Origin of the sequence: Pseudoxanthomonas sp. UC19_8, from assembly GCF_042700505.1 — a bacterium.
GTDB lineage: Bacteria > Pseudomonadota > Gammaproteobacteria > Xanthomonadales > Xanthomonadaceae > Pseudoxanthomonas_A > Pseudoxanthomonas_A winnipegensis.
The window spans coordinates 3,773,217-3,829,441 of sequence record NZ_CP170559.1 but is presented as its reverse complement, the minus strand read 5'-3'; the positions used below and the strand labels follow the sequence as shown (position 1 = coordinate 3,829,441).

General features: G+C 71.2%; 46 protein-coding genes, 1 tRNA gene and 6 pseudogenes (2 of these 53 cut by a window edge). 28 read left to right on the top strand and 25 right to left on the bottom strand.

What is annotated here, in order from left to right:
• On the bottom strand, nt 1-546 hold the 5' portion of the coding sequence (locus ACFJIT_RS16930) for a LysR family transcriptional regulator (RefSeq protein WP_130520249.1). The gene continues 366 nt to the left of window position 1, outside the view; 546 of the gene's 912 nt are visible here — the first part of the coding sequence; it begins with the start codon at nt 544-546; its stop codon lies off the left edge, out of view.
• A 103-nt stretch (nt 547-649) separates the two neighbouring features.
• On the opposite strand from ACFJIT_RS16930, the gene ACFJIT_RS16925 reads away from it, so the two are divergent.
• From ACFJIT_RS16925 to ACFJIT_RS16910, 4 genes are all read left to right on the top strand, one after another.
• Complete coding sequence (locus ACFJIT_RS16925) at nt 650-1,921, top strand: MFS transporter (RefSeq protein WP_379654361.1); 1,272 nt, start codon at nt 650-652, stop codon at nt 1,919-1,921.
• A gap of 3 nt (nt 1,922-1,924) precedes the next feature.
• Nucleotides 1,925-2,305 carry a VOC family protein gene (locus tag ACFJIT_RS16920; protein ID WP_379654360.1) on the top strand — a complete coding sequence of 127 codons (381 nt, stop codon included), beginning with the start codon at nt 1,925-1,927 and terminating at the stop codon, nt 2,303-2,305.
• A gap of 79 nt (nt 2,306-2,384) precedes the next feature.
• Nucleotides 2,385-3,212: an NAD-dependent protein deacetylase gene (locus ACFJIT_RS16915; RefSeq protein ID WP_379654359.1), complete on the top strand. Its 828-nt coding sequence runs from the start codon at nt 2,385-2,387 to the stop codon at nt 3,210-3,212.
• A 99-nt stretch (nt 3,213-3,311) separates the two neighbouring features.
• Nucleotides 3,312-4,424, top strand: coding sequence for an NADH:flavin oxidoreductase/NADH oxidase (locus ACFJIT_RS16910; protein WP_379654358.1), 1,113 nt, complete (start codon nt 3,312-3,314; stop codon nt 4,422-4,424).
• A gap of 27 nt (nt 4,425-4,451) precedes the next feature.
• Here ACFJIT_RS16910 and ACFJIT_RS16905 read toward each other — a convergent pair whose 3' ends face one another.
• From ACFJIT_RS16905 to ACFJIT_RS16880, 6 genes and pseudogenes are all read right to left on the bottom strand, one after another.
• On the bottom strand, nt 4,452-6,218 hold the full coding sequence (locus tag ACFJIT_RS16905) for a GMC family oxidoreductase (protein WP_379654357.1): 1,767 nt from the start codon (nt 6,216-6,218) through the stop codon (nt 4,452-4,454).
• A gap of 15 nt (nt 6,219-6,233) precedes the next feature.
• Nucleotides 6,234-6,980 (bottom strand): gluconate 2-dehydrogenase subunit 3 family protein, encoded by a 747-nt coding sequence (locus tag ACFJIT_RS16900; protein WP_379654356.1) that lies wholly within the window; start codon nt 6,978-6,980, stop codon nt 6,234-6,236.
• A gap of 28 nt (nt 6,981-7,008) precedes the next feature.
• Entirely contained in the window at nt 7,009-8,382 is a 1,374-nt protein-coding gene (locus ACFJIT_RS16895; protein WP_379654355.1) for a c-type cytochrome, read from the bottom strand.
• Nucleotides 8,379-9,534: pseudogene (locus ACFJIT_RS16890) on the bottom strand (aldo/keto reductase). Before ACFJIT_RS16890 ends, ACFJIT_RS16895 begins: the two are co-directional and overlap by 4 nt.
• A gap of 44 nt (nt 9,535-9,578) precedes the next feature.
• Nucleotides 9,579-10,745, bottom strand: coding sequence for an L-dopachrome tautomerase-related protein (locus ACFJIT_RS16885; RefSeq protein ID WP_379654354.1), 1,167 nt, complete (start codon nt 10,743-10,745; stop codon nt 9,579-9,581).
• Nucleotides 10,742-11,800, bottom strand: a complete 1,059-nt coding sequence (locus ACFJIT_RS16880) for a LacI family DNA-binding transcriptional regulator (protein ID WP_379654353.1) — start codon at nt 11,798-11,800, stop codon at nt 10,742-10,744. Before ACFJIT_RS16880 ends, ACFJIT_RS16885 begins: the two co-directional genes overlap by 4 nt.
• Nucleotides 11,801-12,044: 244 nt before the next feature.
• On the opposite strand from ACFJIT_RS16880, the gene ACFJIT_RS16875 reads away from it, so the two are divergent.
• The 4 genes from ACFJIT_RS16875 to ACFJIT_RS16860 all read left to right on the top strand — a co-directional run bounded on the left by ACFJIT_RS16875 (nt 12,045) and on the right by ACFJIT_RS16860 (nt 15,452).
• Complete coding sequence (locus ACFJIT_RS16875; RefSeq protein ID WP_379654352.1) at nt 12,045-12,917, top strand: NAD(P)-dependent oxidoreductase; 873 nt, start codon at nt 12,045-12,047, stop codon at nt 12,915-12,917.
• Between the two features lie 161 nt (nt 12,918-13,078).
• Complete coding sequence (locus ACFJIT_RS16870; protein WP_130524254.1) at nt 13,079-13,504, top strand: XVIPCD domain-containing protein; 426 nt, start codon at nt 13,079-13,081, stop codon at nt 13,502-13,504.
• Nucleotides 13,505-13,548: 44 nt separating this feature from the next.
• The gene (gene purU / locus ACFJIT_RS16865) at nt 13,549-14,400 is read left to right on the top strand and encodes a formyltetrahydrofolate deformylase (RefSeq protein ID WP_379654351.1); all 852 of its coding nucleotides are present in this window, start codon (nt 13,549-13,551) and stop codon (nt 14,398-14,400) included.
• Between the two features lie 296 nt (nt 14,401-14,696).
• Nucleotides 14,697-15,452 carry a glutathione S-transferase family protein gene (locus ACFJIT_RS16860; protein WP_306994698.1) on the top strand — a complete coding sequence of 252 codons (756 nt, stop codon included), beginning with the start codon at nt 14,697-14,699 and terminating at the stop codon, nt 15,450-15,452.
• Between the two features lie 32 nt (nt 15,453-15,484).
• Here ACFJIT_RS16860 and ACFJIT_RS16855 read toward each other — a convergent pair whose 3' ends face one another.
• The 3 genes from ACFJIT_RS16855 to baeS are packed head-to-tail and all read right to left on the bottom strand — an operon-like array spanning nt 15,485 to nt 18,946.
• Nucleotides 15,485-16,819 (bottom strand): APC family permease, encoded by a 1,335-nt coding sequence (locus ACFJIT_RS16855; protein ID WP_379654350.1) that lies wholly within the window; start codon nt 16,817-16,819, stop codon nt 15,485-15,487.
• Nucleotides 16,820-16,877: 58 nt separating this feature from the next.
• Nucleotides 16,878-17,564, bottom strand: coding sequence for a response regulator (locus ACFJIT_RS16850; protein WP_379654349.1), 687 nt, complete (start codon nt 17,562-17,564; stop codon nt 16,878-16,880).
• Nucleotides 17,561-18,946 (bottom strand): sensor histidine kinase efflux regulator BaeS, encoded by a 1,386-nt coding sequence (baeS, locus tag ACFJIT_RS16845; RefSeq protein ID WP_379654348.1) that lies wholly within the window; start codon nt 18,944-18,946, stop codon nt 17,561-17,563. Before baeS ends, ACFJIT_RS16850 begins: the two co-directional genes overlap by 4 nt.
• A gap of 147 nt (nt 18,947-19,093) precedes the next feature.
• Here baeS and ACFJIT_RS16840 point away from each other — a divergent pair, with 147 nt between their 5' ends.
• From ACFJIT_RS16840 to ACFJIT_RS16820, 5 genes and pseudogenes are all read left to right on the top strand, one after another.
• Nucleotides 19,094-20,287 (top strand): efflux RND transporter periplasmic adaptor subunit, encoded by a 1,194-nt coding sequence (locus tag ACFJIT_RS16840; protein WP_379654347.1) that lies wholly within the window; start codon nt 19,094-19,096, stop codon nt 20,285-20,287.
• Between the two features lie 9 nt (nt 20,288-20,296).
• A complete protein-coding gene (locus ACFJIT_RS16835; RefSeq protein WP_379654346.1) occupies nt 20,297-23,437 on the top strand; it encodes an efflux RND transporter permease subunit in 3,141 nt (1,046 codons plus the stop codon).
• Nucleotides 23,434-24,898, top strand: a pseudogene (locus ACFJIT_RS16830) (efflux transporter outer membrane subunit). The gene ACFJIT_RS16835 and the pseudogene ACFJIT_RS16830 overlap by 4 nt, the downstream one beginning before the upstream one ends.
• The gene (locus tag ACFJIT_RS16825) at nt 24,895-26,133 is read left to right on the top strand and encodes a multidrug effflux MFS transporter (RefSeq protein ID WP_379654345.1); all 1,239 of its coding nucleotides are present in this window, start codon (nt 24,895-24,897) and stop codon (nt 26,131-26,133) included. Before ACFJIT_RS16830 ends, ACFJIT_RS16825 begins: the two are co-directional and overlap by 4 nt.
• Before the next feature lie 125 nt (nt 26,134-26,258).
• A complete protein-coding gene (locus ACFJIT_RS16820; RefSeq protein WP_379654344.1) occupies nt 26,259-27,479 on the top strand; it encodes a serine hydrolase domain-containing protein in 1,221 nt (406 codons plus the stop codon).
• A gap of 31 nt (nt 27,480-27,510) precedes the next feature.
• Here the strand turns inward: ACFJIT_RS16820 and ACFJIT_RS16815 are convergent, their stop codons facing one another.
• Complete coding sequence (locus ACFJIT_RS16815; RefSeq protein WP_130524174.1) at nt 27,511-28,419, bottom strand: LysR family transcriptional regulator; 909 nt, start codon at nt 28,417-28,419, stop codon at nt 27,511-27,513.
• 95 nt (nt 28,420-28,514) lie between these two features.
• Between ACFJIT_RS16815 and ACFJIT_RS16810 the strand changes: the two genes are divergently transcribed.
• The 5 genes from ACFJIT_RS16810 to queF all read left to right on the top strand — a co-directional run bounded on the left by ACFJIT_RS16810 (nt 28,515) and on the right by queF (nt 33,775).
• Nucleotides 28,515-29,594: an aldo/keto reductase gene (locus ACFJIT_RS16810; protein WP_288729736.1), complete on the top strand. Its 1,080-nt coding sequence runs from the start codon at nt 28,515-28,517 to the stop codon at nt 29,592-29,594.
• Nucleotides 29,595-29,626: 32 nt separating this feature from the next.
• Nucleotides 29,627-30,664, top strand: coding sequence for an aldo/keto reductase (locus ACFJIT_RS16805; protein WP_379654343.1), 1,038 nt, complete (start codon nt 29,627-29,629; stop codon nt 30,662-30,664).
• A 175-nt stretch (nt 30,665-30,839) separates the two neighbouring features.
• Nucleotides 30,840-31,832: an aldo/keto reductase gene (locus ACFJIT_RS16800; protein WP_379654342.1), complete on the top strand. Its 993-nt coding sequence runs from the start codon at nt 30,840-30,842 to the stop codon at nt 31,830-31,832.
• A 180-nt stretch (nt 31,833-32,012) separates the two neighbouring features.
• Nucleotides 32,013-32,927, top strand: coding sequence for a DUF6624 domain-containing protein (locus ACFJIT_RS16795; RefSeq protein WP_379654341.1), 915 nt, complete (start codon nt 32,013-32,015; stop codon nt 32,925-32,927).
• Between the two features lie 29 nt (nt 32,928-32,956).
• Nucleotides 32,957-33,775, top strand: coding sequence for an NADPH-dependent 7-cyano-7-deazaguanine reductase QueF (gene queF / locus ACFJIT_RS16790; protein WP_379654340.1), 819 nt, complete (start codon nt 32,957-32,959; stop codon nt 33,773-33,775).
• Between the two features lie 186 nt (nt 33,776-33,961).
• Here the strand turns inward: queF and ACFJIT_RS16785 are convergent, their stop codons facing one another.
• Together ACFJIT_RS16785 and ACFJIT_RS16780 are read right to left on the bottom strand one after the other, a co-directional pair.
• On the bottom strand, nt 33,962-34,498 hold the full coding sequence (locus ACFJIT_RS16785; protein ID WP_379654339.1) for a cytochrome b: 537 nt from the start codon (nt 34,496-34,498) through the stop codon (nt 33,962-33,964).
• Nucleotides 34,495-35,584 (bottom strand): annotated as a pseudogene (locus tag ACFJIT_RS16780) (catalase family peroxidase). The gene ACFJIT_RS16785 and the pseudogene ACFJIT_RS16780 overlap by 4 nt, the downstream one beginning before the upstream one ends.
• Before the next feature lie 350 nt (nt 35,585-35,934).
• Here ACFJIT_RS16780 and ACFJIT_RS16775 point away from each other — a divergent pair.
• Nucleotides 35,935-36,463: pseudogene (locus tag ACFJIT_RS16775) on the top strand (RNA polymerase sigma factor).
• Nucleotides 36,460-37,212 (top strand): anti-sigma factor family protein, encoded by a 753-nt coding sequence (locus tag ACFJIT_RS16770; RefSeq protein ID WP_379654338.1) that lies wholly within the window; start codon nt 36,460-36,462, stop codon nt 37,210-37,212. The pseudogene ACFJIT_RS16775 and the gene ACFJIT_RS16770 overlap by 4 nt, the downstream one beginning before the upstream one ends.
• Nucleotides 37,213-37,445: 233 nt before the next feature.
• Here ACFJIT_RS16770 and dmeF read toward each other — a convergent pair whose 3' ends face one another.
• The gene (dmeF, locus tag ACFJIT_RS16765; protein ID WP_379654337.1) at nt 37,446-38,423 is read right to left on the bottom strand and encodes a CDF family Co(II)/Ni(II) efflux transporter DmeF; all 978 of its coding nucleotides are present in this window, start codon (nt 38,421-38,423) and stop codon (nt 37,446-37,448) included.
• Nucleotides 38,424-38,477: 54 nt separating this feature from the next.
• On the opposite strand from dmeF, the gene ACFJIT_RS16760 reads away from it, so the two are divergent.
• From ACFJIT_RS16760 to ACFJIT_RS16745, 4 genes are all read left to right on the top strand, one after another.
• On the top strand, nt 38,478-38,750 hold the full coding sequence (locus ACFJIT_RS16760; RefSeq protein ID WP_130524164.1) for a metal/formaldehyde-sensitive transcriptional repressor: 273 nt from the start codon (nt 38,478-38,480) through the stop codon (nt 38,748-38,750).
• A gap of 48 nt (nt 38,751-38,798) precedes the next feature.
• On the top strand, nt 38,799-39,458 hold the full coding sequence (locus ACFJIT_RS16755) for a flavin reductase family protein (RefSeq protein ID WP_379654336.1): 660 nt from the start codon (nt 38,799-38,801) through the stop codon (nt 39,456-39,458).
• Nucleotides 39,455-40,150: an alpha/beta fold hydrolase gene (locus ACFJIT_RS16750; RefSeq protein ID WP_379654335.1), complete on the top strand. Its 696-nt coding sequence runs from the start codon at nt 39,455-39,457 to the stop codon at nt 40,148-40,150. The genes ACFJIT_RS16755 and ACFJIT_RS16750 overlap by 4 nt, the downstream gene beginning before the upstream one ends.
• 77 nt (nt 40,151-40,227) lie before the next feature.
• On the top strand, nt 40,228-40,962 hold the full coding sequence (locus ACFJIT_RS16745) for a DUF4850 domain-containing protein (RefSeq protein ID WP_379654334.1): 735 nt from the start codon (nt 40,228-40,230) through the stop codon (nt 40,960-40,962).
• Nucleotides 40,963-41,065: 103 nt separating this feature from the next.
• On the opposite strand, the gene ACFJIT_RS16740 is transcribed toward ACFJIT_RS16745, so the two are convergent.
• From ACFJIT_RS16740 to ACFJIT_RS16715, 6 genes are all read right to left on the bottom strand, one after another.
• Complete coding sequence (locus tag ACFJIT_RS16740; protein ID WP_379654333.1) at nt 41,066-42,280, bottom strand: RtcB family protein; 1,215 nt, start codon at nt 42,278-42,280, stop codon at nt 41,066-41,068.
• A gap of 67 nt (nt 42,281-42,347) precedes the next feature.
• Nucleotides 42,348-43,469: a slipin family protein gene (locus ACFJIT_RS16735; RefSeq protein ID WP_130532214.1), complete on the bottom strand. Its 1,122-nt coding sequence runs from the start codon at nt 43,467-43,469 to the stop codon at nt 42,348-42,350.
• Nucleotides 43,470-43,929: 460 nt separating this feature from the next.
• Nucleotides 43,930-44,000, bottom strand: a tRNA-OTHER gene (locus ACFJIT_RS16730).
• Nucleotides 44,001-44,756: 756 nt separating this feature from the next.
• The gene (bglX, locus tag ACFJIT_RS16725) at nt 44,757-46,943 is read right to left on the bottom strand and encodes a beta-glucosidase BglX (protein ID WP_379654332.1); all 2,187 of its coding nucleotides are present in this window, start codon (nt 46,941-46,943) and stop codon (nt 44,757-44,759) included.
• A 328-nt stretch (nt 46,944-47,271) separates the two neighbouring features.
• Nucleotides 47,272-47,430, bottom strand: a complete 159-nt coding sequence (locus tag ACFJIT_RS16720; protein ID WP_165394622.1) for a hypothetical protein — start codon at nt 47,428-47,430, stop codon at nt 47,272-47,274.
• A gap of 124 nt (nt 47,431-47,554) precedes the next feature.
• A complete protein-coding gene (locus tag ACFJIT_RS16715) occupies nt 47,555-48,511 on the bottom strand; it encodes an aldo/keto reductase (RefSeq protein WP_379654331.1) in 957 nt (318 codons plus the stop codon).
• Nucleotides 48,512-48,650: 139 nt separating this feature from the next.
• Here ACFJIT_RS16715 and ACFJIT_RS16710 point away from each other — a divergent pair.
• The 3 genes and pseudogenes from ACFJIT_RS16710 (at nt 48,651) to ACFJIT_RS16700 (ending at nt 50,417) form a co-directional block, all read left to right on the top strand.
• Nucleotides 48,651-49,477, top strand: a pseudogene (locus ACFJIT_RS16710) (class I SAM-dependent methyltransferase).
• Between the two features lie 3 nt (nt 49,478-49,480).
• A pseudogene (locus ACFJIT_RS16705) lies at nt 49,481-49,699 on the top strand (DUF2164 domain-containing protein); the annotation flags it as partial.
• A 175-nt stretch (nt 49,700-49,874) separates the two neighbouring features.
• Nucleotides 49,875-50,417, top strand: coding sequence for a pseudouridine synthase (locus ACFJIT_RS16700; protein WP_379655792.1), 543 nt, complete (start codon nt 49,875-49,877; stop codon nt 50,415-50,417).
• 116 nt (nt 50,418-50,533) lie between these two features.
• On the opposite strand, the gene ACFJIT_RS16695 is transcribed toward ACFJIT_RS16700, so the two are convergent.
• Entirely contained in the window at nt 50,534-50,953 is a 420-nt protein-coding gene (locus ACFJIT_RS16695; RefSeq protein WP_379654330.1) for a hypothetical protein, read from the bottom strand.
• A gap of 289 nt (nt 50,954-51,242) precedes the next feature.
• On the bottom strand, nt 51,243-53,747 hold the full coding sequence (gene hrpB / locus ACFJIT_RS16690; protein WP_379654329.1) for an ATP-dependent helicase HrpB: 2,505 nt from the start codon (nt 53,745-53,747) through the stop codon (nt 51,243-51,245).
• A 70-nt stretch (nt 53,748-53,817) separates the two neighbouring features.
• Here hrpB and ACFJIT_RS16685 point away from each other — a divergent pair, with 70 nt between their 5' ends.
• The gene (locus ACFJIT_RS16685) at nt 53,818-54,618 is read left to right on the top strand and encodes a TatD family hydrolase (RefSeq protein WP_379654328.1); all 801 of its coding nucleotides are present in this window, start codon (nt 53,818-53,820) and stop codon (nt 54,616-54,618) included.
• On the opposite strand, the gene ACFJIT_RS16680 is transcribed toward ACFJIT_RS16685, so the two are convergent.
• The 3 genes from ACFJIT_RS16680 to ACFJIT_RS16670 form a co-directional block, all read right to left on the bottom strand.
• On the bottom strand, nt 54,615-55,133 hold the full coding sequence (locus ACFJIT_RS16680) for a hypothetical protein (protein WP_130524153.1): 519 nt from the start codon (nt 55,131-55,133) through the stop codon (nt 54,615-54,617). The genes ACFJIT_RS16685 and ACFJIT_RS16680 overlap by 4 nt on opposite strands.
• Nucleotides 55,134-55,201: 68 nt before the next feature.
• A complete protein-coding gene (gene panE, locus ACFJIT_RS16675; protein ID WP_379654327.1) occupies nt 55,202-56,137 on the bottom strand; it encodes a 2-dehydropantoate 2-reductase in 936 nt (311 codons plus the stop codon).
• 74 nt (nt 56,138-56,211) lie between these two features.
• A protein-coding gene (locus ACFJIT_RS16670) for an OmpA family protein (RefSeq protein WP_379654326.1) crosses the window boundary here: on the bottom strand, nt 56,212-56,225 show its end. The gene runs 1,021 nt beyond the window's last position; 14 of the gene's 1,035 nt are visible here — the last part of the coding sequence; the start codon falls outside the window, past its right edge; its stop codon occupies nt 56,212-56,214.

Here is a 56,225-nt window from a genome sequence, read left to right as displayed (position 1 = left end):
GCTGCGCCGGGCCGCCAGCGGATGCGCGGCCGGCACGGCGATCTTCATCGGCTCGTCGGGGAAGCGGATCAGCGCCAGCTCCGGCGGGGTGGCCACGCTGTAGCGGATGAAGGCCGCATCCAGCCGGCCCTGGGCCAGGCCATCGAGCAGGCCGGCGGTGTTGGTCTCCTCCAGCGCCAGTTCGACCGCGGGCCAGGCGCGACGGTAGTCGCGGATCAGCTGCGGCACGACCGGATTGAACGCGGCCGAGGCGGTGAAGCCCAGCCGCAGGCGGCCGCTCTCGCCGCGCGCGGCCCGGCGCGCGCTGTCGGCGGCGCGCTCGACATCGACCAGCACGCGCCGCACCTCCAGCAGGAAGGCCTGCCCGGCGTCGGTCAGCTGGGCGCCGTGGGGGGTGCGCACGAACAGCGGCGTGCCCAGTTCCTTCTCCAGCGCCTGGATCTGCTGGCTCAACGGCGGCTGGCCGATGCCGACGCGCGCGGCGGCGCGGGTGAAGTTGGCTTCCTCGGCCACGGCCAGGAAGTAGCGCAAGTGTCGCAGCTCCATGGGACTCCATATGTGGGACGTATGGCGACTGCCGGCATCATATATTGGACGCATGGTTACGGCGGTCAGATACTGCCCTCCCCCTGCTCCAGCTTCGTTCGCCATGCCCCGCGCTTCCGCCCCCGCCCTGGACGCAGGTCCAGCGCCCGCCGACCTCGACACGCCCCTGCCGCTGGGGCGCATCCGCCTGGCGCTGTTTTTGGCCGGGTTCGCCACCTTCTCGCTGCTCTACAGCGTGCAGCCGCTGCTGCCGGAGTTCGCCAGGAGCTTCGGGGTGAGCGCGGCCGCCAGCTCGCTGCCGCTGTCGCTGGCCACCGGTGGGCTGGCCGTGGCGATCTTCTGCGCCGGCGCGGTGTCGGAGAACCTGGGCCGGCGCGGGCTGATGTTCGCCTCCATCGCGCTGGCCGCGGTGCTCAACGGCGTGGCCGCCTTCCTGCCGCACTGGGAGTCGCTGGTGGTGGTGCGCATGCTCTCGGGCATCGCGCTGGGCGGCGTGCCGGCGGTGGCCATGGTCTACCTGGCCGAGGAGCTGCCGGGCCACAAGCTGGGCGCGGCCACCGGCCTGTACGTGGCCGGCAACGCCTTCGGCGGGATGATGGGCCGGATCGGCATGAGCGTGCTGACCGACCACCTGGGCTGGCGCACGGCGCTGGCCACGCTCAGCGCGGTCGACCTGCTGGTGGCGATCGGCTTCGTGCTGCTGTTGCCGCCCTCGCGCAACTTCGTGCGCAAGACCGGGGTGCGACTGGGCTACCACGTGCAGGCCTGGGGCGGGCATCTGCGCGACCGCTATCTGCCGTGGCTGTTCGCGATCCCGTTCCTGCTGATGGGCACCTTCGTCAGCGTCTACAACTACGCAGGCTTCCGCCTGGGCGGGCCGGAGTTCGGCCTGAGCCAGAGCCAGATCGGCCTGATCTTCTCGGCCTATGTGTTCGGCATCGTCTCGTCCTCGGTGGCCGGATCGGCCTCGGATCGCTTCGGCCGCGGGCCGGTGGTGCTGGCCGGCACGGTCTGCGCGATCGTCGGGGTGGCGATGACGCTGTCGCATGTCCTGTGGCTGGTGATCTTCGGCATCGTGCTGCTGACCATCGGCTTCTTCATCGCCCACTCGGCCGCCAGCGCCTGGGTCGGCCGGCTGGGCAAGGCCAGCAAGAGCCACGCGGCCTCGCTGTATCTGCTGGCCTACTACATCGGCTCCAGCGTGATCGGCTCGGTCAGCGGCTGGTTCTGGCAGCACGGCGGCTGGGGCGCGCTGGTGATCTTCTGCCTGGCGCTGCAGGCGCTGGCGCTGCTGGCCGCGCAGGTGCTGCGCAAGGGCGCCGACGACAGCAGACCCTACGGACGCTTCGGGCCGCATCCGCCCAGAGGAGAATGAGCGATGAAAGTCGAACGCCTGGACCACCTGGTGCTGACCGTTGCCGACGTCGAGGCCAGCTGCGCCTTCTATGCGCGCGTGCTGGGCATGGAGGTGATCACCTTCGGCCAGGGCCGCAAGGCGCTGGCCTTCGGTCGGCAGAAGATCAACCTGCACCGGCATGGGCATGAGTTCGAACCCAAGGCGCGCAGGCCCACCCCGGGCTCGGGCGACCTGTGCCTGCTGATCGACACGCCGATCGAGCAGGCCCAGGCGCAGCTGCAGGCGCTGGGCGTGGTCATCGCGCAAGGCCCGGTCGCGCGCACGGGCGCCACCGGGCCGATCACCTCGCTGTACTTCCGCGACCCGGACGACAACCTGATCGAGATCAGTCGCCCGGCCTGACGCGCGCCGCACGGGCCTGTCCTTGCGGTGTCGTGGTGCGCCCCCAAGATAGGACACACGCCAGCCCGGTCAGGCCCGCATGAACGTCCCGCACCCCGCCCTCCGCGATTTCATCGAACGCCACGAGCGTCTGTTCGTGCTGACCGGCGCGGGCTGCAGCACCGATTCGGGCATTCCCGATTACCGCGACCGCGACGGCGCGTGGAAGCGGCCGCAGCCGGTGACCTATCAGGCCTTCATGGGCGAGCTGGCCACGCGCCAGCGCTACTGGGCGCGCAGCCTGGTCGGCTGGCCGCGCTTCGGCGCCGCGCGGCCCAACGGCGTGCATCGTGCGCTGGCGGCGCTGGAGGCGCGCGGGCAGGTCTCGCTGCTGCTCACCCAGAACGTGGACCGCCTGCACCAGGCCGCCGGCAGCCGCCAGGTGATCGATCTGCATGGCCGGCTGGATGAGGTGCGCTGCATGGGCTGCGAGCGACGCACGCCGCGTCAGGACTTCCAGGCCGAGCTGGTCGCGCGCAATCCAGGCTGGGACCGGCATCACGCCGGCATCGCGCCCGATGGCGATGCGGATCTGGAGGGCGTGGACTTCGCGGCGTTCGACATCCCGGCCTGCGCGCATTGCGGCGGCGTGCTGAAGCCGGACGTGGTGTTCTTCGGCGAGAACGTGCCGCGCGAGCGCGTGGCCGCCGCGCGCGAGGCGCTGGAACGCAGCGATGCGCTGCTGGTGGTGGGCTCTTCGCTGATGGTGTACTCGGGCCTGCGCTTCGTGCAGTGGGCGCATGCGGCCGGCCTGCCGGTGGCCGCGCTCAACCACGGCCGCACGCGCGCCGACGAGTTGCTCACGCTGAAGGTGCAGCACGACTGCGCGCAGGCGCTGGCCTTTCTCGAGGACGGTGTGACGGCCTGAGCGTCGTGCGCGCGACAGGCTGATCCAGCGGTGCGCTTGCGGGGTGCTAACGCCGCGCGTTGCAATGTGTGCTCTCCCCCCGTTGTAAGGCCACACTTCGTGAGCACGCTGTTTTCGCCCCTGTCCCTGGGGCCGCTGTCGTTGGACAACCGCATCGTCATCGCGCCGATGTGCCAGTACTCCTGTGATGATGACAATGGACAGGCCAATGCCTGGCACGCCATGCATCTAGGTCATCTGGCGCAGTCCGGCGCCGGCCTGCTGATCCTGGAAGCCACCGCGGTCGAGGCGCGCGGGCGCATTTCCTGGGCCGATCTGGGCCTGTGGGACGACGCCACCGAGCAGGCCCTGCGCCCCGTGGTCGAAGGCATCCGGCGCTGGTCGCCGATCCGGCTCGGCATCCAGCTGGCCCACGCCGGGCGCAAGGGCTCCACCCACAAGCCGTGGGAGCACGATGGCGCGGCCATCGCGCCGGATGCGCCGCACGGCTGGCAGACCGTCTCCTCCACCGATCGTCCGTACGAGGACGGCGAGCCGGCGCCGCAGCGCCTGGACGAGGCCGGCATCGAGGCGATCGTGCAGGCCTTCGTCGACAGCGCGCAGCGCGCGCACCGGCTGGGCTTCGACCTGATCGAGCTGCACGGCGCGCACGGCTATCTGCTGCACCAGTTCCTTTCGCCGCTGAGCAACGATCGCACCGATGCCTATGGCGGCTCGCTGGAGAACCGCCTGCGCCTGCCGCTGCAGGTGTTCGACGCGGTGCGCGCCGCGGTGCCGGACAGCATGGCGGTCGGCATGCGCATCTCGGCCAGCGACTGGGTCGAAGGCGGCTGGGACGTGGCGCAGATCATCACCCTGGCGCAGGCGCTGGAAGCGCGCGGCTGCAGCTATCTGCACGTGTCCAGCGGTGGCTTGGATCCGCGCCAGCAGATTCCGGTGGAACCCGGCTATCAGGTGCCGTTCGCCCGCGACATCAAGGCGGCGCTGTCGACCATGCCGGTGGTCGCGGTCGGCCTGATCACCGAGCCGGCGCACGCCGAGCGCATCGTGGCCGAAGGCAAGGCCGATGCGGTGGCCATCGCCCGCGCCGCGCTGTACGACCCGCGCTGGCCCTGGCACGCGGCGGTGGCGTTGGGCGCGACCCTGCCGATCGCCTCGCAGTACCTGCGCAGCGAGCCGCGCGATGCGCGCGGCGTGTTCAAGCCGCGCTGAGGCCATCCGTGCCGAGACGCGCGTTGGTTACGCCAACGCGCGTGGCGAGGACAGGTACCGATCGCGAATGGCCTTCGCCGACCAATAGGTCAGCGCGGCCACCAGCCCGGTGGGGTTGTAGCCCAGCCCCTGCGGGAAGGCCGACGCACCGGGGACGAAGACGTTGTGCACGTCCCAGCTCTGCAGATACCGGTTGAGCACGCTGGTGCCCGGGTCGGTGCCCATGATCGCGCCGCCGTTCAGATGCGTGGTCTGGTAGCTGGTGGTATCGAAGTGATCGCCGAAGTCGCGCACCAGCTTGCAGGTGGAGGCCGGGCCCATCGCCTTGGCGATGCCGTCGAGCTTGTCGGCCATGAAGCGCGCCATGCGCGTGTCGTTCTCCTGCCAGTCGAAGGTCATGCGCAGCAGCGGCAGGCCGTGGACGTCGGTATAGGTCGGGTCCAGGCTGAGGTAGTTGCTGCGATAGCTCATGTGCGCGCCGTGCGCGTCCATCGACACGGTGTGGGTGTAGTGCTCGGCCACCGCGCGCTTCCACGCCTGGCCCCAGCCCGGCGTGCCCGCCGGCAGCGCGATGCCGCTGATCGGCTTGACCCCCGCCTGGTTGACCCACATCGGTGAGCCGCCGACGAAGCCGGCCGCCGCATGATCGAAGTGATCGGCGTTGAAGTCGTCGATCGCCACGCCGTTGCCGCCGGCGCCGATGAACTCGTTGCTGTGCACGTCCCGGCCGAAGAACGCCTTGACCGTGGCCATGTTCTGGTAGGCGAAGTTGCGCCCGACCACGCCGGTGTTGCTGGCCGGGTCGTAGGGCGTGCCGATGCCCGAGAGCAGCAGCAGACGCACGTTGTGGAACTGGAAGGCCGAGACGATCACCAGATCGGCGGGCTGGAACACCTCACGCCCCTGCGCGTCGACGTAGGTCACCCCGGCCGCGGTCTTGCGATCGGGCGCCAGCTCCACCCGGGTCACCTCGCAATGCGTGCGCAGCTCGAACAGCGGCTGCTGGCGCAGCGCCGGCCATACGTTGACGTTGGGCGAGGCCTTGGAATAGTTGTAGCAGGCATAGCCGCTGCAATAGCCGCAGAAGTTGCACGTGCCCATCTGGCAACCGTAGGGGTTGGTATAGGGGCCGGACGCATTGGCCGAGGGCATGTCGTAGGGGTGATAGCCCAGCCCGGCGGCAGCCGAGAAGAAGCGCTGCGCCGAGACGGTGCGCTTCTGCGCCGGCAGCGGGAACGGCGCCGAGCGGTCCGGCGCGAGCGGATTGCCGCCCTTGTCCCGCCCCACCACTTCGCCCTGCACGCTCCAGGCGCTGCCGGAGGTGCCGAACACCTTCTCGGCGAAGTCGAAGTGCGGCTCCAGCTCCTCGTAGCTCACGCCGAAGTCCTGGATGGTCATGCCCTCGGGGATGAAGCGCTTGCCGTAGCGCTGCTCGTAATGGCTGCGCAGCTTCAGCTCCACCGGGTCGACGCGGAAGTGCACGCCGGACCAGTGCAGGCCGGCGCCGCCGACGCCATCGCCAGGCAGGAAAGCGCCGAGCTGCCGATACGGCAGCGCGGTATCCGCCTCGGTATGGCGGATCGTCACGGTGCTGCGCGACAAATCCTGGAACAGCTTCTTGCGCACGCTGTAGGTCAGCTCGTCCAGCGTGCCCGGGTAGGCGCCGTCGGGCTGGGTGTCGCGCGCCGCGCCGCGTTCCAGCGCGACCACGCGCAGGCCGGCCTCGGTCAGCTCACGCGCCATGATCGACCCGGCCCAGCCGAAGCCCACCACCACCACATCGGTCTTCTTCATCGTGATCGCCATGGCTCAGCCCCGCACCCCGTCGATGGACACCGGCGGCAGCGGATAGGCCACGTCGCGCTCGACCCAGTCCATGAAGTCCGCGCGCGCGCCGGGGAAGCCGATCAGCTTCCAGCCCACCAGGTCGCGGTTGCCGCCATGGCGCGGATCGCTGAAGAAGCCCTCGCGCGCGTTGGCCAGCAGCAGGCCGAACAGCGCCTTGGGCGGCACCTGCGCCAGCGCCAGCGTGCCGGCTTCCAGCTGCTGCAGCACGGTGTCCTGCAGCGCGGCTTCGAGTTCGGCGAAGGCCTTGCCGTGCGCGGCGTGGCAGGCCTGGTCCAGATCGGCCAGGCCCAGCCGGTAGAGCTCGCGCGGCGCCAGCCGGAGCTGATACCCCAGCGTGGCCGGCGCATCGGGCTGAAACGGCCCCTGCATGAACCACAGCCGCCCCGCCGCCCAGGGCGTGCCCATCTGGCGGTCGATGTATTCGGGCACGCCGGCCTCCAGCGCGCCCGGGTCCTGGGCGTCGCCGGGGATCAGGCGGGCCACGACGGCCTGCAGGCAGGCCCATTCGGCCGCGCTGAAATACGTGGGCTGATAAGGCGCATGATCCGCGGCGCTGGCGCCTTCGCGCCGGCCGGCCTCGCCCTGCTGGCCGTCGCACGCGCCAAGGGCGACCGCGGCCGGGGCCACGGCCAGCGACAGGCGCAGGAAGGCGCGGCGGGTCGTCGCGGTCGGCGCATCGGCCTGGGGCGTCTGGGGAGACTTGTTCATGCGGGTCACCAAGGGGCAGCGGCGCGCATCAATCGCGCGTGGAAGTCGGGTCGTGGGGTTTGGAGCGCTCGGCCCGCTCGCGCTCGAGCTGGGCGCGGACCTTGCGCACCTGGGCGGCGCTGACCGGGTCGGCGCGATTGCCCCAGCCCGCGCGCACGAAGCTGGCCAGCTGCGCGACCTGCGCATCGTCCAGCCGCCAGGCGAAGCCGGGCATGCCCAGGTCCGAAGGCGCCGCCGGCGTGGCCGGCATCCTGCTGCCGTCCAGGATCAGGCGCAGCAGCGAGGTCGGCGCGGGCGCCAGCACGGTGGGGTTGCCGGCGATCGACGGGAAGGTGCGCGTATCGCCGGCGCCGTCGCTGCGGTGGCAGCCGGCGCAGTTGTCCAGGTACAGCGCCGCGCCGGGCGTGGCGTCCTGGCCCTGCGCCAGGGCCGCAGCGGTGGCCGGGTCGGCACGGAAGCCGGGATGCGCCGGGTCCTGCGCCGGCAGGCTCTTGAGGTAGGCCGCGATGGCGTGCAGATCGTCCGCGCGCAGGTACTGCATGCTGTGGACGGTGACATCGCCCATCGGGCTGCCGACGGTGCCCGCGTGCGGATTGCGGCCGGTGCGCAGCGAATCGACAATGTCCTGCTCGGACCAGCCGCCCAGCCCGCTGCCCACATCGCCACGCAGGTTGATGGCGGTCCAGCCATCGATCACCTGGCCGCCGCTCAGGTAGGCCTTGCCCGAGGCGTCCAGCGCTTCTTCCTGCATGGTCAGCGCGCGCGGGGTGTGGCAGCTGCCGCAGTGGCCCAGGCCTTCGACCAGATAGGCGCCCCGGGCGAGCCGGGCGTCGGCCAGCGCGGACCTGGCCGCCAGCGCCTGGGGCAAGGGCGCGAACATGCGCCGCCACAGCGCCAGCGGCCAGCGCAGGCTGAGCGGCCAGGCGATGCCGGTGGGCTGGTTGTGGCGTTCGACCGGCTTTACGCCCTGCATGAAATAGACATACAGCGCGCGCACGTCGTCGTCGCCGATGCGCGCATAGGACGGATACGGCATGGCCGGATAGAGCGTGCCGCCGTCGGCGCGGATGCCGTGCCGCAGCGCGCGGTCGAACTGGTCCAGCGAGTAGCGGCCGATGCCGGTGTCCGGGTCCGGTGTGATGTTGGTGCTGTATATGGTGCCGATCGGCGAGGCGATCGGCAGGCCGCCGGCGAACGGCGCGCCGCCGGGTGCGGTATGGCAGGCGGTGCAGTCGCCGGCCGCGGCCAGGTAGCGGCCTTGCTCCAGCAGCGCCGCGGCTTGTCCTTGCGCGACCGGGGCGATGGCGCGGGTCCGCGTGGGCAGCAGCGCGATGGCGAACGCCGACAGGAACAGGATCGCCGCCACCAGCGCGGCGATGAGAAGACGCTTCTTCCGCATCATGCCGCCGCCGGCACCGGCGCGTCGGCGTCGATCAGGCCCTCGTGCCTGAGCTCATCCCACAGCGCCTGCGGCACCGCGACCGCCATCGAGGCGACGTTGGCCTGCACCTGCGCCGGCGTGCGCGCGCCCGGGATCACCGCCGACACCACCGCCGGCGCGTTGGCGAACTGCAGCGCCACCGTGCGCAGGTCCACACCGTGGCGATCGCACACCGCCTGCACCCTGGCGCGCTTGGCCGGCGCCCAGTCCGGCACCTTGCCGTCGTAGAGATAGCGCTCGCGCCCGGCCAGATAGCCGGCCAGCAGCGGCGCGCCGACCACCACCGACGCGCCGTGCGCGGCGATCTTCGGAAAGGTCTCGTGCAGGGTCTTGGCGTGATCCAGCAGCGAGTACTGGCAGGCCAGCAGGAAGATGTCCGGGTCGGCCTGCTCGATCGCGCGCAGCGCCGGCTCGGGCCGGTTGACGCCGAAGCCCCCGGCCTTGATCAGCCCCTCCTCGCGCATGCGGGTCAGCTCGGGCATGGCGCCCTTGGCGGCCTCGGCGAAGCGCTGCTCCCAGGGCATGCCCAGATCTTCCTCGTTGTCCGGCGACAGGTCGTGGATGAACACCACGTCCAGCTGCGCCACGCCCAGCCGGTTGAGGCTGTCCTCCACCGAGCGCCGCGTACCCGCAGCCGAGTAGTCGTAGCGGTAGCGGAAGGGCGAGGGCGACTGCCACATCGTCTCCTGCAGCGGCCCGGCGGTGGCGGTGAGCAGCCGGCCGACTTTCGTGGAGAGCACGTACTGATCGGCCGGATGGGTGTGCAGATGGTGGCCGAAGCGGCGCTCGCTCAGCCCCAGCCCATACCAGGGCGAGGTGTCGAAGTAGCGCACGCCCGCCGCCCAGGCCGCGGCCAGGGTCTGTTCGCTCTGCGCGTCGGTGGCCGGGGCGAAGCCGTTGCCGATCGCCACGCCACCCAGGCCCCAGGCGCGAGGTCGGCCGGAACCGCCCGCTGCGCGGCGCATTGGACGGCAGCGGGGCGCCGGTGCCGCGCCCCTTGGTCGGCAGCACGCTGCCCGGCCCCGGCGCGGTCGACTGGGCCAGCAGCGGGCTGGCCGCCAGGGCGGCGGTCCCGGCGGCGGCGGCGGTCAGGAAACGGCGGCGATGCAGCATGGTGTGCTCCAGTGGCGAAAGGGGAACATCGGCGGCGCAGGCCCTCATGGCGCACCCGCCGCGCTGAGCGGACCGGCCGGACCGGTCGGCAGGCGCACCAGCAGGTAGGGCGGCTGACGCAGGTCCTTGCCGCCGTTGAAGCTGGGCAGGCGGTCCCACTGGCCCAGGGTCACATACACGTCCCGATCGGTGGCCGCGATGCCGTCGGGCCAGACGATGCGCGGATCGCGGCCGACCACGTCGAAGTGCCCATCCGGCCAGCGCCGCACGATCGCGTCGTGCTCGCTGTCGGTGATGTACAGCCGGCCCTGCGCATCGCTGTCCATGCCATCGGCGAAGCCCTTCTCGCCCAGGTCGCGCACCGCGGCGGCGAGCGTGGCCTCGTCGTTGTCGAAGTTGGCCAGCACGTCGGTGGAGATGCTGTAGAGGCGCCGGCTGCTCAGCGGCGCGAAGTAGAGCGTGCCGTTGTCGGGGCTCAGCGCGACGGCATCCACGCCGCCCACCGGGAAGGTCGGCGACCTGGCGCTGTAGCGCATGGGCTTGCCGTCGAGGGTGGCGACGAAGCCTGGGTCGGGCTGCGTGGAGAGGTGATGGGCCAGCACGCGGCGCTGGCGCCCGCTGGCCAGGTCCACCACCACCAGCGCCGGCGAGGTGCCGAAGGAGGAATCGCTGACATAGGCCGTGCCCTTGGCGCCATGGCTCAGGTCCACGCGCAGGTCGTTCATGTGGCTGTCCTGCAGCAGCGTCGGCGCCTTGAGCACCACCGAGGCGAGCACCCGCCCGCTGGCCGGGTCGAACCCCACCACCTTGGCCGCGCCGTCCGGGATGCCCGGCACGCCGGCGCGCTTGCCGTCGTCGATCACCCACAGGTTGCCCCTGGCATCGGTGGTCATGCCGTGCACCGAGACCAGCCGCTGCGCATACGGCGCCTGCGAGGGCAGGCTCATGGCCGCATTGGGAAACGGCACCAGCCGCCCCTGCACCAGCTCGCCCAGCGTCATGCCGGCGTGGTTCTCGGCGTGGCGGGGGAAGCCGACGAATACCCGTCCTGCCGGCGTCACCGCGATGCCCGAGGGGCCGGGTCCGTCGAAGCGGGCCACCACCTCCAGCTGGCCGACCGGCAGCGCGGCCGGGTCGTGCGCCTCGCCGGCCCGGGCCAGCAGCGGGGACAGCAGGCAGGCCAGCGCAAGCGCGGCGCGCAAGGGGGTCATGTCAGGTCTCCGGCCGGGCGCGGCGGCGCGGCGGTGCTGGCGCGCGCCACGATGGAAAAGCCGGTGTCGATCACGCGCGCCTGCGGCGTGGCGCCGGCCAGGCGCTCGAGCAGCAGCGTGGCCACGGTGTGGCCCATGCCGCGCCGGTCCACGGCCACCGAGGACAGCGCCGGCACCACGGCCGCGGCGATCGGCGCATCGTTGAAGCCCATCAGCGCCAGGTCCTGCGGCACGCGCAGGCCCCGGCGCTGGGCCTCGAACAGGGCGCCGGCGGCCAGGTCGTCGTTGGCCAGGAACACCGCCTGGACCTGCGGATGGCGCTGCAGCAGCTCGGCCAGCAGCCGGCCGCCACCGGCGATGGATGAGGGCCCCTGCCCATCGAGGATGTAGTCGTTGCGCAGCCCGCGCGCCGCCAGCGCCTCGGCGAAGGCCTGCGCACGGCGCGCGGCGCGCAGGTCGTGCTCGGCGCCGGTGCTGACGATGGCGATGTGGCGGAAGCCGCGATCGGCGAACCAGTCGGCCACCGCCCGGCCCACCGCCCGATGCGAGAAGCCCACCATCAGATCGATCGGCTCGCCGTCCAGGTCCATGAATTCCACCAGCGGCCGCGTGCGCGCCAGCGCCTGCAGCCGCGCGCGCAGGGCCGGCGTATGGTCGACGCCGGCCAGCAGCAGCCCGGCCGGCGCCCAGCCCAGCAGGCCCTCGACCAGGCGCGCCTCGCGGTCCTGGCGGTACTCGGTGGTGCCCAGCAGGACCTGGTAGCCCTGCTCGTCCAGGACGGCGTTGACTCCGTCCAGGAACGGCACGTACACCGGATGGGCCAGGGTGGGCACCACCACCGGCACGATCCGGCTGTGGCCGGCGGCCATGCTGCTGGCGGCGTGGTTGGCGACGTAGCCCAGTTCGGCCACGGCCTGTTCGATGCGGGCGCGCAGGGCGGCCGAGACCGCGGCCGGCTCGCGCAGCGCGCGCGAGACCGTGATCGCCCCCACGCCGGCCCGCGCGGCCACGTCCTTGAGCGTGACCGGCCGCTTGCCGACGCGTGCGCCGCTCACGCGGCCCCCCGCGACGCGAGCGCGCAGCGCGGGCCTAAGCCGGGACAGCCTGGGGTGAACCGGGGGGCGGACATGGCGATCAAAGCGCGGATGGTTGCGCAACCATACCAGCCCGGGACGCGATCACCGCATGAAAACGCGCACGAGCCCGTCAGGCGGTGCCGCACCCGGGGCGTGCTTCGCGCCTCCCATACCGGCGCGGGTCGACACTGGTGTTCCCCTTTCCCCCGAAGCGACCTTCACGATGGACATCGGATTCCTGGGCCTGGGCACGATGGGCGCGCCGATGGCGCGCAATCTGCTCAAGGCCGGCCACAGCCTGCGCGTCTGGAACCGCGGCGCCGCCCCGCGCGAGGCCCTGGCCGGCGAAGGCGCCCACGCCTGCGACACCCCGCGCCAGGCCGCCGCACCGGTGCTGATCTCGATGCTGGCCCACGACCAGGCGGTGCGCGAGAGCGTGCTGGACAGCGGCCTGCTCGACGCCCTGCCCGAGGGCGCGATCCACGTGAACATGGCCACCGTCTCGGTCGCCTTCGCACGCGAACTGGCCGATGCGCACGCCGCGCGCGGGGTGGCCTACGTGGCCGCGCCGGTGCTGGGCCGCGTGGACGTGGCGCAGGCCGGCAAGCTCAACATCCTGGCCGGCGGCGAGCCCGCGGACATCGCCCGGGTGCAGCCGCTGCTGGACGTGCTGGGCGCCAGGACCTGGCACTTCGGCGCGCGGCCCGAGCAGGCCAATGCGGTCAAGCTGGCGGCCAACTTCTGCCTGGCCAGCGCCATCGGCACCATGGCCGAGGCCGGCGCGCTGGTGCGCGGGCACGACGTGGCCCCGGCGGATTTCCTGGCCATGCTCACCTCCACCGTATTCGCCGCGCCCGCCTACCAGGGCTATGGCGGGCTGATCGCCCGCGAGGAGTACTCGCCGGCCGGCTTCAAGATGACCCTGGGCCTGAAGGACGTGCGCCTGGCCCTGGCCGCCGGCGAGGCGAAGCATGTGCCCATGCCCATCGCCAGCACCCTGCGCGACGGCTTGCTCGAAGGCATCGCCCAGGGCGATGGCGAACTGGATTGGTCGGCGCTGGCCAAGGTCTCCGCCCGCCGCGCCGGGCAGGCCTAGGCGCGCGCGGCGGACCTGCGTCGCGGATCGCCGCGGCGCGGCTTGAGCCGCGCGGCGCGCTGCGACTAAGGTGCGCAGGCGCTCGGCACGACGGCGCGTTCAACGGAAGGACACATGCACGCATCCAGGGACATCCACCACCGGCACGGCCCATGGCCGCGATGAGGGCCTCGGCACCGGTGCAGGCGCAGTCCTCCGAGGTGATCGGCCCGGAACATCCCGAGCACCCCGAACACCGCCTCTACACCCAGATCGCGCGCGGCGTGCACCGGCTCGATGCCGAGGCCGGGCGCACGCCGGATGCGGCCAGCGCGCGCATGATCGCCCGGCTGATGCCGCTGGCGCGCGAGCAGGGCTTCAGGCGCGTGGACCACGTGGTGCTCAGCCGCCACATCGGCCTGGTCGAACAGGGCGAGCACGTGTTCCTGGTGCAGGGCCGGCTGGACGATCCCGGCCACAAGCGCGCCTTCATCACCACCGACGAGGCCACCGCCACGCCCGTGGCCGATTCGCTGCGCCGGCTGGACGAGGCCAACGCGCGCCGGCGGCGCCAGCGCCGCGGCCGCGGCGAAGACGGCACCGACTGAAACCGTCGCCGCCGCGGTGGGCCTGTGCGTAAGATGCCCGCCCTATGCCCCGCGACTACATCCTCACCCTCTCCTGCCCCGACCGCACCGGCATCGTCTACCGCGTGAGCGGCCTGCTGTTCGACGCCGGCTGCAACATCCTCGATGCGCAGCAGTTCGGCGATGCCGACAGCGGACGCTTCTTCCTGCGCGTGCACTTCGACCGGCCAGAGGCGCTGGAGCCCGAGACGCTGCGCGCGCGGCTGGCCGAACTGGGCGCGGCCTTCGACATGGACTGGCAGCTGCACGACGCCCAGGCCCGCGCGCGCCTGCTGGTGCTGGTGAGCAAGCACGGCCACTGCCTCAACGACCTGCTGTTCCGCGCGCACAGCCGCCAGCTGAAGGTGGACATCGCCGCGGTGGCCTCCAACCACGAGGACTTCGCCCCGCTGGCGGCGTCCTATGACGTGCCGTTCCATTACCTGCCGGTCGATGCGGCCACGCGCGCCACACAGGAGCGCGCGATCCTGGACCTGGTCGAACGCGAGCGCATCGACCTGGTGGTGCTGGCGCGCTACATGCAGATCCTTTCGCCGGCGCTGTGCGCGGCGCTGGCCGGACGCGCGATCAACATCCACCACAGCTTCCTGCCCAGCTTCAAGGGCGCCCAGCCGTATCACCAGGCGCACGCACGCGGGGTCAAGATCATCGGCGCCACCGCGCACTACGTCACCCCGGACCTGGACGAGGGCCCGATCATCGAGCAGGACGTGGCGCGCGTGGACCACGCCATGACGCCGCGCGAGCTGGTGCGCCTGGGCAGCGATACCGAATCGCTGGTGCTGGCACGCGCGGTGCGCCGCCATGTCGAGCACCGCATCCTGCTCAACGGCCACCGCACCGTGGTGTTCCGCTGATGGGCGCGTGGCTGCTGCTGATCCTGATCGCGCTGGCGGCGGGTTTCGTGATCGCGCTGGTCGCGGTGGGCATCAAGCTGTTGCTGGAGAAGCGCAAGCGCTGAGGCTTCCAGCTTTCTGGGACAACCTTCTCTCCCGCTCACCTCGCGCCCTCCTTGTAGAGCGGAGCTTGCTCCGCTGCCCTTCGTTCGGTTCGTAGAGAAGGCCCCAGCGGAGCAAGCTCCGCTCTACAGGTGGCAACAACCACCACTACAAGCCGGTAGGCTTGCGCTTCTGCTTCGATCCGGGAGGGTGCGATGAGCGATCCGATCTATCACGTGGTGGGCAGCTATGTGTCGCCCTACGTGCGCAAGGTGCTGGTGGTGATGGCGCTCAAGGGCCTGCGCTACACCATCGACCCGATCGCCCCGTTCGTCGGCGGCGATGCCTTCCAGCGCATCAGCCCGCTGCGCCGCGTCCCGGTGCTGATCGACGGCGCGCGCGTGATCAACGACTCCAGCGTGATCTGCCAGTACCTGGAGGATCGCCACCCCAGCCCCTCGGTGTACCCGGTCGACATCGGCGAACGCGCGCAGGCGCGCTGGCTGGAGGAGTACGCCGATGCCCGCCTGGGCGAGGTGATCGTCGCCGACCTGTTCTACCAGCGCGGGCCCAAGCGCTTCCTGTTCAAGGAGCCGGTGGACGAGGCGCGCTTCAACCACGCCCGCGACGTGGCCCTGCCCGCCAGCCTGGACTGGCTGGAGGCGCAGATGCCGCAGGACGGCTTCCTGCTCGGCGCGCTGTCGATCGCCGACATCGCCATCGCCGCGTTCTTCCGCAACGCGGCGATGGTGCGCGTGGAAGTGGACGCCGCCCGGTGGCCGCGCACCGCGGCCTGGCTGCGGCGGGTGCTGACGCTGCCGGAGTTCGCGCGTCTGGCCGGCATCGAGGACACCATCGCCCGCACGCCCTTGAGCGAGCAGCGCGCACTGCTGCGTTCGCTCGGCGAACCGCTCAGCGAGGCCACGCTGGGCACCGAGGTGGCGCGCAAGGGCGTGATGCGACTGGACTAGGCCCGTCCGGAATCGTCGACGGGCCTCGGCCGTCACTCCGGTGCGCGCACCTTGCGCCCCATCGCGCGCAGCACGGCATAGATCAGCACCAGGATCAGCAGCGCCACGCCGATGGCCTGCCATTCCTTGCGCGTCAGCGTGGTGACGATGGCCGCCATCGATGCGACCGCCAGTACCGGCACCAGCGGGCCGCCCCACAGCACGAAGGGTTCGCCGCGCTCGCGCAGGTCCAGGCGCTGGGCCTGCCAGGCCGCGATGGAGACCAGCAGATAGACCAGGCAGTTGGCGCCGCCGGAGACCAGCACCAGCGCATCGAAGCTGCCGCCCAGGGCCAGCGCCAGCGCGATCGCCGCGTGCACCGCCAGCGCCAGCAGCGGCACGCGGTGGCGCGCGCTGACCCGGGCGAAGGCCGACGGCAGGAAGCCGTCGCGCCCCAGCGCGAACAGCGAGCGCGAGGACGCCAGCAGATTGCCCAGCACGAAGCCGGCCATCGACACGCAGGCGGTGATCAGCAGCAGCGCGCGCGCCGGCCCCCACAGGGCCGCGGCGGTGTCGGCCAGCGGCACGCCGCTGTGCGCCAGCGCGGGCCCGAGCAGGCCCTGGCTGACGATCTGCAGCCCAAGGTACAGCACGACCACCAGAAGAATGGCCGCCAGCGTGGCGCGCGGCACGTTGCGCGACGGGTCGCGCACCTCGCCCGAGGGGATCAGCGCGGTCTCCACGCCCGAGTAGGCGAAGATCACCAGCACCATCGACATGCCCAGCGCGCTCCACGACGGCACCTCGCCCGGCAGGAAGCTGACCTGGCTCCAGTCCACGAACCAGATCCCGCACGCCACCAGCAGAAACAGGGGCGTGAGCTTGACCGTGGCCAGCACCGCGATCGCACGCGCCCCCAGCTTGACGCCGAAGGCGTTGAGCGCGAACAGCACCGCATACAGCGCCGCGATCAGCCCCATGCGCGCGCCCGGGCCGGCGAGCGCCGGCACCAGGTTGGCGACCTGGGTGGCGAAGGCCGCGGCCACGCCCGCGCTGGAGGCGACGTTGCCGATCCACATCAGCGCGCCGGTGATGAAACCGGCGAACGGGCCGAACGCGGTGCCCACATAGGTGTACGGCCCGCCGGTGGCGCTGGCGCGGCTGCCGATGGCGGCGAAGCACAGCGTCACCGGGATCACCGCCAGCGCGCCGACCAGCAGCGCCAGCGGCGCGGTCGGCCCCATCTGCAGCGACAGTGCGGCCGGCATGCGGAAGATGCCGCCGCCGACGATGATGTTGATCACCGCCGCGGTCAGGGCGAAGGCGCCCACGGCACGGATCAGGGCGGCGTCGCCCTGCAGGGGTTTGGTCGGGGTGGGGGCGGACATGGGCGCGGCGCTGGGAAGACGCGGCAGCGTCGCATGCCCATGCCGTGCAGGGCCAGCGTCAGACTTCCAGCCGGTAGCCCATGCCGTAGATCGAGCGGATCGGATCTTCGCTCAGCCCGGCCTCGTGCAGCTTGCGGCGCAGGTTGCGCACGTGGCTGTCGACGGTGCGATCGGCGACCACGCGGTGGTCGACGTAGAGATGATCGAGCAGGCGCTCGCGCGACCACACCCGGCCGGGCGCCCCCAGCAGCGTGCGCAGCAGACGGAACTCGACCGCGGTCAGATCCAGCGCCTGCCCGTGCAGCAGCGCGCGACCGTTGGCCTGGTCGATGGTCAGACCCGGGATCGGGGGTTCGGGCTGGCCCTGGCGCACGCGGCGCAGCACCGCGCCGACCCGGGCGATGACTTCCTTGGGGCTGAAGGGCTTGCAGATGTAGTCGTCGGCGCCGACCTCCAAGCCCAGCAGGCGGTCGATCTCCTCGACCCGCGCGGTGACCATGATCACCGGCACCTGGCTGACCGCGCGCAGCGCGCGGCACACGTCCACGCCGTCACGCCTGGGCAGCATCAGGTCCAGCAGCACCAGCGCCGGGCCGTGCGCGGCGACGGCGTCCAGCACCGCGTCGCCATCGGCGACCCATGCGCTGCGGTAGCCGGCGGCATGCAGATAGTCGCGCAGCACCGCGGCCAGGCGCGGTTCGTCCTCGACCACCAGCACCAGCGCGTTGTCGGCCGCCGCGGTCATGCGTCGAGCAGCGGCAGGGTGAGCACGATGCGCAGGCCGCCCAGCGAGGACGCTTCGGCATGCAGCGTGCCCTCGTGCGCCTGGGCGATGTTGCGACAGATCGCCAGCCCCAGCCCGCTGCCACCGCTAGCGCGGTTGCGCGAGGCCTCGACCCGATAGAAGCGCTCGAACAGCCGCGCGCGCTTGTCCTCGGGCACGCCCGGCGCACTGTCTTCGACCACCACCTGGGCGCGCGTGCCGATCCGCTGCGCCGACACGGCCACCGTGCCGCCGACGTCGGTGTAGCGCAACGCATTCTCCAGCAGGTTGGCGAGCAGCTGCTGCAGCCGGCGCTCGTCGCCGTACACGGGCAGCGACGCGGACAGGGCCACCGCCTTCAGCGTCAGCCCGGCCGCGTCGAAACGGCCGCGCATCGGCGCCAGCGTGGCCTGCAACACCGGCGCCAGATCCATCGCGCCGCGGTGGTAGGCCAGCGTGCCGGACTGGGTCAGCGCCAGGTCGTGCAGGTCATCGATCAGCTTGCCGAGCTGGCCGACCTCGGCCTGCAGCGGCGCCAGGGTGGTCCAGGTCATCGGCCGGATGCCGTCCTGGATCGCCTCCAGCTCGGCGCGCAGCACCGCCAGCGGGGTGCGCAGTTCGTGCGAGATGTCGGCCATGAACGCGCGCCGGGTCTGCTCGGTGTGTTCCAGCGCATCGGCCATCTGGTTGAAGTCGCGCGCCAGTCCGCCGATCTCGTCGCGGCGCCCGGCATCGATCCGCACCGTGTAGTCACCCGCCGACAGCCGATGCGTCGCCGCCGCCAGCCCCCGCACGCGCCGCAGCAGCGCGCGCGACAGACCCAGCGCCACCAGCGCGGCGATCAGCACCGAGGCGATGCCGATGGTCCACCAGTGCTGCTTCTGTTCCTCGATGAAGCGCTGCTCGTTACCGGCCAGCACGCGCTGGAACGGCACCATCGCCATCCACCCGACGGTGCGCCCGTCGACCACGACCGGGCGCCGGATCGCGTCGGCCGCCACGGCGGGATTGCCCGCGATGCGACGGCCCTGCGCATCCAGCAGCGCGAAGCGGAACACCGCGCCGCTCTGGTCGGACACCGGCGGGACGCGCGACTCGAGATCGATCTCCTCGGTCTCGCTGGGTCGCAGCAGGGTGAACCAGACATCGGGATGGCCACGCACGAATTCCCAGTCGCCGTGGCGCGCGTACTCGCCCTGCAGACGCGGCAGCAGATGCTCCAGGCGGCTGATGCCCTGGTCGTTGAGATAGCCCAGGAAGCCGCGCTCGAAGACGATGCGCGTGGCCACGCCATTGATCACCAGCACCAGCGCGCACGCGGCCAGGATGGCGCAGAACAGCTTGGCGGTGATGCCGAACTTCATGGCGGAAGGCGAGACCTGCGCGGGGAGCGGACCGCGACATTAGCGGCGTGCGCGCCGGGCAAATCAAGCCGCCGCAAGCAATCTCCATATTTGCTGCACAGTTGCCGCGCATCTTGCCGCACCTGGAAACCTTTCGAGTGCGTCCGAATGCCTGCCGCCGCGTCCTTGCCCGTGCCCTTTCGCCTGGTGTTGCCCGTTGCGCTGGTGATGGCGCTGGGCGCCTGCTCCAAGCCCGGTGCCCCACCCTCGCGCGAGGCGAGCGTCGACGTGCAGACGGTGACCACCCAGCCGCTGACGATGGACCAGACCCTGCCGGGCCGCACCGTGGCCTACATGACCTCCGACGTGCGCCCGCAGGTCGGCGGCATCCTGCAGAAGCGCCTGTTCACCGAAGGGCAGGAGGTGCAGGCCGGACAGGTGCTGTACCAGATCGATCCTGCCAGTTACCAGGCCGCCTTCGACAACGCCAACGGCGAGCTGGCCCAGGCCGAGGCCGCGGTGCTGTCGGCCAGGCCCAAGGCGCAGCGCTACCAGAACCTGGTCAAGCTGGACGCGGTGAGCAAGCAGGATGGCGACGATGCCCTGGCCACGCTGCGCCAGGACGAGGCCGGCGTCGTGGCCGCCAAGGCCGCGCTGCAGACGGCCAGGATCAACCTGGACTACACGCGCATCACCGCCCCGATCAGCGGTCGCATCAGCGCCTCGGCCTACACGCCCGGCGCGCTGGTGACCGCCAACCAGGACAGCGCGCTGACCACCATCCAGCAGCTGGACCCGATCTACGTCGATGTCACCCAGACCAGCGCGCAGCTGCTGGCGCTGCGCAAGCAGCTCGACGCCGGCCTGCTGAAGTCGGTCGACGGCAAGGCCCAGGTCAAGGTGTTGATGGAGGACGGCAGCACCTACGGCAGGACCGGCACGCTGGAATTCGTCGGCACCTCGGTCGATACGGGCACCGGCAACGTCTCCCTGCGCGCGGTCATCCCCAACCCCGACCGCCTGCTGCTGCCCGGCATGTACGTGCGCGCGGTGCTGCCGATGGCGATCGACAGCCAGGGCATCCTGGTGCCGCAGAGCGCGGTGACCCGCAATACCAAGGGCCAGGCCACGGTCAAGCTGGTCGGCAGCGACGGCAAGGTCGAGCAACGCGTCATCCAGACCGGCGAGGCGCGCAAGGACCAGTGGATCGTCACCGGCGGCCTGAAGGCCGGCGAGCAGCTGATCGTCGACGGCGCCAGCAAGGTCTCGGCCGGCGACACGGTCAAGTCCGAACCGGTCAAGGCGGCGCAGACCCAACCCGCGGCCACGACCGGCGCCGGCGACGCGAAGCAGGCGGAGTAAGGAACCGCCATGTCCCGCTTCTTCATCGACCGGCCCATCTTCGCGTGGGTCATCGCCATCGTCATCACCCTGGCCGGCACGCTGGCGGTGTTCACCTTGCCCGTGGAGCAATACCCCGACATCGCCCCGCCCTCGGTCTCCATCCGCGCCACCTATACCGGCGCCTCGGCCGAAACCACCGAGAACTCGGTCACCCAGGTCATCGAGCAGAACATGACCGGCCTGGACAACCTGATGTACATGGCGTCCAGCAGCACTTCCTCGGGCAGCGCGCAGGTCACCCTGACCTTCTCCTCGGGCACCGACCCCGACATCGCTCAAGTGCAGGTCCAGAACAAGCTGCAGCAGGCCCAGTCGCTGCTGCCCGATTCGGTGCAGAGCACGGGCGTCACGGTGACCAAGTCGTCCGGCAACATCTTCATGGTGCTGGCCTTCACCTCCGACAACGGCAGCCTCGATGGCACCGACATCGCCGACTACATGGTGTCCTCGCTGCAGGACCCGCTGAGCCGGGTCAACGGCGTAGGCAACGTGCAGGTGATGGGCTCGGAGTACTCGATGCGGATCTGGCTGGATCCGGAGAAGCTGCGCACCTATTCGCTGATGCCCTCGGACATCACCAGCGCGATCAGCGCCCAGAACAGCGACGTCACGGCCGGTTCGCTGGGGGCGCTGCCGGCGGTGGAAGGCCAGTCCCTGTCGGCCACGGTGACCGCGCGCAGCCGGCTGCGGACCGTCGGTCAGTTCGAGAACATCGTGGTCAAGTCCGATCCCAGCGGCGCGCGGATCCTGCTCTCGGACGTGGCCAGGGTCGAGCTGGGCAGTCAGGACTACGCGGCGGTGAGCAAGTTCAACGGCAAGCCCGCCGCCGGTATCGGCATCGAGCTGGCCTCGGGCGCCAACGCCATGGACGTGTCCGAGGCGGTGCAGGCCAAGCTGGCCGAGCTGCAGCCCTACTTCCCGGCCGGACTGAGCTATCACGTGGCCTACAGCACCACGCCGTTCGTGAAGATCTCCATCGAGGAGGTGGTCAAGACCCTGATCGAGGCCATCGTCCTGGTGGTCGCGATCATGTATCTGTTCCTGCAGAACTGGCGCGTCACGCTGATTCCCGCCATCGCGGTGCCGGTGGTGCTGATGGGAACCTTCGGCGTGCTGTCGCTGCTGGGCTACTCGATCAACACCTTGTCCATGTTCGCCATGGTGCTGGCGATCGGCCTGCTCGTGGACGATGCCATCGTGGTGGTGGAGAACGTCGAGCGGGTGATGAGCGCCGAAGGCCTGTCGCCCTATGAGGCCACCCGCAAGTCGATGGGCCAGATCACCGGCGCCCTGGTCGGCATCGCCCTGGTGCTGACGGCGGTGTTCCTGCCGATGGCCTTCTTCGGCGGGTCCACCGGCGCGATCTACCGCCAGTTCTCGGTGACCATCGCCTCGGCGATGATCCTGTCGGTGCTGGTGGCCATGACCCTGACCCCGGCCCTGTGCGCGACGCTGCTGGCGCCGATCGAGCAAGGCGGACACACCAGCCGCAAGGGCCTGCTGGGTCGCTTCTTCGGTGGGTTCAACGGGCTGTTCGAGCGCAGCGCCGCGCGCTATGGCCACGGCGTGCGCAAGATGGTCACGCACCGCAGGCTCGGCGTGGTCGTGTATGCGGCGATCCTGCTGGCGATGGGCCTGCTGTTCTGGCGCCTGCCCACCTCGTTCCTGCCCGAGGAAGACCAGGGCATGCTGATGGTGCAGGTCAAGCTGCCCTCCGGCGCCACCCAGCAGCAGACGCTGAAGGTGATCAACGAGGTCAGCGACTACGTCCAGCGGCAGCCGGAAGTGGACAGCGTGATGTCGGTGGCCGGCTTCAGCACGGGGGGCAGCGGCCAGAACTCGGGCATGGGCTTCGTCAAGCTCAAGGACTGGAGCGAGCGCGACGCCGACGCGACCTCCATCGGCGCCCGCATCACCATGGCGATGGCGCGCAAGTTCCGCGATGCGCAGATCTTCGCGATCGCGCCGTCCGGCATCCCCGGCCTGGGCCAGAGCGCGGGATTCACCCTGGAGCTGCAGGACACCGGCGGCGCCGGCCACGAGGCGTTGGTGGCGGCCAAGAACCAGCTGCTCGCACTGGCCAGCAAGGACAGCGCGGTCACCGCGGTGCGCTACGGCAACCTGGAGGACGCGCCGACCTTCGACGTCAAGATCGACGATGCCAAGGCCGGCGCCCTGGACCTGAGCCAGAGCGACATCAACGCCACGCTGTCCACCGCGATGGGCAGCACCTACGTCAACGACTTCGTCAACGGCGGCCGGATCAAGAAGGTCTACGTGCAGGGCGAAGCCAGCGCGCGCATGCTGCCGCAGGACATCAATCGCTGGTCGGTGCGCAACAGCGACGACCAGATGGTGCCTTTCTCGGCGTTCTCCACCACCGGCTGGAACTATGCGCCTTCCTCGCTGTCGCGCTTCAACGGGACGGCCTCGATGGAGATCAGCGGCCAGGCCGCCAGCGGCGTCAGCTCGGGCACGGCGATGGCGCAGATGGCCGCGCTGGTCAGGCAGATCCCCGGCCAGTTCGGCTATGCGTGGTCGGGCCTGTCCTACCAGGAACAGCAGTCCGGCTCGCAGGCGCCGCTGCTGTACGCCGTCTCGCTGCTGTTCGTGTTCCTGTGTCTGGCCGCGCTCTATGAGAGCTGGTCGATTCCGTTCTCGGTGATGCTGGCCGTGCCCATCGGCGTCGTAGGCGCGCTGCTGCTGACCTCGTTGCGTGGGCTCAACAACGACGTCTACTTCCAGGTCGGCCTGCTGGCCACCGTCGGCCTGGCGGCCAAGAACGGCATCCTGATCGTCGAGTTCGCCAAGGACCTGGAGGCGCAGGGCAGGCCGCTGATCGAGGCGACCCTGGAGGCGGCCAGGCAGCGCCTGCGGCCGATCCTGATGACCTCACTGGCCTTCATGCTCGGCGTGCTGCCGCTGGCGATCAGCAGCGGCGCCGGTTCGGGCGGCCGCCACTCGCTGGGCACCGGCGTGCTGGGCGGAACGCTGGCCTCCACCGTGCTGGGCATCTTCTTCGTCCCGTTGTTCTACGTGATCGTGCGCAGCCTGTCCGGCAAGAAGCGCAGCAAACCCGCCGCACGCGACACCGAGGTGACCCCATGAGCCGCGCCTTCCCGCGCTATGCGGCGCTGACCCTGGCGTGCGTGGCCACGCTGTGCGGCTGCGCCAGCATGGCCCCCCGCTACGAACGTCCGCAGGCCCCGGTGGCCACGCTGTTCCGCGATGGCCCCGCCGCCGGCGCCGATTCGGGCGTCACCACGGCGGTGGCGTGGCTCGACTGGCAGCAGGTCTTCCTGGATGCGCGCCTGCGCCAGGTCATCTCGCTGGCGCTGGACAACAACCGCGACCTGCGCGTGGCGCTGCTCAACATCGAGACCGAACGCGCGCAGTACCGCATCCAGCGCGCCGATCTGTTTCCCTCGATCGACGCTACCGCCAGCCAGACCCGCGCGCGCACCAGCGCCAGCAGCAGCGGCGGCGGCGGCGGCGGCGGCGTCAGCCAGACCGCCAGCGCCGATGTGGGATTCAGCAGCTGGGAGCTGGACCTGTTCGGCCGCGTGCGCAGCCTCAAGAAACAGGCGCTGGAGACCTGGCTCTCCACGGGCCAGACCCAGCGCAGCACGCGCCTGACCCTGGTGGCCGAGGTGGCCGCCGCATGGCTGACGGTGGCCGCCGACCAGCAGCGCCTGGCGCTGGCCAGGCAGACGCTGGACAGCCAGCGCCAGACGCTCAAGCTGAGCCAGGCCGAGCACGATGAAGGCACCATCTCCGGACTGGACCTGGCCCAGGTCCAGACCAGCGTCGAATCGGCGCGCGCCGACGTGGCCAGCTATACGACGCAGGTGGCCCAGGATCGCGATGCGCTGGAACTGCTGGTCGGCGCGCCTGTCGGCGATGCGCTGTTGCCCGGCGCCGATGCGCTGCAGCGCTCGGTGGCGCTGGCGCCGATCCCGGGGGATCTGGACTCGCGCGTGCTGTTGCAGCGCCCGGACGTGCTGGCGGCCGAGCACGCGCTGAAGGCGGCCAACGCCGATATCGGCGCGGCGCGCGCGGCGTTCTTCCCGACCCTCTCGCTGACCGCCTCCAGCGGACGCGACAGCGCGGCGCTGGACACGCTGTTCGACAGCGGCAACCGGACCCTGGTCCTTCGTGCCCTCCATCAGCCTGCCGATCTTCCATGCCGGCGCACTGAAGGCCGAGCTGGACGTGGCCAAGCTGTCCAAGCAGATCGAGGTGGCCGACTACGAGCGCACCATCCAGACCGCCTTCTCCGAGGTGGCCGACGCACTGGCCGCGCGCGCCAACCTGGACGAACAGCTCGATGCGCAGGCCGCGCTGGTGGCCGCCACCCAGCGCGCCTACACGCTGGCCGATGTGCGTTACCGCAATGGCGTGGACAGCTATCTGGAGGCCCTGGATGCGCAGCGCTCGCTGTACAGCGCCCAGCAGAACCAGATCAGCCTGCGCCTGACCGAGGCCAACAACCGGGTCACGCTGTACAAGGTGCTCGGCGGCGGCGCCGATGCCGAGCCCGACGTCGGCCTGGCGGAGGCCGTGCGATGAGCGGGATGACCGATGCCCGCGCCCACGGCGCGCGCTCACCGCTGCGGCTGGCGCTGATCCTGGGCGCGCTGGGCGCGTTCGCGCCCTTCGCCACCGACATGTACCTGACCAGCTTCAGCGCGATCGCCGCCGACCTGGCCACCGACGTGGCGCACGTGCAGCTGAGCCTGTCGAGTTTCTTCCTGGGCCTGTGCGTGGGCCAGCTGCTGTACGGGCCGATGACCGACGCCTGGGGCCGCCGCGGGCCGCTGCTGGTCGGCATCTGGCTGTTCGCCGTGGCCTCGCTGCTGCTGATGCTGAGCCCACGCGTGGAGTTGTTCATCGGCCTGCGCGCGCTGCAGGCGGTCGGGGGCTGCGCGGGCATGATCGTCGGCCGCGCGGTCGTCCAGGACCTGATGGCGCCGGGCGAAGCGGCGCGCATGCTCTCGACGCTGATGATGGTGCAGGGCCTGGGGCCGGTCCTGGCCCCGCCGCTCGGCGGCTGGCTGCTGGCGCTGGCCGGGTGGAAGAGCGTGTTCGTGTTCCTGGCGCTGTTCGGCAGCGCCTGTCTGGTCGCCGTGTGGCGCGGCCTGCCGGAGTCGCTGCCCGTCGCCGCCCGGCGTCCGCTGCGCCTGGGCGACACCGCGCGCACCTTCGGCCGGCTGCTGCGCGCGCCAGGATTCGCGCTGCCGGCGCTGACCGGCGCCATGGCGATGGCCGCCATGTTCGCCTACATCGCCGGCTCGCCGTATGTGTTCATGGTCCTGCACCACGTGCCCCAGCAGCACTATGGCTGGCTGTTCGCCGCCAATGGCATCGGCATGGTGATCGCCGGTCGGATCAACGTGATACTGCTGCGCCGGCTGCCCACCCGCACGGTGCTGCACCTTGCGATCTGCGTGATGCTGCTGGCCGCGCTGGTGTTGCTGCTGTTGCGCGACAGTGCGCTGCCCTGGCTGGTGGCGCCGCTGTTCGTCTGCATCGGCTGCGTGCCCATGGTGGCGGCCAACAGCGTGGCCATGGCGATGGAGACGGATCGCTCCGCGGCGGGCAGCGCATCGTCGCTGATCGGCGCCTTGCAGTTCGGCCTGGCCACCTGCGCCAGTGCGCTGGTCGGCACCCTGGACGACGGCACGGCGCTGCCGATGACCGCGGTCATGGCCGGCTGTACCGCCATCGCGGCCGTGCTGGCCTGGCTGCAGCCGCGTCCGGCGCAGGAGGGCCTGACCTGCGTCCCTGACGACCAGCAGGAATGAACGCGCAGGGCCGCCATGGGCCACGTGCCCCCGCATGGAATACCGCGTTGCCCGAGCGTCGTTGAGCGGGCCCGAACGCGGCGCGCATGATCGGCCCGCTTCCGTTGCGAGTCGAGAGGTGTCCAATGCTTGCGCTGACCGGTCTGCTGCTGGGCGGGATGCTCGTCACGCCGACGCCTGCGCCGCCCGATCCCGCGCTCGCCAAGCGCCTGGACGCCGTGCTCGACACGGCCGTGGCCGAACAGCGCATCGTCGGCGCGGTGGTGCTGGTGGCCCGCGACGGGCAGGTGGTGTATCGACGCGCGGTGGGCCAGGCCGACCGCGAGGCGGGCACGCCGATGACGCCGGACACGCCGTTCCGGCTGGCGTCGATGACCAAGCCGGTGGTGACGCTGGCCGCGCTGCGCCTGGCCGAACAAGGCAAGCTGGAGCTGCAGGCGCCGGTGACGCGCTACCTGCCGTGGTTCCGACCGCGGCTGGCCGATGGCACCGCGCCGGCCATCACCCTAGCCCAGCTGCTCACCCACACCGCCGGGCTGGGCTATCGCTTCGAGGAACCGGCCGATGGCGTCTACGCGCGGCTGGGCGTGTCCGACGGCCTGGACGATGCGGGCCTGGGCCTGGAAGACAACCTCAAGCGCCTGGCGCAGGCGCCGCTGTACTTCCCGCCGGGCCAGGGCTGGCGCTATTCGCTGGGCATCGACGTGGTCGGCGCGGTGATCGAACAGGTCACCGGAACGCCGTTGCCGGAGGCCGTGCACGCCCTGGTGACCGGGCCGCTGCGGCTGGATCACCTCGCCTTCGTCGCCGCGCCCGGCACGCCGCTGGCCGTGCCCTATGCCGATGGCCACCCGCCGCTGCGGATGACCGAGAACATGGACGTGCCCCTGCCCGAAGGCCTGGGGTCGGCGGTGCGCTTCTCGCCCAGGCGCGCCTTCGACGCCAAGGCCTTCCCGTCCGGCGGCGCCGGCATGATCGGCACCGCCGACGACTATCTGCGCCTGCTGGAGTTCGTGCGCACCGGCAGCGGTGGCCTGCTCAAGCCCGCCACGCTGGCCGACGCGCGCCGCGACCAGGTCGGCGCCCAGGCGCAGACGCAGGGCCCCGGCTGGGGCTTCGGCTACGGCTGGGCGGTGCTGGACGATCCGGCCGCCGCGCACAGCCCGCAGGGCAAGGGGACGCTGCAGTGGGGCGGCGCCTACGGGCACAACTGGTTCGTCGACCCGGTCAACAGGCTCAGCGTGATCCTGCTGACCGACACCGCCTTCGAAGGCATGTCCGGCCCGCTGGTCGGCCAGGTGCGCGATGCGGTGTACGGCCGCACGGCGCCCTCTTCCCAGCCCTAAGGGCGGTGGCGCGCGAGCGCGGCCGGCGCGGCTACGGGCACGGCGCGCCAGCCAGCCGCTCGCGCAGGAAGTCGATGAACACCCGCAGCTTGGGCGCCAGGTGTTCGCGCTGCGGGTAATAGACGTACCAGCCCGGAAACGGCGCCTGCCAGTCGTCCAGCACGCTGCGCAGGCGGCCGGCGGCGATGTCCTCGCGCACCTGCCAGGCGAACACCTGCCCCAGCCCCAGCCCGCGCCGCAGCGCGTCCAGGCCGAGCACGGTGTCGTTGACCACCAGCGGGCCATCGACCTCCATCTCGAAATCGCGGCCGTCGCGGGTGAACTCCCAGGGCTGCATCCGGCCGTCGCTGCGGCGCCAGCGCAGGCAGGCGTGCCCCGCCAGGTCATCGGGCGTGGCCGGCACGCCATGCCGCTCCAGATAGGCCGGCGTGCCCACGATGGTCTGCCGCTGCAGCGGGCCCAGCGGCAGGGCCACCATGTCGCGCTGCAGGCATTCGCCCAGGCGGATGCCGGCGTCGAAGTGGCCCTCGACGATGTCGGCCAGGCGGCGGTCGACGAACAGCTCCACCGTCACCTCTGGGTAGCGCGCCAGGAACTCGGGCAGATACGGGCACACCAGCTGTTCGGCCGCCACCGCGGCCAGGTTGATGCGCAGCGTCCCGGCGGGCCGGTCGCGCAGGAAGTCCAGGTCGGCGAAGGCAGCGTCGATCTGCTGCAGGCCGGGCGCCACCCGCTGCAGGAAGCGCTCGCCATGCTCGGTCAGGCCCACCCGGCGCGTGGTGCGGGCCAGCAGGCGCACGCCCAGCTGGCCCTCCAGCGCGCGCACGCTCTGCGACAGCGCCGAGGTGGACACGCCCAGCTCGGCGGCGGCGCGGGTGAAGTTGCCGTGCCGGGCCACGCAGGCGAAGGCGACCACGGCGGGCAGCGGATAGGCGGCCATTGTGAAGCCTTGCTTCAAGGACGATCCGGATCATCCCGGTTTATCCGCAGGTCCGCCAGTTCCAGACTGTCGCCCTCTCCCCACGAGGCCCTGCCATGTCCCTGGACCACTACCGTCTGCTCGGCCGCTCCGGCCTGCGCGTCAGCCCGCTCTGCCTGGGCACCATGACCTTCGGCGCCGACTGGGGCTGGGGCGCCGACGAAGCCGACGCGCGCCGCCTGTTCGACACCTATGTCGACGCCGGCGGCAACTTCCTCGACACCGCCAACATCTACACCGACGGCAGTTCGGAGACCCTGCTGGGCCGCTTCGCCGCCGGCCGGCGCGACCGGCTGGTGATCGCCAGCAAGTACACGCTCAACCCCTTCCCCGGCGATCCCAATGGCGGCGGCAACCACCGCAAGGCGCTGATGCAGTCGGTGGAGGCCAGCCTCAAGCGGCTGGGCACAGACTACCTGGACCTGCTCTACCTGCACATCTGGGATGGCACCACGCCGGTGGACGAGGTGATGCGCGGCTTCGATGACCTGGTGCGCGCCGGCAAGCTGCTCTACGCCGGCATCTCCGACACGCCGGCCTGGCAGGTCGCGCGCATGCAGACCCTGGCCGAGCTGCGCGGCTGGGCGCCGCTGGTGGCCCTGCAGATCGAATACTCGCTGGCCCAGCGCACGGTCGAACGCGAGCTGGTGCCGATGGCCGCCGGCCTGGGCCTGTCGGTGCTGGCCTGGTCGCCGTTGGCCATGGGCATCCTCACCGGCAAGTACACCCACGCCGACCTGGAGCGCGCCCGCGCCCAGGGCAGCGGCAGCACGCCCGGCGGCGAGGGCGGCCGCGGCGCGGTGGCCTATTCCCATGCGATGTTCGACGAGCGCACCCTGGCCATCGCCGAGGTGGTCAAGGCCGTGGCCGGCGAGACCGGGCATTCGGCCGCGCAGGTGGCGCTGGCCTGGCTGCTGCAGCGCCCGGACGCGCCGATCCCGATCATCGGCGCGCGCACGTCGCAGCAGCTGCAGGACAACCTGGGCGCGCTCGACGTGCGCCTGGACGCGTCCCAGCTGCAGCGCCTGGACGAGGTCAGCGCGGTGGCGCTGGGCTTCCCGCACGACTTCGCGCGCAGCCCGATCCCGCAGCAGCTGGTGTTCGGCGGCACGCGGGTCCAGCCGCGCGCGGCCTGAGTCCCTTCCCTACAACACGACAGGAGTTCCCCATGAAGACCCGCACCCTCGGCCGCAATGGCCCCACCGTCTCCGCCCTCGGCCTGGGCTGCATGGGCATGAGCCACGCCTACGGCACCGGCGACGACGCCGAATCGCTGGCCACGCTCGATCGCGCGCTGGAGCTCGGCATCGACTTCTGGGACACCGCCGACATCTACGGCCCGCACACCAACGAGACCCTGCTCGGCCGCGCGCTCAAGGGCCGGCGCGATCGGGTGTTCCTGGCCACCAAGTTCGGCTTCATCGCGGGCAGTGGCCAGTTCGGCGCCGGGCAGGGCCCACGGGTGGACGGCTCGCCGGCCTATGTGCGCCAGGCGGTCGAGGCCAGCCTGGCGCGCCTGGGCACCGACCACATCGACCTGTACTACCTGCACCGGCTCGACCCGGCCACGCCGATCGAGGACACCGTGGGCGCCATGGCGCGCCTGGTGGAGGAAGGCAAGGTGCGCCATCTGGGGCTGTCGGAAGTCTCGGCGCACACCTTGCGCCGGGCGCAGGCCGTGCATCCGATCACCGCGCTGCAGAGCGAGTACTCGCTGTGGACGCGCGAGCTGGAAGGCAACGGCGTGCTCGAGGCCGTGCGCGAGCTGGGCATCGGCCTGGTGCCGTTCTCGCCGCTGGGGCGCGGCTTCCTCACCGGCGCCATCGCCACGCCGGACCAGCTGGACGAGGACGACTTCCGCCGCAAGAACCCGCGCTTCCAGGCCGAAGCGCTGGCCGCCAACCTGCGCCTGGCCGACACGGTCAAGGCGGTGGCCGCCGACGTCGGCGCCACCCCCGCCCAGGTCGCGCTGGCCTGGGTGCTGGCACAGGGTGAGCCCGCGCGCGCCGCGGATGGCCGCGACACGCTCCACATCGTCCCCATCCCCGGCACCAAGCGCCGCAAGTACCTGGAGGACAACGCCGGCGCGGTGAACGTGCAGCTGGACGCCAATGCGCTGGCCAGGCTGGAGGCGGTGTTCGTGCCCGACGTGGCCGGCCCGCGCTACGGCGCGACCGAGGCGGCGATGGTGGACCGGGCTCCTTGATCGCCTTGCGCAGACCTTGTTCCCAGGACGCGTCCCGCAGAGCGGGGCATCGGCGCGCAGGAAACAGTGCGGCGCATCCATGTGCACCGTCGCCTACGCATCCGCACCAGACAATGACGACAGATCGCCGCGCGCGCGCGGCCGCTGCACCGATTTCCCTCCACAGGAGCATCCCATGAAGACCCGCATCCTCGGCCGCAATGGCCCCACCGTCTCCGCCCTCGGCCTGGGCTGCATGGGCATGAGCGATTTCTACGGCGCGCGCGACGACGCGACCTCGATCGCCACCATCCACCGCGCCCTGGACCTGGGCGTGACCCTGCTGGACACCGCCGACATGTACGGCCCGCACACCAACGAGGAACTGGTGGGCAAGGCGATCCAGGGGCGCCGCGAGGCCGTTTTCGTCGCGACCAAGTTCGGCATCGTGCGCGACCCGGCCAACCCGCAGGCGCGCGGCATCAACGGCCGCCCCGAGTACGTGCGCGCCTCCATCGAAGGCAGCCTGCGCCGCCTGGGTACCGACCACGTGGATCTGTACTACCAGCACCGCGTGGACCCGACCGTGCCGATCGAGGACACCGTGGGCGCGATGGCGCGCCTGGTGGAAGAAGGCAAGGTGCGCTACCTCGGCCTGTCCGAGGCCGCGCCGGACACCCTGCGCCGCGCGCATGCCGTGCACCCGATCACCGCGCTGCAGACCGAGTACTCGCTGTGGACCCGCGATCCGGAAGAGAACGGCGTGCTGGCCACCGTGCGCGAACTGGGTATCGGCTTCGTACCGTACTCGCCGCTGGGACGCGGCTTCCTGAGCGGTGCGATCAAGCGGCCGGAGGACTTCGACGCCGACGATTTCCGTCGCCACAACCCGCGCTTCCAGGGCGAGAACTTCGCCAGGAACCTGGCGCTGGTGGACAAGGTGCGCGCGCTGGCCGAGGTCAAGGGCGTCAGCGCCAGCCAGCTGGCGCTGGCCTGGGTGCTGGCCCAGGGCGAGGACCTGGTGCCGATCCCCGGCACCCGCCGCATCGCCAATCTGGAGGAGAACCTGGGCGCCATCGATCTGGTGCTGGATGCGGCCGACCTGGCCGCGATCGACGCGGTGTTCCCCGTCGGCGCCGCGGCGGGCACGCGCTATCCGGAGCAGAGCATGGCGGCTGTGCATCGCTGAGGGACTCGGGCGGGCGCCTCTGCCTTTGCGCAGGGGCGCTTGGCCGAAGCGAGCGGCGTAGAGACGACCACTCGCGACTCCACTGTCACGCACGAGAGCGGCCCTGTGTGCCGACCATCGCCATGACGCGGCGCCTCAGGCACGACTAGACTCAGGCTTTGACCGGATAAGGAACATCCCATGTCGCATCGCCCGCTCGCTTGGCTGGCGGCCCTCTCGCTCGCCGCGCTGTCGCCCGGCCTGCAGGCCGCTGGCGTTACGGCCCAGTCCGCCTACGACGCCAAGGACTGGAAGACGTGCGCGGCCTTGAACGCGCAGGCGGCGGACCGGCCGGTGCCCGTGTCTACCGCGGCCTACGACGCGGCCTGCTGTCTTGCCAGGGCGGGCGACAAGGACGGCGCCTTCGCGCGTCTGGCCAAGACGCCCCCGGACAGATTGCCGGGCCTGGATCAGGTCAAGGCCGATGCCGATCTTGTTTCCCTGCATGACGATCCGCGCTGGCAGCCACTGCTGGACAGGTTGGCCGCCGACCAGCGCCAGCGCGAAAGGCATTACGACACTGCCCTGCGCACGGAACTCGACAAGCGCGTCGCCAAGGATCAGGAACTGCGCAACCGCGCCAACGAAGGCGGCGGGGATCAGGCCCTGATCGAGCAGATCCTGGCCACCGATCGCGACAACACTGCCTGGCTCAAGCAGATCGTGTCGACGCAGGGCTGGCCGCCGATCAGCAAGGTCGGCCGGGACGGCGCGCAGAACGCGTGGCTGCTGGTCCAGCATGCGGACCTCGATCCGGCCTTCCAGGAACAGGTGCTGGCGCTGATGCGAACGGCCGTGGCCAAGGGCGAGGCCTCCGGCGCCAATCTGGCCTATCTCACCGATCGTGTGCGCGTGGCGCAGGACAAGCCGCAGGTCTACGGCACGCAGTTCCACGAGGTCGACGGCGTGCTCGAACCCCGCCCGATCGAGGACGTCGCTCACGTGGACGAGCGGCGTGCCGGCGTCGGGCTGGGCACGATGCAGGAGTACGTCGCCCAGGGCGAAAGCACGTTGCACCGCAAGATCCGGTGGCAGGCGCCGGCGGCCGCGCAGTAGGGTTCCGGCGTCGGGCTTAAAATGCCCGCATGAACACCCCACAAGAGTCCCTGCTCGGTCGCGAGGTCGCCTATCCCTCGCACTACGACCCGGCCCTGCTGTTCCCGATCCCGCGCGCGGCCGCCCGCGCCGAGATCGGCCTGGATGCGGCCGCCCTGCCCTTCACCGGCCACGACCGCTGGCATGCCTACGAACTGGCGTGGCTGGATACGCGCGGCAAGCCGCAGGTCACCACCGCCACGCTGACCGTGCCGGCCGATGCGCCGAACCTGATCGAGTCCAAGTCGCTCAAGCTCTACCTCAACTCGCTCAACGCCGAGCGCTTCGAGACCCTCGAGGCGGTCTGCGAACGCGTGGCGGCCGATCTGTCCGCGCGCGCCGGCGGCGCGGTGATGGTGCAGGCTGGCCTGCCGCCTTTCGGCGAGCAGCCGGGCACGCTGCTGGATGCGCTGGAGCTGGACATCGACGACTACGGCCCGCCCAACCCTGGGCACCTGTCGGCCGATGCGGACGACCCGTCCAGCGAGACGCTTGTCTCGCACCTGCTCAAGTCCAACTGCCCGGTCACCGGCCAGCCGGACTGGGGCACGGTGGTGCTGCGCTACGACGGCCCGCGCATCGACCACGCCGGCCTGCTGCGCTACCTGGTGAGCTTCCGCGACCACGCCGGCTTCCACGAGCAGTGCGTGGAGCGCATCTTCGCCGACGTGTCCGCGCGCTGCGCCCCGCAGCGCCTGTCGGTGGAGGCGCGTTACACCCGCCGCGGCGGCCTGGACATCAATCCCTGGCGCATCACGCCCGGCTGGGACGCCGGCATCACCGCACCGATCCGCGAACTGCGGCAGTGACTCGCTGGGTGGGAGCAACTGTCTCCTCAAGTCCAGCAGCCGCACTTCTGTAGAGCGGAGCTTGCTCCGCTGGGGCGTTCCCCACGAACCGAACGAAGAGCAGCGGAGCGAGCTCCGCTCTACAGGTGAGAGCCGCCATGGCGGCGATGAGGCTTCACCCAAGCGCCCACCACCACGAACCGCCATTCACCGCTTCCCGCTGCGCACCATGCTGGCGAACACGCCATCGCGGCGCACCCAGGCGTGGAACAGCGCGGCGGCCAGGTGGCCCAGCACGGTGGCGAACAGCACATAGGCCAGCACCGTATGCGCCGGGCGCAGCAGCGCATACAGATCGGCGCTGTGCGGCGCGATCGGCGGCAGATGCACGCCGCCGAACAGCACGATCGGATAGCCGCCGGCCGACAGCATCCCCCAGCCGATCAGCGGCATGGCGAACATCAGTCCGTAGAGCAGCCAGTGCGAGGCATGCGCGGCCAGCTTCTGGATCGCCGGCAGGTCGGCCGGCAGCGGCGGCGGCGGGCTGCGCAGCCGGTTGATCAGCCGCACGATCACCAGCAGCAGGATCGCGATGCCCAGCGGCCGGTGCAGGTCCAGCAGCGTCGGCCGCCAGGCCAGCGAGACCACCATGCCGGCGCCGATGAACAGCATCGCCAGGATCATCGCGGCCATCAGCCAGTGCAGCCCGCGCGCCAGCGCGTCGAAGTGCCCGTAGCGGTTCATTTCGCGTCTCCTTTCGCGGCGCCGGTGGCTTCGGGCGCCTGGCCCGTGCCGATTTCGTGCTCGCGGCGGTTGAAAGAGACCGAATACACCGCCGAGCGCGCCGCCAGGATCGGATCCTTCGACGGCGCCATGCCATCGGGCAGCACCGTCGGGTCGTAATTGATGTCGCGGCAGGCGCCGGTGTCCTGCGGCGAGGTGGCGGTGAAGGTCACCGTGCCGGCGACGATCTGGGTCCGGTCGTCGGGCCAGGGCTGCGAGGGATCGTCGATCGGATCGCCGTCGCCGGCCTCGGTGACGACCAGATCCCACTTCACCGGGCCCTTGGCCAGGCGCGTGTCGAACTCCTCGCTGAGGAAGTCCGCGTCGGACTGCGCGCGCTGCGCTTCGCTGAGCGCCTCGAACGGCGCCTGCGGCCGCAACGACCAGCGCACGGCATGACGCTCGCCTTGCGCATTGGTGAACCAGAAACTGTTGACGCCGTTGAACTGGGTATTGGCCCAGCTGTTGGACCACGGCGCCGACTTGGCCCAGGCGCAGGAACTTCCTGGCTTCCGGATACTGCGCCAGGAACGCGGCCATCTTGGCCGGGTCCGGCTTGCCGGTGGCCGGGTCGGGCGCCGAGGCGAGGTTCTGCGCCTGGAAGCCTTCCGGGGTGGCGACCACGAAGAACGGAAAGCTGTTCATCGCCGTGCGCCATTCCTGGCCGTCATCGGTCTTGAGCAGCAGCGCGACGCTGCGCACCCGGGCCTGGCCGTCGGCGCCATGCGGATCGCCGCCGCCGATCGAGAGCCGCCCCAGGATCGGCGTGCTGGGCTGGGTGAACACGCGCGCCTTGGACAGCTGCGGGGCCTGCGCGCTTGGCGTGAACGCGCCGGCCACGCACACGCCCTTGGTGTGGGCACGGCGGAAGCCTGGATGCGGCTTGCCGGCCTCGATGGTGTCGGTCATCTGCTGCGGCGTCAGGCCGCGGCCGAACCAGCCGCCGACCCAGGCGAAGGCCACGGCCAGGACGGCGACGATGGCGGCGATCCCGGCCAGCGCGGGCACGGCGCTGCGCTTGGGCGGGGGAGCAGGGGGCTGGGACATGGGCGGACCTGGCGATGGCTGGGGAGTGCAGGTAGGACGTCGCGGCGGGGGATTTATTCCCGCATCGCGCCGCAGCGTTTTTTTGCTCCTTCCCTTTCGCGCGCAGCGTGAAGGGGAGGGCTGGGGTGGGGTGCTTTTGCTTCTCCGCGCGCAACAGCTAACGGCAACAGCAAGAGCAAGAGCCAACCCCACCCCAGCCCTCCCCTTCGCTGCGCGAAAGGGAGGGGGCGGGTCGCAGCAACTTGGATGTTCCATGCGCCATCCAAGCTGCTGCTCACGCAAAGCCTGCCATTCGGGAATACCCTGCGCCCTGGTTCGTCCTACCCAGATCCCCGCGACGCCTGGCCGCCATGCCCACCCCTACCGATCTCGACGACGCCACGCTGCGCACGCTGATCCCGCGCCTGCGCCGGTTCGCGCGTTCGCTGGTGCACGAGCCCGCCGCGGCCGACGACCTGGTCCAAGGCCACGCTGGAACGCGCGCTCCTCCACGCCCGCCGCCGGCACACGCCCGATGCGCTGCAGGCCTGGCTGTTCTCGATCCTCTACCGGCAGTTCATCGACGAACACCGCCGCGGCCAGCGCTGGCGGCGGCTGGCCCAGCTGTTCAGCGGCGGCGACGCCGAGACCGCGCCCTCGGCCGAACGCGTGGCCGCCTCGCACGCCACGCTGGCGGCCTTCGGCACCCTGCCGGCCGAGCAGCGCGCGCTGTTGCTGCTGGTCAGCGTGGAGGGCTTCAGCTATCGCGAGGTCGCCGACACGCTGGGCGTGCCGATCGGCACGGTCATGTCGCGCCTGGCCCGCGCGCGCCAGGCGCTGCGCGCGGCCAGCGATACCGAACCCAAGCCGGCGCGGCCGGCGCTGAAGGTGCTGCGATGATCCATCTGGCGCCCAGCGAAGCGGACCTGCACGCCTATGTCGACGGCCAGCTCGACGCGAGCGCGCGCGCCGAGATCGAGCGCTGGCTGGCCGCCCACCCCGAGCGTGCGGCGGTGGTGGCCGACTGGAAGCGCGATGCCGAACGCCTGCGCGTGCAGCAGGCGCTGCCCGAGCACTGGCCGGCCAATCCGCTGCTGGACCCGGCCCGCCTGCGCCGCCAGGTCCGCGCGCGGCGCCGCGCGCGCTTTGGCATGGCCGCGGCGATGGCGCTGTCGCTGTGCGTCGGCGTCGGCGTCGGCCTGGGCTGGCAGGCGAAACAGGCGCAGAACCCGGTCGCGCGCCTGCCGATGGCCGATGCCGTGGCCGCCTACCGGCTGTTCGCCACCAGCGACACCCTGGCCTCGCTGGACAGCGCCTCGCCCGCGCAGCTGCGCGACTGGCTGGCCCTGCACTTCGGCGCGCTCGACCGGGTGCCCGATCTCTCGGCCCAGGGCTTCCACCTGGTCGGCGGCCAGCGCCTGTCCACCGAACAGGGCGCGGCGGCCATGCTGGTCTACGCCGACGCGCAGGGCACGCGGCTGGGCCTGTACGTGCGCCCGGGCGGCTGGTTCCGCCGGCCCGGACAGCGCCGCGACGGCGACCTGCTCGCCCAGTACTGGTCGCGCGGCGATGCCAGCTTCGCGGTGGTCAGCCCGTTCGACGATCCGCGCGCCCGCAGCGTCGCCTCGGCACTGGCCCCGCGCGGCTGAGGCGCTGTTGACCTGGTAGGGCTGTTGGCTTGGTGGGAGCACCTGTCTCCTCAAATCTCGCGGCGACCGGCCTGTAGAGCGGAGCTTGCTCCGCTGGGGCCTTCCCTACGAACCGAACGAAGAGCAGCGGAGCAAGCTCCGCTCTACAGGTAGGAGCCACCATGGTGGCGATAGGGCTTTCCTGGTAGAGCCCATCGCCATTGTAGTGGCTCCCACAAAGCAAAGCCCGCGGATCAGGCCGCCTGCGCAGCATTGATCTCCACCGTGACGTGCACCAGCTCCTCATGCACGGCCAGCGCCGCGCGCACCGCCTGCGGCGACAGCCCGGCGGCGCTGACCAGGGAGACGATCGCCGCATACTGGCCGCGACCGACGCGCCACACATGCAGGTCGCTGATCGCCGTCGGCTGCGGCAGCGCGGCGACCACCTCGCGCACTTCCTCCACCACCGGCGCGTCCATCTCCGCATCCAGCAGCACCCGGCCGGTGGCGCGCAGCAGGCCAACGGCCCACACCGTGACCAGCACGGCGCCGGCGATGCCCATCACCGGGTCCAGCCAGGCCGCGCCGAAGAAGCGCCCGGCCAGCAGCGCGGCGATCGCCAGCACCGAGGTGGCCGCATCGGCCAGCACATGCAGGTAGGCGGCGCGCAGGTTGAGGTCGGCGTGATGGTCGTGGTCGACGTGGGCATGCCCGTGGTGATCGTCGTGTTGGTGCGCGTGGCCGTGGTCGTGCCCGTGGTGGTGATGGGTGTGGTCGTCCTTCAGCCACCACGCGCAGACCAGGTTGACCGCCAGGCCCAGCACCGCCAGCACGATGGCCTGGTCGTAGCGGATCGGCAGCGGATCGACCAGGCGCTGCACCGACTGCCAGGCCATCAGCAGCGCTACGCACAGCAGCAGGACCGCGCTGGTGTAGCCGCCCAGGATCTCGATCTTCCAGGTGCCGAAGGCGAAACGCGCGTCGCGCGCATAGCGCCGCGCCGCCGCGTAGGCCAGCAGCGACAGGCCCAGCGCCAGCGCGTGCGAGCTCATGTGCCAGCCATCGGCCAGCAGCGCCATCGAGTTGAAGAGCCAGCCGCCGGCGATCTCGGCCACCATCATCAGCGCGGTCAGCACCACGGCGCGGCGGGTGTTGCGCTCGCCGGCCGCATTCCCGGTGACGAACTGGTGGTCGTGGCGATGCGCATGCAGCGCGTGATCGAGGGACATGGGCCGGGTCCGGGGTGTAGGATACCCCCCCATGGTATACACGAGCCCGGCTCCATGTCGCATATGATCCACGACGCCCCGCGCCTGACCCCGCGCGTGAAGCGCCTCAAGGGCCAGGTCGCCGCCCTGGAAAAGGCACTGGCCGGCGAGCCGGAATGCCTGGCCGTGCTGACCCAGATCGCCGCCATCCGCGGCGCGGCGCAGAGCCTGCTGCTGGAGGTGCTGGAAGGTCATATGCAGTCGCACGTGGCCGAGGAGAAGAACCCCGCCGCGCGCCGCGCCGAGGTCGCCGCCGTGAACAAGATCCTGCGCTCGTATCTCAAATAGCGGGACGCCGGGCGCGGGCGTTGCCGGCATCGGCACGCGCGCGCAGGCATGCTGTGCGTCCCTGGTGTCGTCCTGGACCCGCGCGTGCCCGACCTGCATTTCTATCGCCCCGCCGACGGCCACGGCCTGGCGCACGATCCCTTCAAGGCCATCGTCGCGCCGCGGCCGATCGGCTGGATCGGCTCGGTCTCGCCCGAAGGCGTGCGCAACCTGGCGCCCTACAGCTTCTTCAACGCCTTCGGCGACACGCCGCCGCTCATCGGCTTCAGCAGCTCGGGCTGGAAGGACAGCGTGCGCAACATCCAGGCCACCGGGGTGTTCACCTGGAACCTGGCCACCGCCGCGCAGGCCACGCAGATGAACCAGAGCTCGGCGCCGTTCCCGGCCGAGGTCGACGAGTTCGAACGCAGCGGCCTGGAGGCCCTGCCCGGGCGCGTGGTCGATGCGCCGTTCGTGGCCGGCACGCCGGCGGCCTTCGAGTGCCGGCTGACCCAGCTGATCCAGCTCAACGACGCGCAGGGCCAGGCGCTGCCGCAGTGGCTGGTGCTCGGCGAGGTGGTCGGCGTGCACATTGATCGGCGCTTCCTGGTCGATGGCGTGTACGACACCGCCGCGGCCGCGCCGATCCTGCGCGCCGGCGGACCGGGCGCCTATGTACGGGTCGGCCCGGAGGCGATGTTCGACATGCGCCGCCCGACCAAGGCATGAGCGCGCGCGAGTCGCTGCTGCTGTTGCCCGGCCTGCTCAACGATGCCGAGCTGTGGCATGCGCAGCTGGAGGCGCTGGCCGACCTGGCCGACTGCCAGGTCGGCGACCTGACCCAGGGCGAGAGCCTGCACGCGGTGGCGCAGCAGGTGCTGGCGGCCGCGCCGCCGGCGTTCGCGCTGGCCGGCTTCTCGCTGGGCGGCTACGTGGCGCAGGAGATCCTGCGCATCGCCCCGCAGCGGGTCACGCGACTGGCGCTGCTGGACACCTCCTGCCTGCCCGACACGCCGGCCCGCGCCGAGCAGCGCCGCGCGCAGCAGGCCGCGGTCCGGCGCGGCGCCTTCCATGGCTTCGGCGAGGCGCTGATGCGGGCCTATACCGATCCCTCGCACCACGGCGATGCCGCGCTGCTGGCGCGCATCCGCGGCATGACCCAGCGCCTGGGCGCCGAGGTCTTCCTGCGCCAGAGCGCGTTCGCGCGTGTCGATGGCAGCGCGGTGCTGCGCGCCTTCGCCGGGCCGGCGCTGGTGCTGGTCGGCGAGCACGACGCGATCACCCCGCCGGCGGTGCACGAACAGATGGCCGCCCTGCTGCCCGACGCCACCCTCGTGCGGGTGGCGCAGTGCGGTCACCTGAGCCCGCTGGAGCAGCCCGACGCGGTCAGCCGCGCCCTGCGCGACTGGCTGTTGCGCTAGCAGCCACCGGGGGCGACACACGCCCGCCAAAACGGCTGCCTATGCTCCGCGCACGCCGCCCCTGTGAGTCGATGCCGATGTCGCTCCCGTCCTTCCTGCGCCCCTGCAGCGGGCTGCTGTTGCTGCTCCTGGCCGGCCTGGCCCAGGCCGAGATCTATCGCCTGGACACCCCGCCCGAACGCGCGCCCGCCGACGCCACGCCGCGCAGCCGCGCGCTGGGCGAGCTGGCGCTGAACAACGGCGTGCGCCTGCCGGCGATGCAGCTCATCGCGGTCGATCCGATGGAAGACAGCGGCTGGAGCACCGCGGACGCGCCGCCGCTGACCCTGGACGCCACGCTGGCTCCGGCTCTGGCCGCCCGGCTCACCGCCTGGTCCACCCCGCGCGGCTGGCTGCTGGTGCCACGCGGCTGGCAGCCGGTACGCGGCGCGCTGGGCGTGGACGGCTCGGCTTCGATCGCCTTCCTTGCCGAGGACGGCCAGGGCGAGGTTTCGCTGTACGACGCCGGCGCCTGCGTGGGCTGCGCGGTCGGCGCGGCCAGCGCCTTCTTCCCCCAGGCCCGCGAGCAGGGGCGCAAGGAAGACTTCTTCGTCTACGAAGGCGCGGGCCCGGACCTGAAGACCACCGTGCTGGGCCCGCACACCCTGGGCTACCACAGCCAGGCCGGCGCCCTGTCGGTGGACGGGCTGGCCTGGTTCGACGGCAAGGCCGACCTGCCCTACCACGACCTGCGCGTGCGCCTGCCGCCGGACCAGCACGCCCTGGTCCGCGCCATCCTCGACTGGCGCCTACCGGAGAAGGACGCGCGCTGAGCGCTGAGCGCGGGCCGCGCTGGCAGCGGCGAGCGCAGCGGCAGGAAGGCGCAAAAAAGAACGGCCGCCTCGCGGCAGCCGTTCAGTGGGCCAACGATACGCGTCAGCCCTTGATGCACAACACCTGGCGCAGCGTGTGGACCACCTCCACCAGATCCGCCTGGGCCGCCATCACCGCGTCGATGTCCTTGTAGGCGGCGGGCGATTCGTCGATCACGCCCTGGTCCTTGCGGCATTCGACGTGGGCGGTGGCCTGGCGGTGCTCGGCCAGGGTGATGCTGGCGCGTGCCTGGGTGCGGCTCATGACGCGGCCGGCGCCGTGGCTGCAGCTGTGGAAGCTCTCGCCATTGCCGCGGCCGCGCACGATGTAGCTGCGCGTGCCCATGCTGCCCGGGATGATGCCCAGCTCGCCCGCCTTGGCGGTGACCGCGCCCTTGCGGGTCACCAGCAGCTCCTGCCCTGCGTGCGTCTCCTTCTGCACGTAGTTGTGGTGGCAGTTCACCGCCTGCGCCTGCAGCTGGAACTTCGGCAAGCGGTGGCGCATCTCGGCCAGCACCCGCGCCATCATCGCCTCGCGGTTCTCGCGGGCATAGTCCTGCGCCCACGACACCGCCTCGACGTAGTCGTCGAACAGCGGCTCGCCTTCCATGAAGAAGGCCAGGTCCTTGTCCGGCACGTGGTAGCCGAGCACGCGATGCGCCAGCTGCTCGCGCGCACGTTCGATGAAGTACGTGCCGATGAGGTTGCCGGTGCCACGCGAACCGCTGTGCAGCATCACCCACACCGCGCCGGTCTCGTCCAGGCACAGCTCGATGAAGTGGTTGCCGCCGCCCAGCGTGCCCAGCTGGCCGTCCAGCTTGTCGGTGCGGATCCTGCGGTGCCTGGCCTTGATCGCATCCAGGCGCGCGGCCAAGCCCGACTGCGCCACGCGCGTGCCGATGCTGTCGGGCAGCCTGTGGTGTTCGCCGCCGCGGCCGTTGCCGACCGGCACGCTGCGCTCGATGCTGTTGCGCAGCTGGGCCAGGCTGTCGGGCAGGTCCTCGGCGCGCAGCGTGGTGCGCACGGCCGCCATGCCGCAGCCGATGTCTACGCCGACCGCCGCCGGGATGATCGCGCCCTGCGTGGGGATGACCGAGCCGACCGTGGCGCCCTTGCCCAGGTGCACGTCCGGCATCACCGCCACCCATGGCCCGACGAAGGGCATGGCGGCGATGTTGCGCAGCTGCGCGTGGGCCTGTTCCTCCAGCGGCACGCCGCGCACCCAGCCCTTGATCGGCGTGGCGCTGCCCTCGGCGTGCAGCAATTCGAATGTACTCATCTGTTTCACCTCGATCCTTGGTTGAACCCGCACGCGCCGCGTCCTTGCGGCGCGCCCGGGGGTGTTGCTACTTCAGCGTGACCAGCTGCTTGAGCACGCCATCCAGGCCGCCGAACACGGTCAGGCGATCGATCTTCTCGGTCACCTTCTCCAGTGCCTCCAGCTCCTTCAGGCGCATCAGCACCGGGCTCTCGTCCACCAGCCTGGCGGTGTTGAGCAGCGAACGCGTCGCGTTGGCCTCCTCGCGACGGCGGATGAGGTTGGCCTGGGCCTGCTTCTCCGCCTGCACGACCCCGTTGAGGATCTGACGCATCTCGCCGGGCAGGATCACGTCCTTGATGCCCACGCCCAGCACCTCCACGCCGAACGCGTCGAGCTTGCCGCGCACGGCGGCGAAGATCTCCGCATCCAGCCCGGCCTTGTCGCCCAGCAGTTCGTCCAGGGTCCTGGACGAGACCACCTTGCGCAGGCCGTGCTGCAGCTCGCGGTACAGCTGGTCGACGTACTTGGCCACCTTGGTGCGCGCGGCGACCGGGTCGGTCACGCGCACGCTGGCGGCCAGGTTGACGCGCAGCGAGACCTTGTCGCGGGTCAGCAGCTCCTGGCCCTGCACCTCGATCGCCTGCACGCGCAGGTCGATCAGGTCCACGACCACGTTCTTCTGGAAGTTCCAGAAGGCCGTGCTGCCCGGCGCCAGCGTGCGCGCCAGCTTGCCGTCGATGAACACCAGGCCGGCGAACTCGGCCGGCACGTCGGCCACCACCGCCTGCCTGGACAGCGCGCCGAGCTGGCGCAGGCGCCGCATGACCTCGGCCGGGACTTCCAGGCCGGCGGTCAGCGGCAGCGCGCGCACTTCGACGTCGACCGGGCCGCGCCAGTACAGCTTGCGCGTGCCCGGCGGCAGCACGTCTTCGAGCTTGCCGTTCTTCATGACCAGGCCGACCTCATCGGCGCCCAGGTCGGCCAGCACGAAGCTCGCGTCCAGGCGCGCACCCAGCGCGGCGATCAGCACCTCGCTGTCCTTGCCGGCGTACTCGGCCGGCACGGTGGGATGCACGCGCACCTCGATCTTGTTGAAGGCGTCGAACAGGCGGTACACGCCCGGGCCGAGCACCCGCTGGAACTGACGATCCGCAAACACCAGGCCGCGCTCGCCGTCACCGATCACGACCCGCTTGGTCCAGAACATGGCACTTTCTCCTTGTGGTCTGGTGTCGTCGATCGAAGAAGACAAGCCCGCGCGCAGATCGACGAAGACGCGCGGACGGCGCCTGCGGCACCGCGCTGCAGGCAGAAGGAAGAAGGCGGAAACACCCCTGGACGTCGACCCCACGGAGCGTGAGGCGCGCGGTGTGCCGGGGCCGACGGCGCCGCAGCGCGCGCACCGCGATGCATTGCGATGCGCACGTTCCGACCTCCGTCGCCGCGACCCACGCGGGCCCCGGCCCGGTGCGACCGCCGCTGCGCCGCGCCTGTCGCCCGGCGGTCCTTCGCCGGGGCGACCCCGCTTGCGCACGGGGTGTTTCCTGATGGGCTTGCGCCCGGTGTCATGACGTGAAAGGTCATGTGCTCTTGCGAGCGTGGAGCGGGATTCGAACCCGCGACTGACGGATTACAAGTCCGTTGCTCTACCCAACTGAGCTATCCAGTGGTGGGCGTCCAGGTGTCGAACCTGACCCTCCGGGTCGCCCCGGCGCTCTCTCCAGGTGAGCTACCGCCCGCATCGTCGTGGCCGCATTCCTGCGTGCTTCCGGCATACGCCACGGCAGCGCCGCGCGCACCGGCCGGAATGAAAATCCGGGCCGCTGGAAACATCAGGCAATACGTCCCCGATTACCCGCGCAGATCCGCGGATAATGTGGCGCGTCCGATCTAGTTAATCGGACGAGTTAATAATGGATTCCCGCCCCGCGCCACCCGCGCTGGAGCATCACCACGCGGCGCACATGCGCCGGTTGCAGCCGCGCCCTTGCCTCAGGGCGTGCGCCAGCACGCCTGGATGCTCCAGGGCAGAACCTGTCGGTTCCGGATCGGAAAGCCATGTTGGTGGGTTGTGCGTGGTCGCACGAAAAGCCTTTGCGAATGCCTGGAAAGAAAAAACCCCCGGGTTTTCAAGACCCGAGGGCATTCGCAGTGCCTCGGGAGATCGCCGGTGGCCGATCTCCCGTGGAGTCGACCGGCGTCAGCGGTTGTCCGCCTTGTGCGCGCCGCGCGCCGCTTCCAGCGCACGCAGGCCCGCGACGCGCAGCAGCTGCGTCATGCGGATGATCTGGTGGCGGGGCTGGAAGTTCATGAGCTTGGATTGGCTGGATTAAAACGCAGGAGCGTCCTGCGATGGGCGCGCACGATACACCGCACATAATCGGTGCGCAAGCACTTTTTCTAAAAATAATCGGCCCGCCGAGATAATCGGCGCGACCCACACATATCGCCGCATCATCGCCGGGCGCCGCGGTGACGGCGCCCGGCGGATCGATCAGCCTTTCGGCGCCAGCAGTTCGAACTGCACCGCGCTGCCGTTGGCCGACGAGTCGGTGACCCACAGGTCGAACAGGCCGGGCTCGGCGCCGAACACCAGGTCGGTGCCGGTGAAGGCCAGCAGATGGCGGTCCAGCTGAAACTGCACCTGCGCCGATTCGCCGGCCAGCAGCGCGATCTTGTTGAAGCCCTTCAGCTCGCGCACCGGGCGCACGCGGCTGGCGACGCGGTCGTGCACGTACAGCTGCACCACGGTCTCGCCCGCCACCGCACCAGTGTTGGTGACGGTGGTGGTGATCACCAGCGTCTCGTCCCAGCCCAGCTGCGCCGTGGACAGCTGCGGCGTGCCGTAGGCGAAGGACGTGTACGACAGGCCGTGGCCGAAGGGATACAGCGCGTCGGCGGTGAACTCGCGCCAGCGCGACTTGTACTCGTGCACGTCGGGCAGCTCGGGCCGGCCGGTGCGCGGGTGGTTGTAGAACAGCGGCTGCTGGCCCGAGTCCTGCGGGAAGCTCACCGGCAGGCAGGCCGAGGGGTTGTAGTCGCCGAACAGTACGTCGGCCACGCCATGCCCGGTCTGGCTGCCCAGGAACCAGGTCACCGCGATGGCCTGCGCGTCGCGCACGGCGCCCTGCAGCGCCAGCGCGCGGCCGTTGCGCAGCAGCACCACCAGCGGCTTGCCGGTCGCCGCCAGCGCTTCGGCCAGGGCCTGCTGCGCGGCCGGCACGACGATCTGCGTGCGCGACTGCGCCTCGCCGCTGTAGCGCTGCGGCTCGCCGATGGCCAGCACCACCACGTCGCTGGCCTGCGCCGCGGCGACGGCGGCCTCGATGCCGCCCTCGATCGCCGCTTCCAGCGCGCAGCCGTCTTCGACGATCAGCTGCGCCTGCTCGCCCAGCGCGGCGCGCACGCCGGCCTCGAGGGTGACGTAGCGCGACTTGTCGCCGAACAGCGTCCAGCAGCCCTCGATGTTGTCGCGGTCGCGCACGAACGGGCCGATCAGCGCGATCTTCTGGCCCTGCTTGCGCAGCGGCAGCAGCCCATCGTCGTTCTTCAGCAGCACGATCGAACGCCGCGCCGCGTCGCGCGCCAGCGCTTCGTGCTCGGCCAGGTGCGTGGTGTCGGCCTCGCGCGCGGCATCGAGCGAGCGGTAGGGATTGTCGAACAGGCCGATCTGCTCCTTCACCCACAGCACGCGGCGCACGCCCTCGTCCAGCTGCGCCATCGACACCTCGCCGCTTTCCACCAGCGCGCCCAGGTGGCGCTGGTAGAAGCCGCTCTGCATGCTCACGTCCAGGCCGGCGGTGAACGCGCGGCGCGTGGCGTCGCGTTCGTCGGCGGCGTAGCCGTGCGCGATCAGCTCCATGTCGGCGGTGTAGTCGGACACCACCAGGCCGGGGAACTGCCAGGCGCCGCGCAGCAGGTCGGTCATCAGCCAGCGGTTGGCGCTGGCCGGCACGCCGTTGATGTCGTTGAAGGCGCTCATCACCGTGATCGCGCCGGCATCGAAGGCGGCCTTGAACGGCGGCAGGTGCACATCGCGCAGGGTCTGCTCGGAGATGTCCACGCTGGCGTATTCCAGGCCGCCTGCCACGGCGCCGTAGGCGGCGAAGTGCTTGGGCGTGGCCAGCAGGCAGTCCTCGGCCTGCAGCCCGGCCTGGCCCTGGAAGCCCTGCACGCGCGCGGCGGCGAAGGCGCAGCCCAGCACCACGTCCTCGCCGGCGCCCTCGGCGCCGCGGCCCCAGCGCTGGTCGCGGGCGATGTCCACGGCCGGGGCGAAGGTCCAGTGGATGCCGGCGGCGGTGGCTTCCACGGCAGTGGCGCGCGCGGTGCGCCGGGCCAGGTCGGGCTCGAAGCTGGCCGCCTCGCCCAGCGGGATCGGGAACACCGTGCGCATGCCGTGGATCACGTCCGAGCCGAACAGCAGCGGGATGCCCAGGCGCGACTCCTCCAGCGCGATGCGCTGGGCCTCGCGCCCCTGCGCCGCGCCGACGCCGTTGAACAGCGCGCCGATGCGCCCGGCGCGGATGCCTTCGCGCACCTGCGCGGCGTCCAGCGCGTTGGCCTCCGGGTTCACGTCCGGGGCGAACGGCCGCAGCGCGTCGGCAAAGATTCCCAGTTGGCCCACTTTCTCTTCGACCGTCATCTGCGCGATGAGGGCTTCAATCCGTTCGGAATTCGACATCCGGTCTCGCCATGAAAACGTTTACAGCCATTCTAGGCCATGCCCCGGGGATGCCAAGCCCTCGGGGGCTCCAAACAGCCAAGGCTGCACCCGGTCGGTGCCTTCTGTCGAGCCACGAGTGAGCGCACGGTCACGGGCGGCTGCCGGCAGTGGTTCGGGAGAGCGCGCCTGAACCCGGGAAGCGCGCTGCAACCGCCCCCAAAGGCCCCCCTGTAGAGCGGAGCTTGCTCCGCTGAGGCTTTCCCAATGATCCAACCGAAATGCAGCGGAGCAAGCTCCGCTCTACAAAAAGGCGGCGACGCGACCGAAAGAGACGATGGCTACCACGCTAATGCAGCTGCGGCGGACCTTCGTCTTCGCGACGCTCGGGCGGGTCACCGGCCTGGACGGGACACGGCGGTTCGCCGCTGCCCGGCGGCAGCGGCAGGAAATCCTCGGACTCGTGGGACGGTCCGGGCTGGATGAACCAGCGATGCGCAACGCTCACGACGGCCTCCTCGCGCCGCGATGCTAAGGCGGCGGCGCGCTGCGGAATGTCCATCCGGCGTCGTCATGCGCGGGTGGACGCCGTGCCGGCAATCCTTCACGCCGCGCAACGGTTTACGCCCGCGTCAGGGCGCGCTGGCCTGGTCCAGCGCCTGGATCTGCTCTGGGGTCAACGTCAGCTGCGCCGCGCGCAGGATCACCTGCAGCTGCTCGACGCTGCTGGCGCTGGCGATCGGCGCGGTGATCGAGTCGCGCGCCATCAGCCAGGCCAGCGCGATCTGCGCGGGTTTGGCGCGCTGCTGGGCGGCCACTTCGTCCAGCGCCGCCAGGATCCGGCGGCCGCGCTCGTTGAGATACTTCCTGACCGCGGCCTCGCCACGCGGGCTCTTGGACGCATCCGCCAGGTCGCGGTACTTGCCGGTCAGGAAGCCCGATGCCAGCGCGTAGTAGTTGATCACGCCCAGCCCGTGCGCCTTGGCCAGCGGCTCCAGCGTCTGCTCGTAATCGGCCCGGTCGTAGAGGTTGTACTCCGGCTGCAGCGTCTCGTAGCGCGGCAGGCCCTGGGCCTGCGCCACCTCAAGCGCCTCGGCCAGGCGCTCGGCGCTGTAGTTGGAGGCGCCGATCGCGCGCACCTTGCCCTTCTCGATCAGCCGCGCGAAGGCGCCCAGCGTGGCCTCCAGCGGGATCGAGGGATCGTCGGCATGCGCCTGGTACAGGTCGATGCTGTCCACGCCCAGGCGCTTGAGCGACTGGTCCACCGCGGTCTCGATATTGTCCGGCGACAGGCCGGGCAGCTCGTCCCACTTGCCGACCTTGGTGGCGATCACCACCTGGTCGCGCTTGCCGCTGGACCTGAGCCACTGGCCGATCAGCGTCTCCGATTCGCCGCCCCGGTTGCCCGGCACCCAGGCCGGATACACGTCGGCGGTGTCGATGAGGTTGAAGCCGCCGTCGACGAAGGCATCGAGCAGCTTCGCCGTCCCGGCCGCGTCCTTGACGCTCCAGCCGAACACGTTGCCGCCGAAGGCCAGCGGCGCGACGGTGAGGCCGCTCCTGCCGAGCGGACGTTGCGAAATGGTCATGTGGCACTCCTGTCCTGAACGTGGGGAAACAACGAGGACGCCCCACGGTAGGCCGCGGGCGTTTAACGCCGTGTCCACGCCTGGTGACGTCCACACGACATGCTAGGCTCGCGCGCACCTTCGCTGATGGGATGTGCTCATGCGCAGATCGCTTGCCGTTCTCACCCTGTGCGCCGCGCTGGCGCCGGTGGCCCTCGCACAGCAGGCGAGCCCGCCGTCTGTTGTGGCGCCCGCGCTGAAGGCCAGCACCGATGGCAGCTGGCGCAAGCCGGACAATGTCGAACGCGACAAGTACCGCCATCCGGGCCAGACGCTGACCTTCTTCGGCGTGCAGCCGCACGACACGGTGATCGAGATCACCCCGGGCAACGGCTGGTACTCGGAGATCCTGGCGCCTACCTGCAGGCCGAAGGCCAGTACATCGCCGCGGTGGTCGACCCGGCGGCGGTGGCCGAATCCTCGCGCGCCTACCAGCAGAAGGCCGCCGACAGCCTGCAGGCGCTGTTCGACGCCGATCCGGCGCATTACGGCAAGGCCAGGCTGGTGCGCTACTCGCCGGCCGCCCCGGTGTTCGGTCCGGCCGGCTCGGCCGATGTGGTGCTCACCTTCCGCAACGTGCACAACTGGCGCATGGCCGACAACGCCGAGGCGATGTTCAAGGGCTTCTATGCCGTGCTCAAGCCCGGCGGCACGCTGGGCGTGGTCGAGCATCGCGCCAAGGGCGACGTGGCCGACGACGACAAGAGCGGCTATGTCGGCCAGGCGCAGGTGATCGCGCTGGCCACCGCGGCCGGCTTCCGGCTGGAGGGGCAGAGCGAGATCAACGCCAACCCGCGCGACACCAAGGACTATCCCGGTGGCGTATGGACCCTGCCGCCGACCAACAAGCACCCGCCGGCCGACGACGCCAAGTACCGCGCCATCGGCGAAAGCGACCGCATGACGCTGCGCTTCATCAAGCCCTGAGCGGTGGCCGCGATCCGGTTCGAGGCCGAGGAGAAGGCGGCGATCGTGCGCCGCATCCAGCTGTATTTCGATCAGGAGCTGCGGCAGGAGATCGGCCGCTTCGATGCGGAGTTCCTGCTGGACTTCTTCGCCGAGGAGATCGGCGGTTACTTCTACAACCGCGGCCTGTACGACGCACAGGCGGTGCTGGCCGCGCGCGTGGACGACCTCAACGAGGCCATCGTGCAGCTCGAGAAGCCGACCGAGGTCCGCAGACAGCGGCACGCGCGGCAGCGCGCGCAGGCGACCCCAGCGGCGCGTGGCGAGGATCGGGGCGCACCCGCGCTGCGACTTTCGCGATGGGGTTGCTGCGCACGGGGGGATAATGCGCGGCCCCTGCATCCCGCGCCGCTTCGCCGTGCTGATCGCCTTCAACAAGCCGTTCAACGTGCTGTGCCAGTTCACCGACCGCAGCGCCACGCCGCGGCCGACACTGGCCGGCTTCGGGCTGCCCAAAAACGTCTATGCGGCCGGCCGGCTGGACTACGACAGCGAAGGCCTGCTGCTGCTCACAGATGACGGCGCGCTGGCGCATCGGCTGACCGATCCGCGCCACAAGCAGGACAAGACCTATTGGGTTCAGGTGGAAGGCACGCCGCAGCCTGCGCAGCTGCAGGCGCTGAGCACGGGCGTGGTGTTGAACGATGGCCCCACCCTGCCCGCACGCGCCGCCCTGCTCGATCCGCCGCCGGCGCTGTGGCCGCGCGATCCGCCGGTGCGGGTGCGCAAGACCGTGCCCGATGCGTGGCTGGCGCTGACCCTGCGCGAGGGCCGCAACCGGCAGGTGCGGCGCATGACCGCGGCGGTGGGGCTGCCCACCTTGCGGCTGGTGCGCGTGGCGATGGGCGGCATCGCGCTGGACGGCCTGCAGCCGGGTCAATGGCGCGTCGTGCACGGCTGAAGCAGCCAACGCCCGAAACGCGAACACCCGGCGAGGTGCCGGGTGTCGGTGAGAAGCTGGCTCGGCCGCCGCTACCGCCGTTGCGGCGCGACGGCCGAGGACTCAGCGTGAAACCTTTAGTCCTTGGCCGGCGTCGCCTTCGGCGCCACGCGGCTGTAGCGGGTCGAGCGCGAACGCACGCCGGCATTGCCGCGGGTGGTCGCCGGCTCCAGGCGCCGGGCGCTGCCGTTGAGCGGCTGGCCCTGCTTTTCCTTGTACTTGCGATAGACGGCATAGCCGATCAGGCCCACGCCCACCGCGGCGGCGGCGCCCACGGCCACCGGATTGCGCTTGACGAAGTTGCCGGCGACCTTGCCGCCGGTGCGCACCGCGCCCAGCGCGGCGCTGCTCTTGAACAGCTTGGCGGCCTTGGAGTTGCGCGAGGGCAACAGGTCGCGCGCGCTGCTGCCGGCATGACGCAGGCCGTCGCCTGCCTGGTGGACCAGATCCAGGGCGGTTTCCAGGGCGCGATCGCTGATGTCGGAGAACTTGCTCATGGGGGACCCCCTTGGGTGATGACAGGCGGCCAGTGTCCCGGCCGCGGTGTGGAAGGCTTGTGTGCGCCGCGCCGCGAGGCCTGCCGCCGGCTGAATGCCGGGATTCACTTGGCACTCGCTCTTGGGTGGGAGCAACCGTCTCCACAAATCCCGCAGCGGCCTGCCTGTAGAGCGGAGCTTGCTCCGCTGGGGCTCTCCCCACGAACAGAACGAAGAGCAGCGGAGTCCCCAAGAGGGGATTGCCACAAGCTCCGCTCTACAGGTGGGCGCGAAAGCGAGAAAAAGGGGCTCAGGTGCCGCGCGGCTTGGCGCGGTGGGTGGCGGTGGCGCTCCAGGGGTCGTCGGGCCAGGGATGGCGGGGATAGCGGCCCTTCATTTCCTTGCGTACCTCGGCATAAGTGTTGGCCCAGAAGCTGCGCAGGTCCTGGGTGACCTGCAGCGGCTTGCCGCCCGGCGAGAGCAGGTGCAGGGTCAGCGGCACGCGCCCGTCGGCGATGCGCGGGGTATCGCCCAGGCCGAACAGCTCCTGCAGCTTGACCGCCAGCACCGGCGCGCGCGGGCTGCCGTCGTGTTCCAGGCCGTAGTCGATGGGCCGCTCCAGGCCGGAAGGCACGGCGATGCGGGTGGGCGCCAGGGCGTCGATGCGCTGGCGCAGTGGCCAGTCCAGGCCGGACTTGAGCGCCTCGCCCAGCGTGGCCTCGTCCAGCGCGTCCAGGCGCGTCTTGCCGGCGAAGGCGGGCGTGAGCCAGTGGTCCAGCGTGGCCAGCAGGGCCGCATCGGAGCGGTCGGGCAGCGCCAGCTCGGGCATCCAGGTGCGCAGGCTCTGCACGCGCGCCTGCCATTGGCGCAGGCCCGGGGTCCACGGCAGCGCGTCCAGGCCGAGTTCGCGCACCGCCTCGGTCAGTGCGCCGGCGGCCTGCGCCGGGTCGACGCGGCCGGCCGGGCGCGCGTCCAGCACGATGGCGTCGAAGCGCGTCTCGCGCTGGGCCACCAGCGCGCGCCGATCCGCGTCCCAGCGCACGTGGTCGCCGGTGGAGAAGCGCGCGGCGAAGGCCTGGCGCAGCGCAGCCTCGTCCACCGGCGCGCCGCGCAGGATCAGGCCGTCGCGCGCCTCGAAGCGCAGCTCGCTGGCCACGATCCACGGCTCGCCGCGCAGGCTGCTGTCGTCGAACAGGCGCGCGGTGCGGCCGTTGCTCAGCGCATAGCGCAGCGGATCGGTCGCGTGGCGGAAGCCGATGCGGTCGGGGAAGGCGTGGATGAGCAGATCGCCGAGCACGTGTGCGTCCAGTTCGGCCGGGGCGCTGGCGTCCTCGCGCACGCGGCGGCGCCACTGGCGCGCGGCGGCGTCGATGGCCGCCAGGCCGCCGCGATGCGCATCGCCCGGCACGCGCCCGTTGCGGAACGCCGCCAGGGCGCGCCAGCGCGCGGCCAGGCCATCGCCGGCCTGGCGTAGCGGATCGCGCGCCTCGATCAGGGCGGCCAGGTCGCAGGCCACGGCGCGCCGCGGTCCGGCCGGCGCGGCCAGCAGCATCGCCGCCAGGCGCGGATGCGTGCCCAGGCGCAGCATCCGCCGCCCGGTCTCGGTGATGGTGCCGGCCTGGCTCAGCGCGCCGAGCTTGCGCAGCAGGTCGCGCGCGGCGGCCAGCGCGCCGGCCGGCGGTGGATCGGGGAAGCGCAGCGCGTCGCTGCCCCAGGCGGCCAGCTCCAGCGCCAGCGCGGCCAGCTCGACCTGGGCCAGCTCGGGGCGGCGCTGCGGTTCGAGCCGTTGCGAGGCCGGCCACAGCCGCCAGGCGACGCCCTCGGCGACGCGCCCGGCGCGCCCGGCGCGCTGGTCGGCCGAGGCCTGGGCGATGCTCACCACATCCAGCCGCGAGAAGCCGCAGTTGGGGTCGAAGCGCGGCTCGCGCGCCAGGCCGCTGTCGATCACCACGCGCACGCCGGGCAGGGTCACCGACGACTCGGCCACGTTGGTGGCCAGCACCACGCGGCGGCGACCGTCGGGATCGGGCTGCAGCACCTCGGACTGGCGCTCGACCGGCAGCTCGCCATGCAGGGCCAGCACGCGCGCCTGGCCCAGCGCCGGACTGTGGCCCAGCGCGGCTTCGACCTTGCCGATCTCGCGCTGCCCGGGCAGGAACACCAGCAGGTCGCCGGGCTGCTCGGCCAGCGCCTGCTCGATCGCGCGGCGCACCTGCGACTCCAGCGCCTCGTCGCGGCGCGCGGGGAAATGCGACACCGCCACCGGGAAGCTGCGGCCGGCGCTGGTCAGGCGCGGCGCGTCCAGCCACTGCGACAGGCGCTCGCCATCCAGCGTCGCCGACATCACCACGATGCGCAGGTCTTCACGCAGGCCGGCCTGCACGTCCAGCGCCAGGGCCAGGCCGAGGTCGCCGGCCAGGTGGCGTTCGTGGAATTCGTCGAACAGCAGCGCGCCGACGCCTTCCAGCAGCGGGTCGTCCTGCAGCATGCGGGTGAGGATGCCTTCGGTCACGACCTCGATCCGCGTGCGCGGGCCGACCTTGTTCTCGAAGCGGATGCGATAGCCGACGGTCTCACCCACCGCCTCGCCCAGCTGCCGCGCCATGAAGCCGGCGGCGGCGCGCGCGGCCACGCGGCGCGGTTCGAGCATCACGATCCTGCGGCCTTCCAGCCACGGCGCGTCGAGCAGGGCCAGCGGCACCTGGGTGGTCTTGCCGGCGCCGGGCGGGGCCTCGAGCACCAGGCGCGGATGGTCGGCCAGCGAGGCGGTGATCTGCGGCAGCAGCGAAGCGATGGGGAAGGAAGGTGCGGACATCGCGCACAGGATAAGGCGCGCGTCGGCCACGCCCTACAATGGCCGCCCCCACGTTCGTGCGCCACGCTCCATGCAGCTGATCGACATCGGTGCCAACCTCACCCACGAGTCCTTCGACCGCGACCGCGACGCTGTGCTGCAGCGCGCGCGCGCCACCGGCGTGGCCCAGCTGGTGATCACCGGCGCCAGCCGCGAGCATTCGCCCAAGGCGCTGGACCTGGCGCGCGCGTATCCGGGCGTGCTGTTCGCCACCGCCGGCGTGCATCCGCACCACGCGGTCGAATACACCGAGGAATGCGATGCCGAGATGCGCGCCCTGCTCGCGCAGCCGGAAGTGGTGGCCGTGGGCGAATGCGGGCTGGACTACAACCGCGACTTCTCGCCGCGCCCGGCGCAGCGGCGTGCCTTCGAGCGGCAGCTGCAGACCGCGGTGGACACCGGCAAGCCGCTGTTCCTGCACCAGCGCGATGCGCATGCGGACTTCATGGCGATCATGAAGCAGTTCGACGGCCGGCTGCCGGCGGCGGTGGTGCACTGCTTCACCGGCACGCGCGAGGAGCTGTTCGACTACCTCGACCAGGACTGGCATATCGGCATCACCGGCTGGCTGTGCGACGAGCGCCGCGGCGCGCACCTGCGCGCGCTGGTCCCCAGCATCCCGGCGCAGCGGCTGATGATCGAGACCGACGCGCCCTACCTGCTGCCGCGCACGCTCAGGCCGCTGCCGAAGGACCGGCGCAACGAGCCGGCCTTCCTGCCGCACATCGCCGAGGAACTGGCGCGCGACCGCGGCGAGGACGCGGACCGCATCGCCCAGGCCACCACCGCGACCGCGCGCGCGTTCTTCGGCCTGCCTGGCCAAGCGGTCTAGGACTCGACCTTGTCGTCCTCGCGCTTGGCATCGGCCATCGCCTCGGGCTCCAGCTCCTCGGCGGCGCGGTTGAAGCGCACGAACACGCCCCAGGACACCAGCAGCAGCGCGGCGGTGGCGCCGATGGACGCCGCATATGGCAGCTGGCTGGGCGCCTCGTGCGCCATCTCGAACACCGACACCAGCGTCTCGATCGACAGCGCGATCACCACCACCACCAGGAAGCGCGACAGGTAGCGGCGCACGCGCGTGGGCCCGCTGACCTTGACGTCGCGCAGCACCTCTTCCTCGAAGATCGTCTGGCCCAGCTCGATCGACACCAGCGCGATGGTCAGCAGGCCCACGCACTCGAGCACGGTGTTGAAGCGCGCCCGCATGTCCGCCCCGGCCGGCGCCTGGACCAGGCCGTGCCACAGCTCCTGCGCGGCCAGCCACAGCAGGGCCACGCCGCACAGCACGAACATGAAGATCACCAGCACGTGGCCGGCCTTGAACAACCCGGACAAACCCTTCATGGCACCGCTCCCCTAGAACGCAACGCCGCGCAGCATCGGCAGCGGCGCGTGGCGGCGGCGCGAAGGAGTCAGCCGAGCTGCGCGGCGTAGACCTGCAGGTGGATCCAGGCCGTGTCCAGGCGTGGCACGCGCAGGCCGAAATGGGCGGCGCGATGGGCCATGTCGCCGACGATGTGCGCGGCTTCGACGCGCTGGCCGGCCTGCAGGTCGCGCAGCATCGAGGCGGTCAGCGACGAGCCGGGCTGGGTGAGCACCTCCAGCATCGAGGCCTGCGCGGTCTCGGGCACCTTGGCGCCCGCCGCCGCGGCCACGTCCAGGCACTCGCGGTACAGGCCGGTCATGAAGTCGCGCCCGCCCTCGCAGGCCACGATCGCACCGACGCTGCCGCGCATCAGGCAGGTCGCCCCCGCCAGCGCGGTGAGGAAGCTGTACTTGGTCCACTGCGCCACGGCGATGTCGCTGCGCGCCTCGTACTGCACCCCGGCCTGCGCCAGCACCGCGGCCAGGGCCTGCACGCGCGGCGTCTGCCCGCTGCCGTCACGCTCGCCGAAGGTGATCGAGGCCGCCTTGCCCAGGTGCACGATCTGGCCCCGATCGCCCTTCATCGCACTGATGAAGCAGAGCCCGCCCAGCACCCTGTCCGCGCCGAAGCGCGCATCCAGTGCCGCGTAGTGCAGCAGGCCGTTGAGGATCGGCAGCACGGTGGTGTCCGCGCCGACCGCGGGGGCGATGGCGTCGAGCGAGCTGTCCAGGTCGTAGGCCTTGCAGCTCAGCAGCACCAGGTCGAAGGGCCGCTGCGCCGCCAGCGCCGGCAGCGCCTCGGCGGTGACGCAGGCCACGGCCAGGTGCGCGTCGCCCAGCGGGCTCTCGATCACCAGCCCGTCGCGGGCCAGCTGCTCGGCGCGCGCCGGGCGCACCAGGAAGGTCACATCGACCCCGGCCTGCGCCAGGCGACCGCCGAAATAGCCGCCGGTGCCGCCGGCCCCCAATACCAGGATGCGCATGCCTTGCCTCTTACTCGGTCAACGGCAGGCATGTAAGCACGCAGGCGCGTGCTGCGCCATCGCGCGCGTTGCGGTCATTGCTTGACCA

Bases quoted from the DNA above. Each gene is read 5' to 3' on its own strand.
- ACFJIT_RS16800 (WP_379654342.1), top strand. From the start codon at position 30,840: ATGAAGACCCGCATCCTCGGCCGCAATGGCCCCACCGTCTCCGCCCTC.
- ACFJIT_RS16740 (WP_379654333.1), bottom strand. From the start codon at position 42,280: ATGAGTACATTCGAATTGCTGCACGCCGAGGGCAGCGCCACGCCGATC.
- ACFJIT_RS16870 (WP_130524254.1), top strand. From the start codon at position 13,079: ATGAGGGCCTCGGCACCGGTGCAGGCGCAGTCCTCCGAGGTGATCGGC.
- ACFJIT_RS16810 (WP_288729736.1), top strand. From the start codon at position 28,515: ATGTCCCTGGACCACTACCGTCTGCTCGGCCGCTCCGGCCTGCGCGTC.
- ACFJIT_RS16805 (WP_379654343.1), top strand. From the start codon at position 29,627: ATGAAGACCCGCACCCTCGGCCGCAATGGCCCCACCGTCTCCGCCCTC.
- ACFJIT_RS16685 (WP_379654328.1), top strand. From the start codon at position 53,818: ATGCAGCTGATCGACATCGGTGCCAACCTCACCCACGAGTCCTTCGAC.
- bglX (WP_379654332.1), bottom strand. From the start codon at position 46,943: ATGTCGAATTCCGAACGGATTGAAGCCCTCATCGCGCAGATGACGGTC.
- ACFJIT_RS16920 (WP_379654360.1), top strand. From the start codon at position 1,925: ATGAAAGTCGAACGCCTGGACCACCTGGTGCTGACCGTTGCCGACGTC.
- ACFJIT_RS16825 (WP_379654345.1), top strand. From the start codon at position 24,895: ATGAGCGGGATGACCGATGCCCGCGCCCACGGCGCGCGCTCACCGCTG.
- ACFJIT_RS16925 (WP_379654361.1), top strand. From the start codon at position 650: ATGCCCCGCGCTTCCGCCCCCGCCCTGGACGCAGGTCCAGCGCCCGCC.
- ACFJIT_RS16850 (WP_379654349.1), bottom strand. From the start codon at position 17,564: ATGACCGCGGCGGCCGACAACGCGCTGGTGCTGGTGGTCGAGGACGAA.
- ACFJIT_RS16695 (WP_379654330.1), bottom strand. From the start codon at position 50,953: ATGAGCAAGTTCTCCGACATCAGCGATCGCGCCCTGGAAACCGCCCTG.
- queF (WP_379654340.1), top strand. From the start codon at position 32,957: ATGAACACCCCACAAGAGTCCCTGCTCGGTCGCGAGGTCGCCTATCCC.
- panE (WP_379654327.1), bottom strand. From the start codon at position 56,137: ATGCGCATCCTGGTATTGGGGGCCGGCGGCACCGGCGGCTATTTCGGC.
- ACFJIT_RS16840 (WP_379654347.1), top strand. From the start codon at position 19,094: ATGCCTGCCGCCGCGTCCTTGCCCGTGCCCTTTCGCCTGGTGTTGCCC.
- dmeF (WP_379654337.1), bottom strand. From the start codon at position 38,423: ATGTCCCTCGATCACGCGCTGCATGCGCATCGCCACGACCACCAGTTC.
- ACFJIT_RS16875 (WP_379654352.1), top strand. From the start codon at position 12,045: ATGGACATCGGATTCCTGGGCCTGGGCACGATGGGCGCGCCGATGGCG.
- ACFJIT_RS16735 (WP_130532214.1), bottom strand. From the start codon at position 43,469: ATGTTCTGGACCAAGCGGGTCGTGATCGGTGACGGCGAGCGCGGCCTG.
- ACFJIT_RS16795 (WP_379654341.1), top strand. From the start codon at position 32,013: ATGTCGCATCGCCCGCTCGCTTGGCTGGCGGCCCTCTCGCTCGCCGCG.
- ACFJIT_RS16680 (WP_130524153.1), bottom strand. From the start codon at position 55,133: ATGAAGGGTTTGTCCGGGTTGTTCAAGGCCGGCCACGTGCTGGTGATC.
- baeS (WP_379654348.1), bottom strand. From the start codon at position 18,946: ATGAAGTTCGGCATCACCGCCAAGCTGTTCTGCGCCATCCTGGCCGCG.
- ACFJIT_RS16770 (WP_379654338.1), top strand. From the start codon at position 36,460: ATGATCCATCTGGCGCCCAGCGAAGCGGACCTGCACGCCTATGTCGAC.
- ACFJIT_RS16915 (WP_379654359.1), top strand. From the start codon at position 2,385: ATGAACGTCCCGCACCCCGCCCTCCGCGATTTCATCGAACGCCACGAG.
- ACFJIT_RS16905 (WP_379654357.1), bottom strand. From the start codon at position 6,218: ATGAAGAAGACCGATGTGGTGGTGGTGGGCTTCGGCTGGGCCGGGTCG.
- ACFJIT_RS16895 (WP_379654355.1), bottom strand. From the start codon at position 8,382: ATGATGCGGAAGAAGCGTCTTCTCATCGCCGCGCTGGTGGCGGCGATC.
- ACFJIT_RS16745 (WP_379654334.1), top strand. From the start codon at position 40,228: ATGTCGCTCCCGTCCTTCCTGCGCCCCTGCAGCGGGCTGCTGTTGCTG.
- ACFJIT_RS16820 (WP_379654344.1), top strand. From the start codon at position 26,259: ATGCTTGCGCTGACCGGTCTGCTGCTGGGCGGGATGCTCGTCACGCCG.
- ACFJIT_RS16855 (WP_379654350.1), bottom strand. From the start codon at position 16,819: ATGTCCGCCCCCACCCCGACCAAACCCCTGCAGGGCGACGCCGCCCTG.
- ACFJIT_RS16860 (WP_306994698.1), top strand. From the start codon at position 14,697: ATGAGCGATCCGATCTATCACGTGGTGGGCAGCTATGTGTCGCCCTAC.
- ACFJIT_RS16835 (WP_379654346.1), top strand. From the start codon at position 20,297: ATGTCCCGCTTCTTCATCGACCGGCCCATCTTCGCGTGGGTCATCGCC.
- ACFJIT_RS16715 (WP_379654331.1), bottom strand. From the start codon at position 48,511: ATGACCATTTCGCAACGTCCGCTCGGCAGGAGCGGCCTCACCGTCGCG.
- ACFJIT_RS16755 (WP_379654336.1), top strand. From the start codon at position 38,799: ATGCTGTGCGTCCCTGGTGTCGTCCTGGACCCGCGCGTGCCCGACCTG.
- purU (WP_379654351.1), top strand. From the start codon at position 13,549: ATGCCCCGCGACTACATCCTCACCCTCTCCTGCCCCGACCGCACCGGC.
- ACFJIT_RS16885 (WP_379654354.1), bottom strand. From the start codon at position 10,745: ATGACCCCCTTGCGCGCCGCGCTTGCGCTGGCCTGCCTGCTGTCCCCG.
- ACFJIT_RS16900 (WP_379654356.1), bottom strand. From the start codon at position 6,980: ATGAACAAGTCTCCCCAGACGCCCCAGGCCGATGCGCCGACCGCGACG.
- ACFJIT_RS16815 (WP_130524174.1), bottom strand. From the start codon at position 28,419: ATGGCCGCCTATCCGCTGCCCGCCGTGGTCGCCTTCGCCTGCGTGGCC.
- ACFJIT_RS16750 (WP_379654335.1), top strand. From the start codon at position 39,455: ATGAGCGCGCGCGAGTCGCTGCTGCTGTTGCCCGGCCTGCTCAACGAT.
- ACFJIT_RS16785 (WP_379654339.1), bottom strand. From the start codon at position 34,498: ATGAACCGCTACGGGCACTTCGACGCGCTGGCGCGCGGGCTGCACTGG.
- hrpB (WP_379654329.1), bottom strand. From the start codon at position 53,747: ATGTCCGCACCTTCCTTCCCCATCGCTTCGCTGCTGCCGCAGATCACC.
- ACFJIT_RS16760 (WP_130524164.1), top strand. From the start codon at position 38,478: ATGTCGCATATGATCCACGACGCCCCGCGCCTGACCCCGCGCGTGAAG.